We start from the raw sequence: 49251 nt of genomic DNA on the forward strand, positions 1-49251 counted from the left end.
CAGGTTGCCCACGTGTTACTCACCCGTCCGCCGCTGACTATCGGGAGCAAGCTCCCTCAAGTCCGCTCGACTTGCATGTATTAGGCACGCCGCCAGCGTTCGTCCTGAGCCAGGATCAAACTCTCCAAGAAAGTTGAGTTGATTTAGCTCATAAAAGTTACGTTGGCTAGTGTTCATAACCGAAGTCAGATACACTAAATTTTGTTTATTGTTGACGTTTGTTTGTTTAGTTTTCAAGGAACAATGGAGCGGGTGATGGGAATCGAACCCACAACAACAGCTTGGAAGGCTGTGGTTTTACCACTAAACTACACCCGCATATTCATATTAAATTAGATGGTCGGGAAGACAGGATTCGAACCTGCGACCCCTTGGTCCCAAACCAAGTGCTCTACCAAGCTGAGCTACTTCCCGATTTAGATGTCAGAGTTCAGATGTTAGATATCAGAATCTTAGAATCGCTTCGAAGCTTTTCTTTCAAACTGACTTCTCACTTCTGATTTCTTACTTCTAGAAATGGCGCGCCCGAAAGGAGTCGAACCCATAACCTTCTGATCCGTAGTCAGACGCTCTATCCAATTGAGCTACGGGCGCATTTGTTAAAATTTAGCAACTTAATTAGTTTAACAGTTTCACAAAACGTTGTCAATACTCTTTTAAATATAATTGGTGCGGCCGAGAGGACTTGAACCTCCACGGGGTTGCCCCCACTAGGCCCTCAACCTAGCGCGTCTGCCATTCCGCCACGACCGCATTATAAAAAGCGACAATCGCAATGATAACACAATTGTTATCCACAAACAACAGGAAATTAATGGTGCGGGTGAAGGGAGTCGAACCCCCACGCCTTGCGGCGCTAGATCCTAAGTCTAGTGCGTCTGCCAATTCCGCCACACCCGCATATGTTAGATGTTAGATGTCAGATATAAGAGGTCAGAATCCCGGTTTCGCTTCGAAGCAAAACACATATTCTAACTTCCAACTTCTGATTTCTCACCTCTAGAATGGTGAGCCATGAAGGACTCGAACCTTCGACCCTCTGATTAAAAGTCAGATGCTCTACCAACTGAGCTAATGGCTCTCAAAAAAATGGCTGGGCTAGCAGGATTCGAACCTACGAATGACGGAGTCAAAGTCCGTTGCCTTACCGCTTGGCTATAGCCCAACATATATTAAATAAAAATGGCGGTCCGGACGGGACTCGAACCCGCGACCTCCTGCGTGACAGGCAGGCATTCTAACCAACTGAACTACCGGACCAAAAACTTAAAGTGACCCCTACGGGATTCGAACCCGTGTTACCGCCGTGAAAGGGCGGTGTCTTAACCGCTTGACCAAGGGGCCGATATATTAAATGGCGGAGAAGGAGGGATTTGAACCCTCGCGCCGGTTACCCGACCTACACCCTTAGCAGGGGCGCCTCTTCAGCCTCTTGAGTACTTCCCCAAATAAATGGCTCCGCAGGTAGGACTCGAACCTACGACCGATCGGTTAACAGCCGATTGCTCTACCACTGAGCTACTGCGGAACAGTATTAATAGAAGCTTTTTGTTAATTTAATATCAACATCATCTTGTCGACTTTATTTATTATAAAAACTTCGACTCGATTTGTCAACACTATTTTTTTCGCACCGAAATCATTATCGTTGCGCGGAATATTAATATAACATCGCTTTAACTGCTTGTCAACTCTTTTACTTTTATTAACTGACCTCTACATTTTCCACAAACATATTTCTCTGTATTGATCGCTCGCTTACGCTTATATACTTGCGAACACGTCTTGCATGCATAAACTAGAATTCTATTTACCGGCTTCGCTTTCTTAGCATTAGGTAATGGAGAGCAAAATCTAGGTGCTTCTACTTGTTTTAATAATTGCCTGAAATCGGGATCTCTGTGTTGATAGCCTTTCCCCTCTAAATGAAGGTGATAATGACATAATTCATGTTTTATGATTCCGTATAACTCAGTTTCTCCAAATTGCTCAAAATATGTTCTATTAACTTCAATATTATGGCTCCCTAATAGATATCTCCCACCAGTAGAGCGTAATCTCGGATTAAAAAGGGCTTGATGTCTGAAAGGTTTCTGAAAAAATTTAATTGATATTTCTTCAACTAATTTCTGCAGTTTTTTGTTATCCAACCAAACACCCTCCTCATCATTGAACATGACAAACTATTATAACATATATTATTTCAAAAGAAATACGATTCGGGAGGTTGTATTTATGCCGACCTGGTTTCAGAAGCAAATGCAACGTGCATTTTATGAAAAAAATCGTTATCAAATAAAGCTATTGAACCAATGCTGGTTTTTATACAGAAAAAAACACCGCTCATAGGCGGTGTTTTTCAGCAATAAATCGTTATTCATTCGGTGGGAGCATTGTTAATGATACTCGACCTTTATTAACATCTACCCCATCGACCCAAACAGTGACAACATCTCCAACCGCAACAATATCTAATGGGTGTTTTACAAAACGATTGCTTAGTTTTGAAATATGGACTAATCCATCTTGTTTAACCCCGATGTCAACAAATGCACCAAAATCAACGACGTTTCTTACAGTTCCTTGTAGCTCCATCCCCGCTTTTAAATCTTCAAGCTGAAGGACATCTTTTTTGAGCAATGGTTTTGGCAGTTCGTCACGAGGATCCCGCTCTGGTCTCATTAATGCTTCAACGATATCCTGCAAAGTCAATTCTCCGATTTGCAGCTCTGCTGCCGTTTGTTTGATATCGAGTCTTGATAAAGCAGCTTTCAATTCTTCACTGCCTAGGTCAGCAGTTTTGAAACCTAAACTAGAAAGTAATTGCTTAACCTCTTTGTAGCTTTCTGGATGGATACCAGTTCGATCTAATGGATCCTCTCCATCGACAACCCGTAAAAATCCAATTGCTTGTTCATATGTTTTCGCGCCGAGTCGCGGTATCTTTTTCAATTGACTGCGGCTTGAAAATTTACCTTCCTCTTCGCGCTTTTTAACAATATTATTTGCAACGGTTTTTGATAAACCCGCTACATACTGAAGCAGCGATGATGAGGCAGTATTAACGTTAACTCCTACTTGGTTAACAGCAGTTTCTACGACAAAAGTTAATGATTCAGACAGTTTCTTCTGTGATACATCGTGCTGATACTGTCCGACCCCAACCGATTTCGGATCGATTTTCACCAATTCAGCTAATGGGTCCTGCAAACGGCGCGCGATAGAAACGGCACTTCTTTCTTCAACTTTAAAATCAGGAAATTCCTCACGAGCCAAGTCTGATGCAGAATACACACTTGCTCCCGCTTCATTAACGATAAGATAGAAAATCTCTTCAGTCATCTCTTTTAATATATCTGCGACAAACTGTTCTGTTTCACGAGATGCCGTCCCATTTCCAATCGCAACCATTTCAATTTTATATTTTTCTAAAATAGAAATGATTTTTTCGCGCGCTTCCTTTGTCTTTTTCACAGGAGGATGTGGATAGATCACATCGATTGCTAACACTTTACCCGTTTCATCCACTACCGCTAGCTTACAGCCCGTCCGATAGGCTGGGTCTACCCCAAGCACAATTTTCCCCTTCAATGGTGGTTGAAGCAGCAGATTGCGCAGGTTTTCCGAGAAGATGTGAATCGCTTGTTCCTCAGCTTTTTCGGTAAGCTCATTGCGGATTTCTCGCTCAATCGATGGTTGAATCAGACGCTTGTATCCATCCTCAATTGCTTCTGTAACTAGTTTCTCACTTATAGCATTATGTTTTTTAATCCACTTTTTCAGTAAATAATTCAAGATTGCGTCTACGTTTGGCTTAACAGCAACTCGTATGATTTCTTCTTTCTCGCCACGATTAACTGCTAAAACACGATGCGGAACGATTTTTTGAACAGGTTCTTCATACTGATAATACATTTCATAAACATTCTTCTCGTCTTTTTCCTTATCTTTTACGGAAGTTTCTATTAATCCATGTTTAAAGGTTTCCTGACGAATCCATTTGCGGCTTTCCGGATCATCCGAAACCCATTCAGCGATAATATCTTTAGCTCCAGCTAAAGCATCCTCAGCAGACAGGACTTCTTTTTCCTCTGACAGGAATTCACAAGCTTTTTCTTCAGTGTCCCCCGTTTGTGGAAATGTCATCAGCCATTCCGCAAGTGGTTCTAAGCCCTTTTCCTTGGCGATAGTAGCTTTCGTACGGCGCTTTTGTTTATACGGACGGTATAAATCCTCAACTTCTTGGAGTTTAGTAGCTCGTCCTATTTGAACCTGGAGTTCAGGCGTTAATTTGCCTTGTTCATCTATTAAACGGATAACCTCTTCCTTCCGTTGTTCTAGGTTTTGTATGTATTGCCATCTTTCAATAATGTCTCGTATTTGAACTTCATCTAATGCGCCAGTCATTTCTTTTCGATATCGCGCCATGAATGGAACAGTATTACCCTCGTTATGAAGATTGATGACACTGCGAACTTGGGTTAATTTTAACGCTTGCTCCGTGGCAATTTGTTTAATAAATTGCTCTTGTTTATCGATAATTTGTTCCAATCGTATATCCTCCACATTCTTCATTTTTCCATTAGGATTATTATCTATTGTAGCAAATTTATACGTTGGTTTGCATTGAGGGCACTTATATTGAGGTATTGTGAGGTGTTTTTAGAAAAAATCTATCTTTTGTGGGGGAAAATCATTATTTTTTTATAAAAATTACAGATTTTTAATACAAAATAGCAGATTTCTATAAAAAAGTCTGGATTTTAGGCCATTTCATCTTAATCGGGAACCAATATTTGCACAAGATTACTGCGATATGCACATGAAATTGTGGGTATGATCTATTTGAAAAAATATATGATACAACTTTTCCGATATATGCACGACTTTTCAAATATATGCACAACTTTTTAGAGACACTGCGAATATATGCTCACGAAAACCTTGATATGCACACAAAAAACCATATATGCACATCCCGCCCTTTTATGCACAGCTCTCAAACCTCGACAACTAACAACCAATCAACTACTAATCCTAACCCCCCCTCGCAAACAATAAAAAAGACAAACCTGCTTGGAGGCTTGCCTTGTGCCGAATCTTTATGTAAAGAAGCGACAAACAAAAGTTCGTCCTTCTCTTAAAAACTTAATAAAAATAAAATCATGACAGAATAACGGTGAATCCTTTTTACTAAAATTCGATGAGTCCTAAACTTACTTGTAAGGCATCATCAACTTTATCCATCATTTCATCATCAAGATGGGTAATTTTGTCAGTTAAACGTTGTTTATCGATAGTACGAATTTGTTCTAGTAGAATAACCGAATCACGTTCGAAACCGTAACGCTTCGCATCAATTTCAACATGGGTAGGCAGCTTTGCTTTTTGGATTTGAGCTGTTATTGCTGCAACGATGACTGTGGGACTGAACCGATTCCCGATGTCGTTTTGAATGACAAGCACAGGACGAACGCCGCCTTGCTCTGAGCCAACAACTGGGGAAAGGTCTGCAAAATAAACGTCACCACGTTTCACAATCAAGAGATTACCCTCCGCTAACTAGGCGTTCTACTGTGTGTTCTGCCTCATATTCCGCTTGAAACATTTCCGAAGCTATTGTTAGATTTATTTTGGCCATTTCCATATAGCCTCGTCTCATCGACTCACGAATCTGCCTTTTTTTTCGCTCGCGAAGATACATCTTCGTGGCTTGATAAATAAATTCACTACGATTAACGTTTTCCTGTTTTACAAAACCATCCAACTCGGTTAAAAGATGTTGCGGTAATTTTACCAATATCTCTGTTGTTGCGCTGGATTCAGACACAAACATACACCTCCACCATCACTACACACCATTTTATCTCTATCCCTTTTATATATTACCACTATTTATCCAGAAAGCAAAGGCTATTCAGTTTTCACTTGAATAATCTATCAGAAAAATAATTTATTATACACCTGTATCATTATTACCTATTAAATAGCTTTTTAGTCGGCAATTGCATTATATACATCTACTGTTTTTCCATTGCGTTTATAGATACGTGGTACACGATTCGAGATAATGCAAGGAATCTCGTAGTTAATCGTTTCCGCGCGAGCTGCAATCTCATTTACGGATATTACTTCATTAACTTGTTCACCTATTAACGTTACCTGTGTTCCAACAGGGTATTCATGAGGCAGCAAAATCATGCATTGATCCATGCAGATTCGTCCAACAATCGGCATTCTAATTCCATCGATTAGCACTTCTTGGCCTTGCAGCTTTCGAATCCATCCATCAGCATATCCGATTGGAATCGTACCAATCCATTCATCCTGTTTCGCTTCATAAGTGGCACCGTAGCTTACTTTATCACCTTTATGGAGTTTTTTCACATGAATTAGACACGAATGCAGTGAAAATACTTCCTTTAATGGATACGGCAGCTCCGGCTCTATCTCAGGTGATGGAGTTAAGCCATACATCGAAATTCCCATGCGAACTGCATTAAAATTAGCTTCCGCAAATCTTAATGATGCTGCACTATTACTACAATGAATGTATTTTGGCTTTTCTTTTAACAAAGAGACCATTTCTTGAAAACGGGCAAACTGTTGATAAAAATAATTAGTATCAAGCTCATCCGCAGTTGAAAAATGCGTAAAGACTCCTTCTAATTCAAGCCTATTATCGTCTAAAATTAACTTTTCTAAAGCTTCCAAGTCATCACTCTCTCGGATGCCAATTCGTCCCATACCTGTATCTAGCTTAACATGAAGTTTTAGCTGGTCTGTTTCATTAAGAACGGCTTGTGCTTCAGTTAGCCAGTTTGATTGAAAAACAGTTAAGGTGATTTTATGATTGGCAGCAATCCGAACATCTTGCGGTCGGCTGGCACCTAATACTAAAATTGGTGCGGTGATTCCTTTTCTTCTTAACGACAATGCTTCATCCAGAAAAGCCACAGCTAAATAGGTTGCACCTGCTGAAAGAGCTGTATTAGAAATTTGCACATCACCATGACCATATGCATTTGCTTTCACAACCGCAATGATCTCTACATATGCGGGTAGGTGGTTCCTTAATCCTTCGACATTTGCTTTAACTCGGTCTAAATCAATCTCAGCCCAAGTATCCCGATAAAAAAAACCTTGCTCTTCCACGCCATTCACTTCCTCTTACATTAACCCTTTAACGTAATGGGGGACAGTCCCCCAATGCGTTAGTGCATTGAAATGTTCTATTGTTGATTATCGAACTCCTTAGTTTTAATGTCAATGAAAACTTTATGGTTTAAACTTCGTTAAAAAACAGGCTCGGAATGTGCGAGCCTGTTGATTAATGTCTTGTTTATTTCACAGCATTTCCTTGTACGGTGCGGGCAACCTCCGCCATTTCTTCAGGTGTTAAATCATTCGAAGCAATCGTATAATCGACGCCTTCGTATGTCCAAGTAATGTGATTATCTGCTAATGCACCAATTGTAAAGCCAAGATCGACTGGCTCGCCAATCATTGACGCCGCCGAAGCTGTTGCTGGCATGATTTCTGCCTTCTCCTCAACTAATGTAAATGACTTATCTCCATCATACGTTAAGACAACACGTTTACCGTTTTCTGTTTTAATCTCTTTTTCACTTACAAGGCTTACTCCCGGAATGTCTGCTTCTGGATATTTAACCGAAAACGACTTATCCTTAACATCCCCCATTACCGGTACCTCAAGTTGAGCGCCTGTCATGTTCTTTTGCATATCGAAATCCTTTTTATCAAAACTTGCATCGAATTTTACTTTAGTAAATTTTACGGTTACTAAAGCATTTCGGTCAGAGTCCATTACCTTCACACTTACAGGTGATAAATCCTTTTTATTAATAGTTATTTCCTGAAGTGGAAGCATTTTATTATTTTGATAGCGAGTTTTTGTTTCAAATACAAAGTGATCCTTTGTTGCAGTAAATTTCGCATTTTTATCTTCTATAATGTCCTTGATTAATGATTCGTATAAATATGCCTGGCTGCTATTTTGTGGCCAATCGCTCTGGAAGCGGAAGCTTTTATTAAGTGCCGGCGTTAACACAAATACACCTTCATCATTGCGGAGAATCATCTGACTTTGATCTTTTTTAGCATTTTTTAAGTTTACCCGATAAAAGGAAGGATCCTTATGCCAAATCTCCACGTCATAGGTTTGCGGTTCCGTTCCCATTTGCAGTGTCATTTGGGCATCAGCCTTGTAAGCAGCTAGTTTCCCCAATTTCCCATCTAATTCTTTAACAACATCTTGCTGTGATTTTTGACCACAAGCCGCCAATACCACAACCATTAAAAGCCCGGCGAGAAGCAACAACCAGCTTTTCCTCATGTCTTCAACCCCTTCTGTCTCATTTCTTCAAGAAATAGAGAGCAAGCCCGGAATTAAACAGGGACGCTATAGACTAATGCTTAACGCCCGTGTTCCCGCCGCCTAGCCTTGTCTCTCCTATCGCACTATGAATATATGAGACAACCATGAGGAATATGACGGGGATGATGACAAGCTTATTGATTTTCCCAACCTTTTTCAATAACCACTTGAGCAACCGCATATTGTTCGCTATGCGAAATTGACAGATGGACCCCCTTCGAAAAGGGCTTTACTATATATGGCTTTCCAAATTCATCGACATGCAATTCAATATCCAAAAATGAAAGCTGCCCTATTCCTGACCCAACCGCCTTGGAAAAGGCCTCCTTCGCCGCAAACCGTCCCGCTACATATTCAACCTTGCGTTTCTCCGATAAAGTAATAAACCGATCCTTTTCGTGCGGTGTAAGCACACGATCAATAAATTTTTGTTGCCGATTCATTAGCTCTTTTATACGGTGAAGCTCAACAATGTCTATTCCAATACCTTCAATCATTTGGTCTCTTCCTTCTATATATAGTCGTTTACGCATAGATTAGCTACAAACAAAGAACAAGCTGTCTAATACATTAATTTTCCGGATAATGTTATGATGAAAATAAAGCTTGAGTTACAACTACATTTCTTTTCACATTGAAAATAATAAATAACATGCTTATATCAATCTCCAAGGAGGACATTATGTTTTTTAGAAATGAAAGCTTCCAGCAGTTTATCCGCTATTATCCGATAGTCACTGCTATTATACTCATACATGTTTTGTTATTTCTAGTCACCAATCTTCCCTTCTTTCCCGGTAAATACATCTTTTCCGTATTGGCCGGAGTGAACCTGTATATTTCCGAAGGAGAACTTTGGCGCTTTGTAACACCGATGTTCCTGCACGGTGGTTTTGCCCATATGTTATTTAATAGCTTTTCACTCGTTTTATTTGGACCAGGCTTGGAGCGGATGCTTGGAAAGTTTAAATTTTCTGCCCTTTATTTAGCTGGTGGAGTGCTTGCGAATATCGCAACCTACTTTGTCAATCCGCTTTATTATACACATGTCGGCTCAAGCGGTGCGATTTTTGCGTTATTTGGCTTTTATATCGCCATTATCGCCTACCGAAAGCATATGCTGTCACAACAAAATTCACAAATCATCTTAACCATTACTGTGATTGGTGTGATAATGACCTTCCTTCAGCCAAACATTAATATCACCGCTCATATTTTCGGTCTTATTGCTGGCTTCTTAATTGGAAGTATCGCTTATTATGATAATAAAAATAAATCCAGCTTCAACCTTGGATCATCTGGAAGCAGAGGAATGGGTAAACTAACACTTCCCAAGCTTAATCTACGCTCTGTCCCACTTGGAAAGCTCATCATCTGGGGAATCATTGCCCTCCTAGCAATTGTAGGATTCATCACACGATGATCATAAAAGAGGCTGGGACAGAACTAAAATGTCCGCTATTAAAACCGAATGATTTTTATGTAGGTATGAGAATAAATAAGCGGAGAAATTCCCGTTATTGTACGTGAGGGGGGCTAATTGAGCTGAAATAAGCGGAGAATTTCCGCTTAACTACTCCTACAAAGTCAATATCCGGTGATTTTAATGAAATAAGCGGAAAAACTCCCTTTATTCTTAACGAAATATGGGCATTTCCCAAAATAAGCGGAATTCTTCCGCTTATTTTCAAGAACAAAAAAATCGAACTACTGGGAAATTCAAAGTTAGAATCTCCCAGCATAGTTCGATTTTTTTGCTAAAATACTTATGCCCTAGCCGCTTTTTGTTCGTATGAATACCAGCGATAGATTTGGTCAGCGTGCTCCTGTTCAATATCAACCACTTTTCCGTGCGAGCCCCCAAACCCAGCAGCCACTGTAGCCTTTATGGAAGCTAAATTCTTTCTTGTTTGCAAAAAGCTTTCTTGTTGCTCAAGCGCCTGTACTTTTTTCTTTTTTAAAAAAATCATATTTTTATCTATTAACCGATATTGGAGTGTTAATTGATCGTCAGTTATGTTCCAGCCAGCATCACGGTGTCTCAAGTATTGCAGAACCGATATAGGTAATAAAATCAACACCGATAACCATCCCCACACAGGAAAGAAACCAACAGCTATTGCGATAACTGGTACTGGGATTAGGACACCCTTCAGGATATATCTTAGTAAAGCTCGCTTTGGTGCCCCTTTTAGGGCGACGTCCAACTGATATTCCGGAAACTGCCTCTGTAAAATCCCTTCAATATCTTTTCGCTTCACTAATGGAAGCAACATGAATTTAGTAATACCGTCTTGTTCATTTAAGCCGCCTCCGGCATTTTCTAAGTATACCGTTGCATAGCCTAGCGGTTGCCGTAGTATATTTTGCGAAATTCGAATCGCCTGAATTCGCTTAAACGGAATGGTTACCTGCCTTTTTTCAATTACTCCCCTTGAAATGATTAAGTCCTCTCCGCTTTTCACAACTTTAAAATCAGCATATTTCAGCATCATACTGATTAAAGCGACTACCCATACAAAAATAAACACAATAAAAACTAAAATGCTGACAAAAACCATTCCATTCGTAATGATATCCTCAAAGCGGTGGAACAATTTTTTATAAGGAATCATTTGACTAAATTGAGCTGCAAAGGCGATTATCGCCGAGATAATCATCCCCACACCCCCAGAAGTGGCGGCTAAAAGAAAAAGTTCCTTTGGAGCGATCTTATAAATCACAATCTCTGGCTGAGAAGTATTTACGTTTTCACTTCCAGCACTAATTCCTCCATTTTTCGCTTCCGCAATAATCGTCTGAATTCTGACCGCTTCTTCCTTTGTAATGGCGACTAGCTCTCCCTCAGCTTCAAGGGCATCAGCTTTTGCTGCGGTATCAATGCTCAATTTGACCAAACCAAAAGGGCGATGGAGGATCCCCTCTGATTGATTTAAGCTCTGAATTCGTTCAAACGGAATATAACGCTTCTTTTTTACAAAAACGCCTGATTCTATGCGTAGTTCATTTTCTTCAATTCGATATGTATAACGAAACCATGTTAATAATCCAGAAATCAATGCGAAGATGACAAAACCAAGTGGAATGAATAAAGTACTCCATTCCTTCATTCCCCCTCCGAAGACGGTTGAAGCAATAATTGGAAAAATCATTTCCTTTAATTGCTTGAAAAATGAAGTGATAGCAGCAATTGGATGAAGTCGTTTCGGCTTAGACATCTTCATCAGCCGTCCTTGTCAATTTTCCAATATAATAGCGAAGTTCCTCCGCTTCAGCTAAATCTAATGCTGGAATCTCATGGACTGTAGCTGCAGTTGATATTTGAACGGAAGCTAAATTATATTTTTTTAAAATTGGTCCTTGGTTTGTATCCACGTGTTGAACACGAATCATCGGCACTAATGTTCTTTTTGTAATGATGACCCCTTGCTGGAGCTCTATTTCTGTTTCTCTTACCTCGTAGCGCCATCTGTTCCACTTCAATCTTGGCCACAACCAAATAGAAAAATAAGATAATAGCAATGCCGGAGCCATTGAAATCAGGTTAATCCAAATTGGCCAATCGAAAATAATTGATAGTGGAATGGTGCTTCCTCCAAGCAAGATTAAAACAACGGCTGTAATGATACCATGAATTTTCCATGCCTTTAATGCTCGCTCAGAAATTCTTGTCTGAGGTTCTCTAATCAATCATATCCCTCCTAGTGTTTATTTATTTAAAGGTAGTGTTAGATTTAGGATGTTGATTTCCGCTCCAATCAACATAGCAAAAATCAAAACTTTGCATTAACATAACTTCTTAAAATAGGCATCATACAAATTATTACAAGAGACTTAACGTTTACCACCATAGTATACAGAACATTGTCTAAAATTGTAATATTTTTCCACGCAATTTTACAAACCATAAAAAAAGCTGTTGAGAATTCTCAACAGCCTCTGTTAATTGTTATTAACGGAATGTCTTTGATGGCTTCGAATCGCGGTGATGTGTGCGTTTTGCACCAGTGCGATGATTCGGAGCACCTTTTTTGCGATTGTAATCATTGCCACGACGGTTGTCCCCACGCTCGTAAGGCTTCCGTTCCCGCTTTTGTGGTAATGGTGTTTCTTCTGTTAATTTGACTGGAGTCGTATCTGGCTCCTTCGTTAACATTTTTAAAACAGCGGCAACCACAGTGCTTGGATCTTGTTGATCAAGAAGCTCATCAGCTGCTTGCTTGTAATATTGTAAATTATTCGCTTCGATTGTTTGCAGGATTTTTTCAACAACAGCCTTTTGTTGTCCTTCAAGCGCTTGGTCCAATGTTGGCGGAACCAACTTTTCCATTTTCTTCTTAGTCGTTCTTTCTACGACACCTAAGTAAGATTTTTCGCGGTGAGTTACAAACGTCATCGCCATACCAGTTTTTCCAGCACGACCTGTTCGGCCGATACGGTGAACATAACTTTCTGGATCCTGTGGAATATCAAAATTATATACATGAGTGACCCCGGAAATATCTAAACCACGTGCTGCAACGTCTGTTGCAACAAGCACGTCGATTGATCCCTCTTTAAATTTACGTAACACGGATAGGCGTTTTGCTTGGCTTAAATCACCATGAATTCCTTCCGCCATATAGCCACGCAAATTAAGCGCTTCTGATAATTCATCAACACGACGCTTTGTGCGACCGAAAACGATGGCAAGCTCCGGTGATTGTATGTCTAACAATCTTGTCAACACATCAAATTTGTTACGCTCTTGAACTTCAACATAAAATTGTTCAACAGACGATACAGTAACTTCTTTCGTTTTCACCCGAACGATTTGCGGGTCTCTCATAAACGTTTCGGCGATTTTTTGAATTGGCGCTGGCATAGTTGCTGAGAATAGCAAGGTTTGACGCTCAGTAGGAATCTGCGCCAAAATTGCTTCAATGTCCTCAATAAAGCCCATGTTTAGCATTTCATCTGCTTCATCAAGAATGGCTGTTTGCACACTGTCAAGACGAAGTGTTTTACGATTAATATGGTCGATTAAACGACCTGGAGTTCCCACAATAATATGGGGATTCTTTTTCAAAGCACGAATTTGGCGATTAATATCCTGTCCACCGTAAATTGGCAAGACGCGCACTCGCTTTCCGTAGCCAATTTTGTAAAGCTCTTCCGATACTTGAATCGCTAGTTCCCGTGTTGGCGCGACAACAATTCCTTGAATCGCATCAACGTCCTTATTAATTTTTTCAATAAGCGGGATACCGAATGCAGCCGTTTTCCCCGTTCCTGTTTGTGCTTGGCCAATTAAATCCTTGTTCTCTAAGCTTAACGGGATCGTCTGCGCCTGAATTGGTGTTGCTTCCTCAAAACCCATTTTTTTTATTGATTTCATCATTGCCGGGCTAAGGCCCAAATCTTGAAACATTGTCAATTTATTCAATCTCCTTTTATTCCATCAATCATGTATAGTTTCATTTCTTAATTATTGTTATATAAGCTTTTTTAATTTGAACGCGAATATTTTTCTCAAAAAAAGACATTCTCCAAAAGGATCATGTCTGGTTGTTAGCATTTCGCCCTAGTACTTTGATGATAATCTTAACACTTTAGCGTAGTAAATGCAATTAATTGGATTTGGGACCAAACTGTGGATTTTACGATTATCACAGAAAATAATTGATTATTTCACGATAATTTGTCGAAATCAGGATGGATTTTGTCAAAATAATTAGAAATATTTTTTCTCTTTTTAGTACTAAATCAGGGTTATTTTTGCAAAAATAAAAAAACTTCCCTAAACAACTTTTCACGTTCTTCACTGTGACAAATGAGGTGCTTGGCATTTTGATAAAAAATGAGCCGTTTTTGCTCGGCGCCTATGTTTGAATACAAATATTCAGCGCTTTTCGGTGGGACGATGCCATCACATTGACCTTGGGCGATGAACGTAGGACTATTGATTCCGCTCAATAACGGCCTTACCTTTGTGACTAATGTTCGGAACTGAATTGTTGCGCTGAGCGGTGTCTGAGTTATTTTTCTTTTATAACGGAGGAATAGCTCATTATCCGTTATTTTGCCCTTAAAAGAATCCTTGATGATTTCTTTAATATCAAGTACCAGCTGCTTAGGGTTAACATAATAGGCAGCCGCACTCAATAAGACCAATTTATCAATTGGATAGTTTGCCGCCAGATAGCTGGCAATTAAACCTCCCATTGAAAAGCCAATAACATAGATGGTATCGCATTTTTCCATCAAATCACGGAGCGCTAGGTCAGCATGCTCGATCCACTCTTTGTAATGAACCCCTTTTAAATTCAAGTTATCACCATGACCAGGTAAAGTCGGCACAGCAAAATGCCAATTTGTCCGTTCCTGTAAAAATTGAACTAAAGGTGCCACTTCAAACGGTGCCCCAGTAAAACCATGAATACATAAACAACCGATCATGAACATCACCACCAAAATCGTAATGAATGTAAATATCCCATTAGTGTAATTTTACCATATCTATGCAAAAAACGGCTTATCCTTGTGATAAGCCGCTTTAATATTTATTTGCGGACATAGGAGCCGTTATTTGTGTCAAAACCTGCTTCTTCTCGGTCGTAGCGGACATTGAAATCACCGGCATCATCCGCTAGCGGACATAGGAGACGCTATTTGGGCCAAAATCAGCATCTTCTCGGTCGTAGCGGAAATTGAATCCGCTATTTGCCCAAAATGCAGATTAGTTTGCATGATTTTGACTAAATAAGGGCGCTGGTGTCCGCTAAACTCTTAAAACAAGGCATTTGACTCCAAATAAGGGACTCTGTGTCCGCTCAAAATCAGGATTTTATTGTTGAAGGAAATCAAGAACCTTGCTGACTGCACCTTTTCCTTGGGAGATGCAATCCGGTATTCCCACCCCTTCAAACGAGCTACCGGCGAGGTATACACCAGGTAATTCTGCCGCGAGAGAAGATTTGACCTTTGCCATCCGTTCCTTATGGCCAACGGTATATTGCGGCATCGATTTATTCCATCTTGTAATGACATGGAATAATGGTTCTTCCGTAATATTCATCGTCTTGTTTAAGTCAGTCAGAACTAGCTTCACAATTTCTGCGTCACTCATATTTACTGCTGCTTGGTCATCCGGTTTTCCAACATAGCAACGCAACAACGCCATTCCTTCAGGGGTAGAGCCTGGCCATTTTTTATGCGTCCAAGTACAAGCAGTAATACGGAAATCGCTATTGCGAGAAACAACAAAGCCTGAACCATCAATATCCTTCTTAATAGCGGATTTCGGAAAAGCCATTGCCACATTCGCAACCGAAGTGGCTGGCATTGCTTTAAAAACATCCATAAATGAATACTTTGACAGCATTTGCTGCGCGTGGAAATGGTCGGTGGCAACAATCACACTATCAGCCATTTCTACGCTTCCATTAGCTAAGGTCACCTGATATCCATCGTTATGCTGCGCAATTTCTGTAACTCCTGTTCCTTTTACAATCGAACCAGCTAAGCGCTTCTCCAATTGAATGACAATCTCTTCAAGTCCTGTCGTCAAAGAGATAAACATCCCTTTTCGAGCTGGCTGCTTTTTCGCCCCTCCGGCAGGCTTAGGCGGCTTTGGCATTGTTTTCTTTAAACCAACCACGAGACTGCGGTGCTCCTGTTCCATTTCATAAAAGTTCGGAAATAGCGACATTAAGCTTAAATTATCAATATCACCCGCATAGATGCCCGCCAATAGTGGCTCAATTAAATTTTCGACCACTTCATTTCCCAGTCTTCTTCGGAAAAATCCCCCCAAAGATTGGTCTGTTTGTGGCGCACCTTTCGGAAGCACGAAATCGGCTGCTGCCCGTAGCTTCCCAAGTGGTGAAAATAAGCCAGAAACTGCAAACGGAGTTACTCTTGTGGGGATCCCCATGAAAGAGCCTTCTGGCATTGTATGTAATTTTCCTTTAACGAGTATATACGATTTTCCGGCCGTGTTTGAGATAACCTTGTCCTTTAAGCCGAGCTCTTCAATTAATTGAATGCCGCTCGTTTTCCGAGCAATAATTGAATCAGGGCCTTTCTCAATGACAAAGCCATCCTTTTTAACCGTTTGAATCACACCGCCGACACGGTCACTCGCCTCGATTAACAACACCTCAATCGGAAGTGACTTCTGAGCTGCTTCCTTCTGTAAGTAATAAGCGGCCGATAGACCTGTAATCCCTCCACCAACAACAATTACTCTCTTTTTATCCATGCTGCTCACTCCCTCAAACTTTATCGCTCTAAAGCGATGGGGGACTGTCCCCCATCGCTTTACTGCAGTGCAGTGACGATTTCTTCTAGTTTCATTCCGCGCGAGGCTTTGATTAAGATTAGTGTGTCTTGTTTTGTGCATTTTATTAATTCTTTAGTAAGTTCATTTTTATCTATAAAGGCTTTGACTTGTTCATTCCGAAGAACGGTCCGTGCCCCTTCGGCAATCTTGAGGCCGAGCTGCCCATATGTGAATACATAGTCAATTTCCTCTGGATCAACCATTGCCCCAACCTCTTGATGGAATTTCACTTCATCGGGACCGAGCTCAAGCATATCACCTAGAACGAGGATTTTTTGTCTATAGCCTTCTAGATTATTAATTAGCTCAATCGCAGCTTTCATTGAAGTAGGACTTGCGTTATAGGCGTCATTAATAATCTTTATACCGTCCCGCCCATTAATAAGCTCCATTCTCATATTCGTGAGCTTTAAGGAAGCAAAACCTTCATTCATTTTCTCAAAAGGAACGTCATAATGATGAGCTACCAGCATCGCAGCTAAAGCATTTAGAACATTATGTGTTCCTAAAACAGGCAAAGTAAATTCCTGATTAATCCCATTAACCGTAAACACATTCCCTTCTGCAGATGGAATGATGTTTTCCGGATAAAGATCGTTCATATCATTTCGTCCAAATGTTTTAACATTCCCCTGATAGTTCAGCAAGCGTTCACGCAATAATGGCTCATCACCGTTATAAACGACTAAGCCATCAGCCTGAATACCAGAAATGATCTCAAGCTTAGCTTCTGCAATTCCGGCACGGGAACCAAGGTCAAGCAAATGGGATTCACCTATATTCGTGATCATAACTGCGTTTGGTCTCGCTAATTGAGTTAAGAACTCTATTTCCCCGCGGCTACTCATACCCATTTCTAGTATGGCAATATCCGTATCCTCATCAAGATTTAACACGGTTAAAGGCAAGCCAATATGATTATTAAAATTGCCCTCTGTTTTTTGCACCTTATACTTGAGGGACAACAAATTAGCAGTGATATCCTTAGTCGTTGTTTTACCATTGCTTCCTGTAATACCGATTACCTGGAGCTTCGGCAATTGATTCCGATAGCTTCTCGCTAATTCCTGAAGAGCAACGAGTGTATCTTCGACAACGATAACAGGTAAATGAAGTGGTGGATTAGGAACATCCTTTTGCCATAACGCTGCGGCCGCACCTTGTTGTAGTGCTGCTTCAACGTATTGATGTCCATCAGTTTTCTCACCTTTAAAAGGAACAAACAAATTCCCCTTCGTAATTTTACGAGTATCAATACAGACTCCCTGAATTTCAATAGACCCGATAGCACTAACATCGTTTTCAATTGAAATCATTTTTTCTATTTGCGCGATCGTCCTTTGAATCATGCGCTAATTAACCCCCTGCTAATACTTTGTAGGTTTACAAAGAAACCATTCTATCAACCTACATTGTATAACGTATTCTTTGCTTTTCTGCGTGTCTTTCTTGAGCGAGCTCAACAAGCTTCTCAATCAGCTGCGGATAAGCAATTCCGGTTTCGTTCCATAAAAGCGGGAACATACTTACCGGTGTAAAACCAGGCATTGTATTCACTTCATTAATGAGCCATTTACCATCTTGAGTTAAGAAAAAGTCTGCACGAACTAATCCTGAACAATCAAGCGCTTTAAACGATCCAATCGCTAACTCCTTCATTTCAGCGTACTGCTCCGCAGAAATCTCGGCTGGGATAATCAAGCCTGTACTGTTATCCTCATATTTTGCTTCATAATCATAAAAGGATGTCTTTGGAATAATTTCACCAGCAACTGAGCATTGCGGCTCATCATTACCCAACACAGCGATTTCAATTTCTCGTGCAGTAACTCCTTGCTCGATAATGATTTTTCGGTCAAACTGAAACGCTTCGTTGAACGCAGCCTCAAGCTCTGCACGATCAGAACATTTGCTAATGCCCACGCTCGAGCCAAGGTTTGCAGGCTTAACAAAGCACGGATAACCAAGCTTTTCTTCCACGTTAACGTAAGCAGACTCCTTAGCCTTCTCCCATTCGCTACGAATAAACCAAACATAATCTACTTGGGCTAATCCAGCTTGTGCGAAGATGTTCTTCATCACCACTTTATCCATCCCAGCCGACGAGGCCAACACCCCATTACCAACATATGGGATATTCAATAGTTCAAGTAAGCCTTGAACCGTTCCATCTTCACCGTTCGGTCCATGTAGTAATGGAAAAACTGCATCAAGCGGTGTAAGCTGTCCATCCACTTCCGCTTGAAAAAGCTGCGGTGAAAGCATCCCTTCTCCTGCTTCAGGTGTGGAAAAAGCTAACTCATTTACATTTTCAACTGGTGCGAATAGCTGAGGCCCTTTAATCCATTGCCCCTGCTCGGTTATGTATATTGGAAAAATATCAAATTTGCTTAAATCAAGAGCTTTAATTACTGCCATTGCCGTCCGCATCGAAACTTTATGTTCTGCAGATTTACCACCGTATAACAATCCTAATTTTGTTTTCATTCTTAAACCTCCATTTTATCAGGTCATACCCATATATTTTACCACTTTATCATTAAAGGTGTTCATTCATTTTCCATTCATTACTATTACTGTATGTAGTATTTAGCTTGGTTCAACCCTGGAAAAATTAACACGACAAATAAGCGGTCGCCCAAACGACCGCACCAACTATTATGTAGTGAGGGACCACTCCCTTGTTTTTTTCTCAAAAACGAGCTTCGCATCACATTTCTCATATTTCATTTGCGCGTATTCATCAAACATATCATCCATATTATCAAAATCACCAATGACCCATATTGGTATCTCAATCCGGACTCGGTTTTGCTGAACATTTCTTAATGAAAAAACAATACCTTCCCGCATAAACTTGGTGAGCGATAATATGATATCTAAATTCACAGGTGGATAGGTGCGTTTTTTTCTGAGGCCAATCATAGTCTTTTCCAGCTTCAGTTCAGAAAGCTTGATTGGCAGAACCTCTCCAAGCATTCTGTAAAAATCATTCATTTGCCGAAAATAAGTTTTCGTAAACCAACCATCATCTCGTGATAAATACACGAAGCGGTTTCCTAATTTGTTATAAAACGGCACCCGTAAATGCTGTTTTAAATGTCCCAAATAAAGCAATTCAGCTATTTCAGTTCCAGATAGTTCATCTAAGCCATCAATTTCTTCAAAATCAATCCAACAGAAATCCCCGTAGCCATAAATATTATCAACTACTAGCTTACTTAATCGCTCCCTAGGAACGTACTCTAGCTGAGTATGGCGATTGAATTCACCATCCTCAAAACGATGCTTTAATAACAATAAGTGATTTAGAGTACGCGGTAAGGACTGGGCAAATTCAGCAAATTCTACTCCGTAAGAAATGACGTATTGACCACTATCATTTAAATGAAAATATACTAAATCGCGAATTTCTTGATGATTCCGTTTCAATGTATTAAACCCTCCCTACCCCATCGACTCTACAAGAAAAGACAGTCTGTACCCAGCTGCCCCTCCTCATACCTCTTCGAACAATATTATCTTTATATATTTTAGCAAAAACAGCGAAAAATATCTTATATTGCTATAAAATTCTTTATAATGAAAGATGGGAAGTTCGGAAATCGAAGTATACGGCGGAAGGAGCGTGAGTGAAATGATTATGAACTTGACACAAGAACAAATTATTGAGCAAATGATCAACACTTTAGTAAAAGAAAACAAACAGGAATTTGAAGAAATTGTCGAAGAACTCCAGCCGTATGATATTGCCCAAATTTACGATGATTTACCTGAAGAGCACAAAACACGATTTTTGCTCTTTTTAAATATCGACCTTCTTGCCGATGTCATCCAGGAGTTAGACAAAGATGATCAAATTGAAGTATTAAATAAAATTGGGCTAGAAAAGAAGGGCAAAGTCCTTGATGAAATGGACAATGATGACTTAGCCTCCCTTCTCGAAGACCTTGCTCCTGAAAAGATGCGCGCGCTTCTTTCAGGAATGAAAAAAGAGGAATCTAAAGCCGTTCAGGACATTATGAATTATCCGCCGGAAACGGCAGGAAGGATTATGACCAACCGATTCGTTTGGATTCGCAATTATTTTACAGTCCGCGAAGCGGTCGACAAACTGAAAACCTTTGCTGAATATGCTGAAACAATCAATTACTTATATGTCATCGATCAAAAGCGAAAGCTAGTTGGTGTTGTTTCTTATCGGGATTTATTAATTGCTGAACCTGGTGAATTAATCCGTGATATTATGTTTGAACGCGTCATTTCCGTTACGGTTTCAATGGACCAAGAGGAAGTGGCGACGATAATTGAACGCTACGACTTTTTGGCCATTCCAGTTGTCGATGAGGAAAACACTTTACTCGGGATTGTAACTGTTGATGATATCATTGACGTTTTTATTAAGGAAGCAAATGAAGATATCGAAAAACTATCGGCTTCAGGTAAAGCGATTGATTTTGATACAAAGGCAATTGTTGCAGCTTCTAGGCGTTTACCATGGTTGATTTTATTATTATTCATCGGGATTGTCTCAGGTAAAATTATCAGCGGCTATGAGGATACGATCGAAAAGGTCGTCGCGTTGTCCTTCTTTATGCCGATGATAACCGGAATGACTGGAAACACCGGTACACAATCGTTAGCAGTAGTCGTTCGTGGACTCGTTTCAAAGGATATCGATAAAAAGGTCATCACAAAGCTTATATTCCGCGAGCTGCTTGTCGGCATCATCATTGGTGTGATATGCGGGATTTTGATAACGTTGATTGCGTTCTTTTGGCAGGGAAACCCGTTTCTAGGGGTTGTGGTTGGCTCCTCACTTTTATTGGCGCTGATTATCGGCACATTGGCTGGTACTGTCATTCCGTTAATCCTATATCGCTTGAATATCGACCCTGCGGTTGCATCCGGCCCGCTCATTACAACCTTGAATGATATCTTTTCATTAATTACTTACTTTGGAATTGCTAGCACCTTCATTAAGCATTTAATGTAGGTTTTAAGATAAGGAGCTTAATAAGACTATGGGGAAAAGCAAGTACGCAATTTTGATTTTTTTAGGGGCCTGCAGCTACGGTATTCTCACCGCAGTCGTCAAGGTTGCGATTCAAGCGGGCTATTCTGTCCAAGAAATCACCGGAAGCCAATATTTATTTTCATTTTTGGCCCTCTTAATCCTGCTTCCCTTTTTCCAACGGAAAGCACTTACGAAGAAGCAAGGACTACAGCTTATTTTGACTGGTAGCTTTTTAAGCTTAACAGGCCTTTTTTACGGATTAAGCCTTAAAGAAAATCCAGCCTCTGTATCGGTGGTACTCTTATTTCAATTCACTTGGATTGGGATTTTACTCGAAGCTTGTGCCGAAAAACGATGGCCATCACCTGAAAAATTAATCGCAATCGTGTTCCTGCTAATTGGAACGGGGTTTGCTGGTCAGTTTTCGCTCGTTGGAATACAGAAGCTTGAGAGCACCGGGGTCGTTTACGGATTATTAGCCGCATTAACATATGCTTTGTTTATCTTTTTTACTGGAAAGGTAGCGACGGAGCTACCAGGTTTACAGCGAAGTACATATTTAACCTTTGGGGGATTATTGCTTGTCCTTATTACAAGCTCTGGTGGTTTTATCACGAGTGGGGTCATTTTTAATGGATTATGGAAATACGCCTTGATTACCGGCTTCTTTGCCGTATTACCAATTATTTGCTTTGCGTTCGGGTCTCCGAAGCTAGACTCAGGGCTTGCAACCATCGTTAGCTCTGCCGAATTGCCCGCCTCTATCGTCGCAGCTTTATTAATTTTACATGAATCCTTTAGCACAACCCAACTATTCGGAATCATATTAATATTAAGCGGGATTTTCATATCACAATTCCCATTTCAGCTTGGTCGCAAAAAACATTGTACAAATGAAATACTAAACCGGTGAGCTAAGCTTCACCGGTTTTTTCTTGTTCAACTTCAGTTTTGATCTTCTGGACCTCAACATATAGGATATGATGTCCGTCCGACTCGATCACTTTAAATTCAAAGCCTTCAAATTCGACTGTATCTTTTAATTTCACATTATACTTTTGGGTTAAAATCCAGCCGCCTAGCGTATCAACGTCGTCATCAGGGATATGTGTCGCTAATAAGTCGTTAACATCCTCGATTAATATTTTTGCATCAAAGATGTAATGCTGATCCGCAATCTTCCTAATTAACGGAATTTCGTCTTGATCAAATTCATCGCGAATTTCCCCAACAATTTCTTCCAAAATATCCTCAACTGTCACTAGGCCTGCTGTTCCACCATACTCGTCTAGTAAAATCGCCATATGATTGCGTTCTTTTTGCATTTTTACCAACAAATCATGAATGGGAATCGTTTCAATCACTCGAATAACCGGCTTAATATAGGGCTCAATTGAAAAGTCCTCCGCATTAACGTTTAGACTTGCTGTTAAAAGCTCCTTAATGTTAATCATCCCGATAATATTATCCTTATCTCCTTCAACAACAGGGTAACGGGTAAATTTCTCTTCACTAATGACAATAAACATTTCTTCGAGTGATGAGCTTTTATCAATTGCCACAATCTCCGTACGGGGCACCATAATCTCCTTGGCAATTCGATTATCAAATTCAAAAATATTATTCACATAGCTATATTCTGATTGATTAATTTCTCCTTGCTCGTAGCTTTCGGACAAAATAATCCGCAGCTCTTCCTCGCTATGAGCAATTTCATGCTCTGTTGCGGGCTTCAAGCCAAATAACCCTGTGAATAATCGTGCTGACGTATTAAGTATCCAAATAAACGGGAAAAGAATTTTATAAAACAAAATCAAAGGCTTTGAAAAAATCAAAGTAATACCTTCTGCTTTTTGGATTGCAAAAGATTTGGGAGACAGCTCTCCAACAACAACGTGCAAAAACGTAACGATGGCAAACGCAAATCCTAATGACAGCAAATGGCTAACCGATTCATTTAAGGCTAATTGATCAAACAACGGGCGTAGCATTACCTCAAATGTTGGTTCACCTAGCCACCCAAGACCTAACGCAGTAATCGTTATCCCTAACTGGCATGCTGATAAATATTCGTCTAAATGAGTAATAACCTTCTTTGCGGCAACAGCACTTCTATTCCCTTCAGCAATTAGCTGGTCAATTCTACTCGAGCGCACCTTGACAATGGCAAATTCCGATGCCACAAAAAATGCCGTTAGTGCGATTAATAAAGCGATAAGCGCTAGGTTTAATAATTCCAATGAAGGGTCCTACTTAAACAAGTAAGACATTCACCTCCTTAGCCGAAAAAACTTAAAGATATGGACAGGTAAATATAAAAACTCAATACATTCATTATTTCCATTATAGCAAAAAAAAATGGGCGTGATGGTTTCCTTAAATGATTGCCAATTTAATATTAAAGTGATATCATATTAGTATCAAAATAATTTCATTTTGAAATGGAGCGTGATCGTTATGAAAGAGAAAGACATCTTTAGAGTGAACGGTTTTGTCGGGGTTGCTTTTGAATTAATTTTAGTGGTTGCGGCCGGATTTTTATTTTGGCAATTCACTCTTTATCAAAACCCAGCAATGATCATCGGCTTTATCATCCTTGCTCTTATTGCTACCGTCTTAGCTACTGGCTTTACGATTATCCAACCTAATCAGGCAAAGGTTTTCACCCTGTTCGGTTCGTATTTAGGCGTTATTAAAAAAGAAGGCTTTTGGGTATCCATCCCACTTACTTTACGGAAAAACGTATCTTTACGAGTGCTTAATTTTAACAGTGATAAATTAAAGGTAAATGATTTAGAAGGAAACCCAATTGAGATTGCAGCAGTTGTTGTTTATAAAGTTGTTGATTCGGCAAAAGCAGTCTTTGACGTTGAAGATTATCGTGGTTTCGTTCACACTCAAAGCGAAACTGGCTTACGTCATATCGCAAGCCAATATCCTTATGACAACTTCAACAATGATTACGAAATTTCACTTCGTCAGCATTCTGACGAAGTCGGTGATGAATTAACTCGCGACCTACAACGTCGCCTCCAAGTTGCCGGCGTTGAAATCATTGAAGCTCGAATCATGCACCTTGCTTACTCAAGCGAAATTGCCCACTCTATGTTACAGCGCCAACAAGCTCGTGCTGTCCTTGCCGCTAGAAAGGTTATTGTCGATGGAGCAGTTTCGATGGTAAAATCAGCAATAGACCAATTAAGCAGTGAAGGCGTTGTCGAATTAGACGAAGAAAAGAAAGCCCAAATGGTCAACAACCTAATGGTGGCGCTTGTTTCCGATAAAGGAAATCAGCCTATCGTAAATACAGGCAGCATTTATTAAGGTCGTGATGGTGTGGCTGAAAAAAAGAAATTTTTGCTTAGAATTGACCAAAAAACTTATGATGCTCTTGAAAAATGGGCAAGCGATGAGCTTCGAAGTGTAAATGCCCAAATCGAAATTCTCCTAAAAAAAGCGATTAAAGATTCCGGGCGAAAATAAAGCGGACGCGGCTCGCCCATGGGCAACAGGCACAAGACGAACCGGCTATAATGGCGCAATTTTCCATTATGGACGGATTGGCTTGTGACCCCGAGCCCCTAGCCGCTGGAGCTAGTAATCGTCTATTCGAATGCAAATGAAGGTGGCCAGTTTATCGGTCACCTTTTTCATTTTTTTGTTAAACCTATTTTACCGGAAAGGGTTCTTTTCCCCCCTCTATGTAAGGTATAATCATAACTAGTTGTGAAAAAAAGGACAATAAAATTTGAATTATGGTGGAAGCACCGCTTCAAAAAATATAAGGAGATTATTTGAATCTATGGAATTACTAACGATATTAAAAGCGATTATTCTCGGTCTCGTTGAGGGACTCACTGAATTTGCTCCCGTTTCATCAACTGGTCATATGATTATTGTTGACGATATGTGGCTCAAATCAGTGGAATTTTTAGAATCCAAATATGTTGCCAATACGTTTAAGGTTGTCGTTCAGCTCGGTTCGATCTTAGCGAGTGTGATTTTCTTCAAGGATCGCTTCATAGAGATGCTCGGCTTGGAACGATGGCTAAACAAGAAAAATTATCAGGTTCATAAAGGACAAGGCAATCGTTTAAAACTAACTCAAGTGATCGTCGGCTTAATTCCCGCTGGTGTTCTTGGAGTATTATTTGAAGACTATATCGATGAGTATTTATTTTCAACCGAAACGGTGTTAATTGGATTAGTGCTAGGTGCTATTCTGATGATTATTGCTGACCTATTTGGTGGTAAACGCCCTAAGGTCCATACAGTCGACCAAATCACCTATAAGCAGGCTTTTTCGATTGGATTAATTCAATGTTTCTCTCTTTGGCCAGGCTTCTCGCGCTCCGGTGCGACCATTTCAGGTGGGGTACTACTTGGTTTGAATCACCGTGCTGCAGCTGACTTTACTTTTATTATGGCTGTGCCTATTATGGCAGGTGCAAGCTTTATTTCCTTATTGAAAAACTGGGAATACTTCACAATTGACGCTTTGCCGTTTTTCCTAGCCGGTTTCATAAGTGCCTTTGTATTCGCTTATGTATCCATTAAGTTTTTCTTAAAGTTAATCAATAAAGTAAAACTCATACCGTTTGCCATCTACCGAATCATCCTAGCAGCGGCTATCTACTTCATATTTTTATAAAAAACAAAAGGCTGAGACATAAGTATTTCAGTTAAACAAAAAACCGAACTATTAGGATATTCTAACTTAGAAATTCCTAATAGTTCGGTTTTTTTATTCCTTTTTCCAATAGGCACTACACTGAAATAACGGTTATTTCATACTTTGATGCGTTAACCCGAATGTTGATTTCGCTGTGTTTGCAAATAAGCGTAAGAATTCCGCTTATATTGGGAAATACCCATATTTCCTTAAAAATAACAGGAGTTTTTCCGCTTATTTCATAAAAATCACTGACATTTGTCTGTTTGGGAGTAGTTAAGCGGAAATTTTCCTCTTATTTCAGCTCAATTAGCCCCCCTTACATACAATAACGGGAAATTCTCCGCTTATTTAATCTCATGCCTAAATAATAATCAACACTGAACTTTAATATAGTGTTCCATAAAAATAACTCAGTATGAATAGCTGATTATTTCGTGCTGGCTCAGCTTGTTTTTGCATCATAGCCTATTTCGGCGCGACAGGTTGTCTAATGACGGTTTTCAGCTTACTTGGGTCGACCTTACGAAAGTCACTTAAATAGATTTCATGATGCTTACCAGACGGGACATAGCCATTCTCCGCAGCAAACTCATGCATCTTCATAATCGTCGGATGCTCATCATCGAAAGGTCCAACATAAAGGACTTGCACAGAACGACCCTCATCGTATGCTTCAAATCTCAGCTTATCTAAAGCAGCCGGGTTTTTCTTTTTCCTTATTGTTTCAATCGCTTCCTCGACCATTTCTTTTGTAATCGGCTCTGGCTGCATAATCATCGCCGTCCATTGCCAGTCATCCTTTTGCCCTTTTAAAAAATCCTCATAATTGTCCATATACCATAACGCTTCGAGCGGCATAACAACATAATCAAGCCCGGCATTTTTGGATGTAAACTTCAAGTTGTACGATACCGAATAAAGTGCTTCAATCGCTGCTTGGAAGTCTTCTGATGTATTTGGGTTTCCTTTGCCATCAATCATTAAATAATTCATCGTAGGCACATCAATCAATCCAATTTTCTTAGGTGGATTGTACAAATTGCGGAGTTCTTTTTTATAATCGATCTTGACTGTAGGTTTTTCATTCACCATATTATTATCCCTCCAAATTGAAGCCATTTACTATCATTGTAAACGAAATAGACCTTCCTAACTCATTATTACATAAGCTAGAAAGGTCTATTTTTCGAATTATTTCAAACTATTTAATTGTTGGTATTGCTCAACAATTCCTGCGAATAACGGTGAATCACTTTCAAGCTTTGTATACTCGCTAATTGCTGCTTCCAAACCTTTTTCGCGAATCGTAGTTTGCACAGCAACTGCTTCTTCATCACCTGCAAAATCGTAAGAAAGAGCGGCAGCAATCCCTTTCAATAAGTTCTTTGGTTCCTCACCAACTACTTCAAGATACTGTCTAGCCGGACTTACAAGCCGATCATTCGGCCCAAGCTTACGAATTGGCGAACGGCCTACTCTCGTTACCTCATCTGTAATATAAGAATTGGCAAAACGGCTCATAATTTTTTGAATATATTGTTTGTGAGCATCTCCGTCAAAGCCGTATTTCTTAACAATGAAATCACCGCTTTCCGATAATGCACCTTCTACTAATTGTTTAATTTGCTCATTTTCCATCGCTTCATTAATCGTTTCAATTCCAAAATAATAGCCGAAGTAAGCAGCAAGAGCATGTCCGGTATTCACCGTGAATAATTTCCGTTCAATATAAGGAACTAATTCCTGAACATACGTAATTCCATCGATCTCAGGTTTTTGACCGACTATCTTAGTTTCTTCTACGACCCATTCATAAAACGGCTCTACTTTTACCATTAGCTTATCTTCATTGATTTGGTTTGGCACAATCCGATCCACTGCAGAATCAGGAAACCCAAAGCGCTCATCAAAAACAACCTTTTCTGCTTCAGAAAGTTTTTCATAAACCTTTTCTTTAAGTAGCGAGCTTCCACCAATCATGTTTTCACAGGCAATGACATTAACCGGTTGGTCATTTAACTCAATCCGTTTCCGCAAGCCTTCCGCTACTAACCCGGCAATCAACGGCAAAATATTCGGTCCGATGGCCGTTGTTATTAAATCAGCCTTAGCAATCGCCTCAATAACTAACTCTGGATTAGCAGCACTGTTGATGGCAGAAACATTTTTTACAAGTATTTCTTGCTGAGACTCTTCTGCTAACACAACACGATATTCCTTGCGCTCATTTAATAGATTTACAATTTCACTATTTACATCAACAAAGCATGTTTCATAACCTGAATGATATAACAGATTTCCGATAAAACCACGCCCGATATTTCCGGCACCAAAGTGTACAGCTAGCATTTAGTTCACTCCTTCAAAAATCGCGATAATCTCATCTGCTGTCGTCGCATTAACAAGCTTTTCGATATTTTCCTCTTCAGAACAAACAATAGCAATATTCGATAGAATATCTAAATGTTCATTATTTTTACCAGCAATACCGATTAATAGCTTAACAATATTCCCTCCACCAAAATCAACACCTTGTGGAACTTGAATAAACGAAATTCCTGATTCTTTAACAAACTCCTTTGAATCTTCAGTACCATGTGGAATTGCCACAAAATTACCCATATATGTTGATGTTAACTCTTCTCTTTCTAACATCTTTTCAATATAATTTGCATCAACATAGCCTCTTTCCACAAGGATGCTGCCTGTTAAGCGAATTGCTTCTTCCTTTGAACCTACTGTTGTATTTAAACGAATATTTTCTTTAGCTAAAATGTTGTTTGTCATGTTTATTCGCTCCTTATTTCTTTCATTTTTTCAGTAAAAAATTCATCAAATCTCGTGGTTAATAATTCTTCAATTAACACTTGTTGATTGGATTGAAAAATCGTAATGCTTTCCTCGCTTTCAATCAACATAGCACTTAAATAGCTCAGTACCTCTAGCACCCACTCAGATGCTCTCAATGGTGATAACAGCAAGATAAGCTGCGTCATCTCCATCTGTGAACCGTCCATTCCCTTTACTAGAAGCGGTTCTTCTAGAGCGTAAATGGAAAATGACGGTGCTAACACCGAATCAGTTCTCGTATGATACAAGGCCATCGTTGTTTCAGGTATCCCTAATCCACCAAGCTTTTCTCGTTCAAAAATCGCATCGATAACTTTGGCAGAATCATCGATGATTCCTTTATCCGCTAACTCCCGACAAGCATTACTTACGATGTCTTCTATAGAAGCTTTTTCGTTTACACGTGTTACCGCAAATCCTTGTAAGATAGATGAAATCACTTTTGCATAATCTTGAATCATTACCATATCCTTAACGAAGGATTTCACATTTCGCTTTGATGCAGCTTTCCGAACCTCTTTATCCTGCCTTTGCTCGGTCACTACTTTAAAAATGCGCTCTTTAATGAAACGATGTACCTTCCCGATTTCCTCTTTTGATAAAAACGGAGTAACAACGATGTATTCGTGGTCAAAATCTGCTAACGGAATCGTCGAAATAATGACTGGATAATCACTGATGTTAATGTTTTTCAATTCTAGTGCTGATGCACTGCGAACCTCTTGCAGCTGAGGAAATTCCTTTTTCAATGTGGATACCAACATTTTTGATGTTCCTATACCACTTGAGCAAATGACCAATGTATTAACACGGATGTGATCTTTATTCCCAAGGACTGCAGCGCCAAAATGCATCACTAAATAACCAATTTCTTCGTCTGGAACTCTATATTCATGAAAAACATCATTCACGGCTGCTTTTACAATTAAAAATAATTCTTGATAATCCCGTTTAATTCGTTCGAGCAGGGGATTGCTGATTCCCATGTTCTGTTTTAACCGATATATTGCAGGCTTTAAATGCATCGCTAAGCCTTCATATAATGAAACGTTTCCTGACAGGTCTCTCTCTAATCGATTTCCAACATTGTGAATGAGCTGCTTTGTTTTCATTGCAACCTCAATACTAGTATCTTCAATCACATATTCTTTATCATGGCGCATCTTCGCACCTTTTAAATGCATCGTAATATAGCCAATTTCTGCTTCCGGTATTTGAATTCGAAACACTTTTTCTAACTCTGTAACTATTTTTTCAGCAAATTGATATTCTTTTGTCGTTCGCTCGCTTGCTAGGTAAGTAGCGTCAATCGTAATACTTTCCCCTTTTTGAATTCGTTCAACAGCTAGAGCAAGATGAACAATTAATCCAATATAAGCGCTATCTGCCATTGAAAAAGGGAGTTCCTGACTTATCGATTCGAATACCTTTTCAACAATCATTAACTTATTCTTTTCAACAAGTCCTAATAATCTATCAGAAATGGTGTTCATTTGCTGTGATGATCTTTTTTGAATGTTTTCTTTTGCTAATGAGAGAATTTCCGATTCATCAAGATGTTCCGAAATGATATTGCTCATCGCCCTTCGCTTCGCACCTTCCGAACCTTCAATTTCCACTCCGTAGCCTCTTTTTCTAATCAACGCTAAACCGACTGTTTGTAACCGCTCCTCTAATCTTGATAGATCACTGCTAACTGTAGCTATTGTGACATTTAAATCATTAGCAAGGGCCACCAGCTTGACCGGTCCATCTGATTCAAGTAAAGCGCACAGTATCATTGTTAGTCGCTCATCTGGGGTATACTCATTGTGACTAATATTAAATAAAAATAGCTCTAGCTCGCGAATCTTGCTTCTCTCACCAACAATAACTACACCAACACCAGATTTCTTTTGGAGCGAGAGATTGTACTCCGATAAAACATCTTCCACATTTTTTAAATCTCGATGAATCGTTCTTCCACTCACGCCAATTTGGTCAGCAAGATCCTTAACCGTTAATTCATCGCTTTCTGACAATAAGATTTCGAGAATTTGTCTTTCCCTTGCTGAAATATACATAGTTCTCACTCCACAAAAGAAGTATTCAAACCTATCTTCCAACTTATGATGTTGCCAAGTTTATATTTTCATTCTTACAATTTAATCTTAAATCATCAAAAACCTTGCTACAACAACAGATAAACTCAAATTAGTCACAACACTTGTTGCCAAAATTGAAAAGCGGAGGCGGCTCGTTCAGGGGCGACTGGCATATGACGAGCCGGCTAGAAGGTCGGCTTTTTGACCTTCTGGACGGATTGACTTATGACCCCGAGCCCCTAGCCGCCGCAGCTAGACAAATTGAAAAGCGGAGGCGGCTCGCCCAGGGGCGACTGGCATATGACGAGCCGGCTAGAAGGTCGGCCTTTTGACCTTCTGGACGGATTGGCTTATGACCCCGAGCCCCTAGCCGCCGCAGCTAGACAAATCGAAAAGCGGAGGCGGCTCGTTTAGGCGATCTTCTGTTCTTTAGAAAAAAGAACCTAACTAATCCGCTAGGTTCTTTTTCGTTACATTATGCTTTTAAATCATTAATTAACTCGTCATATCTAGGACTATTCAAGAAGTTTTCAACTGAGATATGAATCGCATTTGGAAGTTTCGCCTTCGCTCGATCAGTTAAATCCTTATGCGTCACGACAACATCAGCATCGGCTGGTAAGTTATTGATTGCTGTATTGGTTACATCAATTTCTAACTCTGCTTTTTTCACTTTGTTTCTTAGGATTGAAGCACCCATCGCACTTGATCCCATTCCTGCATCACAAGCAAACACAATTTTGTTTACTTTATCAGCTTGAATTGTTGTTAATACATCATTATTTAATACAGAAGACACAGAACTTTTCTTCCCTTTCATTGCTTCCATTTTAGCTGTTGCATCAGCTAAATCTTCTTCAGTTGCTTTGCTTGTTTTTAAAATAACGGACGCTACTGCGAACGACACTGCTGCAGCCACTAACACACCTGCAAGTACGCCTAGGTAACCACCTTTTGGTGTCATCGCAAGTACTGCAAAAATACTACCTGGTGATGGAGCAGCCACAAGACCTGCATCAAATAGATTTAGTGTAAATACTCCGCTGACACCGCCGGCAATAGCTGCTACAAGAAGAATCGGCTTCATTAAGATGTACGGGAAGTAGATTTCATGAATACCACCTAAGAAGTGGATGATTACAGCACCAGGAGCCGTTTGTTTCGCTGTTCCTTTGCCAAATAACATGTAGGCAAGTAAGATACCAAGACCTGGTCCAGGGTTTGCTTCTAATAAGAATAGAATGGATTTACCAGCATCTGCTGCTTGGTCAATCGCTAACGGACTTAAAATACCGTGGTTAATTGCATTATTTAAGAATAAGATTTTTGCTGGTTCAATAATAACGTTTGCAAGAGGTAATAGATTCGCATCAACGATCCATTCAACACCTGAAGCTAAAGTTTTACTAATACCTTGAACAACTGGTCCAATCGCTTTGAATGCTAAAAGTGTTAAAAGACCACCAATAATCCCAGCAGAGAAGTTGTTTACTAACATCTCGAAACCTTGCTTTACTTTACCATGAATTGCTTGGTCAAACTTCTTGATTAGGTAACCACCAAGTGGTCCCATAATCATTGCACCTAAGAACATTGGAATGTCTGTTCCAACAATAACACCCATTGTTGCTGTAGCACCTACAACACCACCGCGGATGTCATGTACCATTCGACCACCTGTAAAACCGATTAATAATGGCAATAAATACGTGATCATTGGTCCAACTAATTTTGCAAATTCTTCATTTGGCCACCAGCCAGTTGGTATGAACAAGGCTGTGATAAGACCCCATGCGATAAATGCACCGATGTTTGGCATTACCATACCACTCAAATAGCTACCAAACTTTTGAATTTTTACTTTTGCATCTGATTTATTTTGACTCGTTTGGTTCATTATCTGTAAATCCCCCTTCAAGTTAAGATTGTTTATTATTTATATTTTTATATTAAAGCGTTTACAATCCTTAATCCATCTATTCAAAATTGGATTTTGTCATAGTGATTGTTGCCAAGTTTTATTTTTCGACAAAAACCGCGTCATATAAGGAAAAATCAAAAAAGCACTGAGATTGACTCCAGTGCTTCGATCATCTTTACAACCTATTAATGTTTATTTTTCTCAACATAGCGGCCAAAATCAGGCACGGCAATATCATCAAAATGCTCAACAAGTCGATAAAGACTGTTTGTCAATAAGTCACCAGACATCGGTAAGCCATGTCCTGTAATCGCAACAGTTGGTTTGAGCGCTTCTAGTTTTTGTACTGATTGCTTGGAGGAACTCCAATCAGGAGTTAAGTATCGCGGTGGACCGCTGATTTCTTGCTCCTGTGTCATCACCTTGTAAAGATATTCCTGCTTCACTGTTACAAATGCGTCTCCGACAATAAGTGCCCGATCCCTATCTCGAAACAGGGAAATATGCCCTGGAGTATGTCCCGGGGTATGAATCCAGCGAAACTCTGGCAAGTGTGGAACGCTACCATCTTCCGGCAGCTTTTCAACATGGTCACTAATGTTAATTGGTTCATTCGGAAAAAACGGGGACATTTTGGCAACCATCCCACCTTCAACCGTTGGGTCAGGCTCTGGATAGCTTTTTTGTCCAGTTAAATACGGCAGTTCTAAGTTGTGGGCATAGACCGGAACTCCCCAATGGTTAATAAGCTCAATAATCGCACCAACATGATCAAAATGTCCATGAGTTAATATAATTGCTTTAGGACGACTGTTTTTACCAAATCGATTATTGCACAGTTCAATGATTTCTTCAGCTGAATCCGGCATACCAGCATCAATCAACACATAATCCTGGGTCTGTGTATTCCCGATTAAGATAATATTGACGATTTGAATCGTATAGCTATATATGTCAGGTAGCACATCAATTCCAACCCCACTACCAATTGATGTTGCCGGAATAAATTTATAATCACTGCCATAATGCATTTGTTGTTCCATCTAATTAGTTTCCTCCTTGTTGCTGCTAATAAACCTACATAGCTATTTTGCCTCGGTTTACCTGATTCATAACAAGTTTAGAAACTGTAAATAAAGACAAAAAACCCCGCAAAGGGATATACCGCTTTGCAGGGTTTTCTATATTTTACAATTTAGTTTTCTTCAATCTCACGACGGTTTTTCTTGAACATCTTTGATAATACTTCATACACGATTGGTACAACGATTAACGTTAATAATGTCGAGCTTGTTAAACCGCCAATAACAGTAATACCAAGGCCTTTTGAAATCAATCCGCCTCCGCCTGAGCCAACAGCTAACGGAATGAGCGCACCAATCGTCGCAATTGCCGTCATTAAGATTGGACGTAAACGGGTCACACCCGCTTCAAGGATTGCTTCACGCATTGTTAAGCCATCGTGTTCCATATGGATAATTCGGTCTACCAATACAATTGCGTTTGTTACGACGATACCAATCAACATTAATAGTCCCATCATAACTGAAACGGATATCGTCTCACCAGCAATCAATAAGCCAACGAACGATCCAATTACTGCAAATGGTAAAGAGAAGAGAATCGCAAACGGTGCCAAACCTTCACCAAATGTCACAACAAGAATGAAGTAAACAATCGCAATCGCTGCAAGCATTGCCACTCCTAGTTGTGTAAAGGTTTCCGTCATATCCGCTTGAACACCAGCAACTCCAACGGTTACCCCTTTTGGTAAATCCAATTTATCAATTTCTTTGTCCATTTCAGCTGTAGCTTTTGTTATATCCTTATCAACAATCGTTGCTGATACAGTTGCGTAGTACTCGCCCTTACTTCGAGCTAAAGTATTTAAGGTCGTACCTTTTTCCACTTTTACTAACTCAGAAAGTGGCATTGTCATTCCTAATGCTGTTTGCACTGGAGTATCTAGCATTTCATCGATGGATTTTGGCTTTTTATTCTGCTGTTGTTGAACAATTACTTTTAATGACTCACCATCTTTTTCAATCGTCGTTAACACTTCTTCTTGCTTCATTGGATTAAGCATCATGACAATTTGACCAGCGGTTAAACCGTATTTCAATAATTCATCCTGGTCAACCTTAAAGCTATATTCTACATATGCTTCCTCTGCGCTTGATGACACATCCTCTAAACGCTTGCTATCCTTCATCACTTCTTCAACCATTTTTACGGAATCATGAAGCTTGTCCAAGTTTTCACTGTAAAACGTATAGCTTAATTCATTTGTGCCCATACCACCCATTGAAGTGAAGTTTTGGCTCTTCCATTCACCAGATTGACCGATATTAAATACATAATCCTCAATATCTTCACGAACCTCTGGGAAGTTGTCCATTTCCGGATCAAAGATGAGATACATTAAGCCTCCGCCGGCTCCGCCACCCATCATCGCGGTCATTTCATCGGCTTCTTCATTCACAGACACCTGAACAATATCAATATCGTCATGCTTTAAAAGCTTATTTTCAACTTCTTCAATATTAGCTAAAGTATCTTCCCAACGCTCACCAGCTTCTGGCGTATAAGTTAGGTACATAACTTTGTCCTCTTCACTACCAAGGAAGCTAAAACCAATAATTGGTGTTAATCCTAAACTTCCTACTAATAATACAATGGCCAAAATTGAAGTAATGACTTTATGGTTAAGCGACCAATTAAGTACACCTTTATACCAATTTGCTAATTTTCCAGCTTCTTTATGGCTACTTTCTGTTTTTTCACTGTAAAGCTTTTTCTTAAATAAGAAATGGGCTAATGCCGGTACAATCGTAATCGCCACCAACAGTGACGCACCCAGTGCAAATGTCATTGTTAACGCAAATGGCGCGAACAATTCACCCACCATTCCACCAACAAAGATTAACGGTGCGAATACAGCAACCGTAACAAGCGTTGAAGATAGAATAGGTTTAAACATTTCAATTGTTGCTTCGCGCACAAGCGCACGACCGTAAAGCTTCTCTTCGCGTAAATGCAAACGACGGTAAATATTTTCAACAACGACAATGGAGTCATCGATAACCCGCCCAATTGCCACGGTTATCGCACCGAGCGTCATTATATTTAATGTAATTCCAAGCCAGTGTAAGATTAAGAATGCCATGAAAATCGAGACTGGAATTGAAATGATTGATATGATTGTCGATTTAAAATCACGAAGGAATAAAAGAATAATTAAGACTGCAATAAGTCCACCAAATACAGCTTTTTCAACCATCGTTGACACTGATTCTTCAATCGGTTTACCTTGGTCAAGTGATACATCAATCACAATACCATCGATTTTTTTCTTTTGCTCTTTTACTAATTCCTTCACTTCGTTAACTACATCAACTGTGTTGGCTTGCTGCTCTTTCACGATTTGAATCGCAATCGCATCTTTACCATTTGTACGAGAGACAGACTGAACGCGACCAACTGTCTCTATTTTTGCAATATCAGAAAGCTTTACAAACGGTGATGGATTTGTTGCTGATGGGGTAACAGGAATCAGCATATCCTTTAATTCATTCATTGTCATGAACTTACCATCAACGGAAACAGCTTGTTCACCTTCTTCGAACTCATAAAGTCCTAATGATACGGACAGATTACTTGCTTGAATCATTTGCTTAACAGTATCTTCAGTTAAACCAAGCTGTTCCATTTTTGCTTGGTCATAAGTAAATTCAATTTCTTCAATATGCTGACCAGTAATCGTAGTTGAAGCGACACCATCCAACTTATTAATCTTTGGAAGCAATACTTCTTCAACAGTTGAAGTTAACTCGACAATATCTTCTGATTTACTGCTGACACTTAATGCCATTACCGGCATCATATTCATGCTAATTGCCGTAATGGTTGGCTTTTGAGCACCTTCAGGCATCTCAACACCATCTAAGGCAGACTGCAAGGCACGCTTAGCCTCGTCCATATCGATACCGTATTCATACTCTACTTGGATGCTTGACATATTTGAATAAGAATTAGAATACACAAATTTTACATCTTCGAGACCCTCAACAGCTTTTTCTATTGGCATTGAGATATCTTCCATGACCTTTTCAGGAGTTGCTCCAGGATAGACACCCATGATCATTAAATATGGAATGGATATATCAGGAATCGTCTCCGTTTTCATTTGCGTACCTGAGTAAATACCAGAAACCGTAATGATTATCGTTAGTAACCAAACGGCTAATTTGTTCTTTATCACAAAATTAACTAAACCTTTCACTCTTGCACCACCCTAAATTGACTTATCATGTTACTTTACTTATACTAATGACTAACCGGTCATTTGTCAATGAAAGACCACGGGGAGCGATTCGAAAATGATTAAAAAACAACTAATAATGGAAAAAGCAATAGAACTCTTCGCAAAGCAAGGATTTGAAGCGACGACCGTCCAACAAATCACAGATTATTGTGGTATTTCCAAGGGTGCCTTTTACCTCTCCTTCAAATCAAAGGAAGAATTGATTTTAGCGCTAATTGACCACTTTATGATGCAGTTCATCTCTGATATTGACTACATAGTCAAAAACACGGCTGATGAAGCGCTTTTATTTGAGTTTTATTATTCAATTTATGAATCTTTTCAAAAGCATTCTGATTTTGCCAAAATCTTAATGAAGGAGCAAGCTCACTCATTTAACGACCAATTAATCATCAAGCTCCATTATTATGATCGTTTATTTGATACAGCTATCCTTTCCATGGTTATGCGTTTGTATGGCGAAGAGATCCAACGAATAAAATATGATTTAGTTTTTTGCATAAAAGGGTTTATGAATACGTACTCCCATTTGTTTTTATTTTACAATCTACCACTGGATTTAAATCTGCTGGCACAATCGCTTGTTGAAAAGACTAACCTATTGGCAAAAGAAGCGACCATTCCGTTTATTTCGGATGAGATGGTCCAGATTTTAAAAGAACCGTTGCAACAAGAAGTATCCGTTGAACTGATTCAGGACATGATTGAGCAAAAAATTGTTGAAATGGAAGAATCAATTGAAAAAGAATCATTATTATTGCTCAAAGAGCAGCTAGTACAACCGACATTCAGTCGCGCCATTGTTAATGGCTTATTAGAAAACATCCGCAATCACCCACACTGTAAATGGATTGCGTATTTACTTCGAAACTATTATCAACAAGTATTATAAGGTCGGTGTTTATAAAAAGGCCCAATTCCTCAGTGTCAAAAATGAGGAATTGGGTTTTTTTAGAGTGAATTGTTTGCATGCGAAGTGAAACAACTATTTTGTACGGTTTCGTTTCGTTTTTCAAAATTGATAGCTTTTTAAAGAAATAAAAAAACCGATTGATTTTTTAACAAAATCAATCGGTTACTTTTACGTTATTATTCAACTGTTACACTCTTAGCCAGGTTTCTTGGCTTGTCGACGTCACAGTCGCGGTGTAGAGCTGCATAATAAGCAAGTAATTGCAAAGGTACTACAGAGACAAGAGGTGTTAATAATTCGTTTACTTCAGGGAAAACAAAACGGTCACCTTCCGCTTCTAGACCCTTCATTGAAATAATACAAGTATGGGCGCCGCGAGCAGCTACCTCTTTTACGTTTCCACGGATATTTAAACTCACAAGGTCTTGCGTTACTAAAGCAATAACCGGTGTGCCTTCTTCAATCAAGGCAATTGTACCGTGCTTTAACTCCCCACCAGCAAATCCTTCCGCTTGGATGTAGGAAATTTCCTTCAGCTTTAAAGATCCTTCAAGACATACATAATAGTCAACGCCACGTCCGATGAAGAACGCATTGCGTGTAGTTGTCATATATTCCCAAGCCATCGCTTCGAATACATCTTTAGAATCAACTAATCCTTCCATTACGTTAGCAATGATTCCAAGTTCTTTAACCAAATCAAACTCTGAATCAAAACCACGCTGTTTGCCAACTACGTCTGCAAGGATTGCTAAAACCGCAATTTGCGCTGTATAAGCTTTCGTAGATGCTACTGCAATTTCTGGACCAGCATGAAGCAACAATGTATAATCAGCTTCACGAGAAAGCGTTGAACCAGGAACATTTGTAACCGTTAATGCCTTATGGCCTAGTTCCTTAATTTGAACAAGCACCGCACGGCTGTCCGCTGTTTCACCACTTTGGGAAATGAAAATAAACAACGGTTTTTCAGAAAGCAACGGAATGTTGTAGCCGAATTCACTAGCGATATGAACTTCTACTGGGATTTTAGCTACTTTCTCGATTAATTGCTTTCCAACTAGACCTGCATTGTAAGAAGTACCTGCTGCCACAATATAAATACGATCAGCTTCTGTAACCGCATCAACGATTTCTTGATCAATTGTTAACTGACCTTGGTCATTTTGATACGTTTGAATGATTTTGCGCATAACAAGTGGCTGTTCATCGATTTCTTTGAGCATATAATGCGGATAAGTACCTTTTTCAATATCGCTTGCATCAAGCTCTGCAGTATATGGATTGCGGCTCATTACTTCGCCATCAAGATTTTTAATTGTCACGTTTTCTTTCGTCACAATTACCATTTCTTTATCCATTAATTCTACATATTGATTAGTTACTTGAAGCATCGCCATCGCATCACTAGCTACAACATTGAAATCTTCGCCAAGTCCAACTAAAAGCGGGCTTTTATTTTTTGCAACCAAAATGGTATCAATATTTTCATTGTCTAAAAGAGCAAGTGCATAGGAGCCCTTTAATAGTGTCAGCGTTTTGCGGAACGCATCTTCAACAGTTAATCCTTCACGTACAAATAGTTCAACTAACTGCACGATAACCTCTGTATCAGTATCACTTACTAAAGTAACATCCTGTAAATACTCACGTTTTAGAAGATCATAGTTCTCAATAACTCCATTATGAACAAGTGTAAAACGGTCAGTACGGCTTTGATGCGGGTGTGCATTCACTTTGCTTGGTGCACCATGAGTAGCCCAACGTGTATGACCGATACCTGTAGTCGCCAATACACCTAAATCCACGACATCACGTAAATCAGCAATGCGTCCTTTTTCTTTAAAGACATGGACGCCACTCTCGTTCATAACTGCAATACCTGCTGAGTCATAGCCTCGATATTCGAGCTTTTCTAGACCCTTTAACAGGATTTCCTTTGAATCTTGAGTTCCAATATATCCAACAATACCGCACATGTGTAATTTTCCTCCTTGATAACAAGGGGGCAAGTTACCTGGGGGCAGACTTGCCCCCTCATCTCTGTGTTTTTATTTTATTGTAGGCAGCAATAACTACCTTTTGTGCGCAATTTCTTTCCTTTTGTCCAACAGGTTGCCCTGTTGATTTAGGGATAAGAATTATCGGTTGTGCGTCAGCAACCGGGAGGCATCCGCCGAAACTTCGATAAACCTCCTCCTCGTCAACTAATCTCCTCTGATTAGTCCAGGCGCTTTAAACATGTAAATATTTGTAAACCTATCCTCCTTTTGGTGGAATTTTTTTCACAAAAATCAAGATAATCATATAATAGTTTCTCCTGCGCGTCAATCATTGAAACAGGATTGACATATTAGTAATAATAACCAAGTGAAAGCTTCTTAATAAAAAAATATGCATAAGAGACCATATTGGTGCTCTTATGCATATGATTCTTACGCCTCTTTTAGGCCCATTTCTTCTTTCACTACTTCGGCAATGCTGTTTACAAAAGCTTGGCAGCTTTCCTCAGTCGCTGCTTCGACCATTACCCGAACCAATGGTTCTGTTCCCGACGGGCGAACAAGAACTCGTCCATTTCCATTCATTTCTTTTTCAACAGATTCAATGATTTGTTTTACCTTATCATTATCTGTGACATGATGTTTATCGGAAACTCTAATGTTTACTAGCGCTTGTGGGTACTTTTTCATTTCTGCAGCAAGTTCTGAAAGCGACTTTTCAGTAACCTTCATTATGTTGACTAGCTGCAAACCTGTTAACAATCCATCACCAGTTGTATTGTAATCAAGGAATATAATATGCCCCGATTGTTCTCCACCAAGATTAAAGCCATTCTTTTTCATTTCCTCAACCACGTATCGGTCACCAACGGCTGTTTGGACACTTTGAATTCCCTGTGTTTCTAATGCTTTATAATAACCAAGGTTACTCATGACTGTTGATACTACAGTTCCATGCTTTAACCGACCTTGTTCCTTCAAGTATTTACCGCAAATATACATAATTTGGTCGCCGTCAACGATTTGGCCATTTTCATCAATTGCAATAATCCGATCACCATCACCATCAAAGGCTAAACCAACATCTGCCCCTTTTTCTAGCACAAATTTCGCTAATGCTTCTGGATGTGTTGAGCCCACACCATCATTGATATTTAATCCATTAGGTGAAGCACCCATAGTCGAAATATTTGCATCTAAATCTGCAAATAAATAAGTTGCTAACGATGATGTTGCACCATGAGCACAGTCTAATGCAACATGAATGCCAGAGAAATCTTCATCAACCGTTTGTTTTAGATATTGAAGGTATTTTTGACCGCCTTCAAAATAATCATTTACTTGACCTAGATTAGAGCCAATTGGTCTAGGCAGTTGATCCTCTTCTAAATCTAAAAGCGTTTCGATTTCAGCTTCTTGGTCATCTGACAGCTTGAAACCATCTGGACCAAAAAACTTAATGCCATTATCAGCAACAGGGTTGTGGGATGCTGAAATCATTACTCCCGCCTGTGCACCTAACGCTTTTGTTAAATATGATACTCCTGGTGTGGAAATGACGCCTAATCGCATTACTTCAGCACCTATCGATAATAACCCAGCCACAAGTGCACCTTCCAACATGTGACCAGAGATTCTTGTATCTCTACCTATTAACACCTTTGGACGGTCTTTATCCTTCGTTAAGACATACCCTCCAAATCTGCCTAATTTAAATGCTAATTCCGGTGTCAATTCGCTGTTAGCAACTCCGCGAACACCATCGGTACCGAAATATTTTCCCATTATCAATATCGCTCCTTCATCTATCTCTCTTATTTAAGCTTCACTTTTTTTAATAATTGATATTTTCGCTCGTTCCTTTTCTAGCTTCAAGGTGACATTATTAGGACCGCTCGCAGCGATTGGAACTTCATGATCCCCTTCACCTAAATTAGATACATTTAGAAAGATACGAAAATCCGATTCTGTAAGTGGTTTTATAGTTTCACTAGCACCAATAATCGTAAATGAAATTTTTCCGTTTTCGGGGTCTCTAAAAAGAATATCAAAGCCTTCCAATAAACCTTCTGCTTTGATCATGGCACCCGAAATGGATTTTTGTTCTTGTTTACTTATCTTTATTGTCGCCTTTACAACATCCGGCGTCACTTTTGTAATGCCTTCCGGAACTATTACCGGTAGTGATATGACGGTATCCTCGCTAATTTTCGCGAGATCAACTTCAACCCGAACGGTTTCAGTTTCTTTTACTACCTCTTCATTACCACTGATTTTAACCTCTTTACTATCCAATATTATACTGTCAATTGCAATACCATTTGGAAGTGTTCCTTTTTGGACAATATTTATCGGAACAGTTTTATTCGTATTCTTGATAGGAACCGTCACTTTTACGGTTTCAGGCTTTATGGTGACATCTAATTTATTTAACTGTTGATCAAATGCCAAAACCTTTGCACTTTTAGTGAGTGTTTCTTCAATCGGTCCGTTTACATCAACTGTTGCTTTTACATAACTGATTTTTTCGATATCTCCTTTTGCACCAGTAATTTCAACCGTGCTTGGTTCTACCACTGGTTCAGAGGCTGTGTATCCATCATCTAGTAAATTATGATTAAACTCTGCTTCAACTTTAAATTCCTTGGTTATTTTTTCCTGTAAAGTTACTCTTGCAGTTGCAGGTTTAATCGTAACATCTAATTTATCTGATAAATTTTTCACTTCAAGCTTAACTGTTTGTGTTCCAATCTTTGCATCAGTTAAATCAACAAAAACTTCAATGTTTTTTAACGGAACTGTCGTCTGCACGATACTTTTCGGACCCTCTATCGTTACATCAACCGATTCTGGCACACCCGAGACAACAAAGTTTTCAGTATCAAAATAACTATTCACAGGTACATTTTCAATCGTATCCACCATCTGATTCGCAGGAACATTCTTTTCTTTAGATTCATTTCCTTGTCCATCAGAAACTGACGAAAACAGGAGTAAGGCAAGAACAAGGGCTACTCCCTTCATAAACCACGGATTATCCATGAATTTATCCATTTCTTTTCCCCCTCCAGTTCCAACGGGTGGAAGAAGTTGGTTTAACCTTATTTTTTGAAACCAATTCATTCTCTAATAAGCTTTTAAATGCATCTAAGGTTAGCCCTCGATGCAGCTCCCCATTTTTCGTTAAAGAAATATTCCCCGTTTCTTCAGATACAATTATCGTAATACTGTCCGTAACTTCACTAATTCCAAGAGCCGCACGATGTCGCGTACCCAATTCTTTAGAGATAAATGGACTTTCTGATAATGGCAAATAACAAGCGGCTGCAGCAACCGTGTTTTTCTGAATAATCACAGCTCCATCATGTAGAGGTGTGTTTGGAATAAAGATGTTAATGAGTAATTCAGATGAAACCCTTGCATTTAACGGAATTCCCGTTTCTATGTAATCACCCATCCCTGTTTCCTGTTCAATGGAAATCAAGGCACCAATCCGGCGTTTCGCCATATAGTCAGTTGCTTTGACAATGGATTCAATAAATTTGTCTTGGTCATCTTCCTCAGGATTGCCACTTCTAGAGAAGAACTTACCTCTTCCCAATTGTTCCAAGGCTCGCCTCAACTCAGGCTGGAAGATAATAATGATTGCCAGAAACCCCCAGGTAATAACATTGCCCATAATCCAGCTCAATGTATTAAAACCTAGTGTGTCACTGATAAATTTCACTAATAAAATGACAAAAATACCCTTCAACAATTGAACAGCTTTTGTTCCCCTAATCAAATTAATGAGCTTATATATGACGTACCAAACAAGGAGAATGTCTACAATATCAGCAAGAGAACCCCATAAATTAAAATTGGCAATCGACATGGTATTTCCCCCAACGAGTTAGTAAGAAAAGTGGAAGCGCACAGATTTGCGCACGACACTGTTCTTATTAAATAGTAATACTTTCTTTGTAGCCTTTATATTATATCATGAGACTCTATAGAGCTAAAGCAAGTTCTCATCCTAACAAAAGCAGTTGCCCTATGAGCAACTGCTTTCTATCTTAATTATCATTAAAGATGGAAACAACTTTTGCACTTGAGTCCTTTATTTTGAACCAAAGCCATTCAAATACTTTATCAACTTCTTCAATTTCCCCGGTCACATGACCTGCAGATGCCAGATAATGTTCCCCGTTAATGACGGTCACATCTCCGTCTACTTGACCCTCAATGGTCAAATCACCATTTTCAACGATGATATCACCTTTTACGACTTCACCTTCAGGCACAATAACTTTGTTATGTTGAACTACAAGATTTTCCTGTTTTGTAACGGAAAATTGCTTGTCATTTTGCCAATCTGAAACCAAGGATCCTGTCATTAACAAAATAAAAACGGATGCAGCAGTTAAAAAAGGATGATATTTAAACCAGTTTGAAAAACGCTTAGTCTTTTTTGTTTGAATTGGCGGCAAACTCGCCATTACATTAGCAGTGAAATGATTAGGTGCTTTTACCGAAACGGTCTCCTTTATGTGAGCATCAACTTTTTTCAAATCGAGAAAATAAGTTTTGCAGTCTGGACAAGATTTTAAATGGGCTTGTAATTCACTATCATTATCGGGTGCGATTTCTCCATCTAAGTATTCATGCATCAATTCAATAATTCTTTCTGAACATTTCAAGATTATCACCCTTTCAATAAACATACCGTAATTGATTCCGTAACGCCTCGCGACCGCGATGAATTCTTGTTTTTACCGTCCCTAATGGCATTTCTAGAATTTCACTTATTTCGTTCAAAGATAGTTCCTCGATGTATTTTAACACAATGACTGCTCGGTATTTCTCTGGCAGTTTAGAAATCTCCTGATGAATTTGCTCCTGTACCTCCATGCCTTCTACTTCCTTATCAGGCAAAATCGACTCAGATGGAATCTGTGAATACAGTGTTAACCCTTCCGTACCAGAAATTTCTGCATCCAAATAATAATCGGGCTTCTTTTTCCTTAGCTTGTCAATGCAAAGGTTTGTAGCAATTCGATACAGCCAAGTTGAGAACTTCATTTTTATATTAAAGCTACTAAGGTTAACATACGCTCTAATAAAGGCCTCTTGAGCTGCATCCTCAGATTCATGCCTATTCCCCAACATTCTGTAGCATATTTGATACACTTTGTCCTTATAAAGCTCAACTATATGCTCAAAGGCATTTTGATCGCCTTTTAAAACTTGCTTTATCCTTTTCTTTACAATCTCTTCCACTCATTTACCTCCGCTCTATGCGGCTATACACTATTACGTAAGTATAGCTGAAAAGGTTTCATTATTTTTGAAAAATGTAAGCGCCTTGTTTTTCGTAGTAAAACTTGTTACTTACTAAATTCACTTCCTCTATATTATCAAATTACAATGGATAAGTTTAGAACAAAAGTACAATCATTCCAAAAATTACCACAAAAAAACTGCCGAAACAATCGACAGTTTACAGCGAAGTAGGAAATCAATTAAAAAATCTCATTATAATAACTTCTCTCCGAACAAGGATCCCATTAACGCAACTGCTACTGTTGCAGTTTTATTTCTTTCATCAAGAATCGGATTTACCTCTACGAATTCAGCTGATGTTATGATGTCTGCTTCTGCAAGCATCTCCATTGCTAAATTACTCTCACGATAACTAATCCCGCCAATAACAGGTGTTCCAACACCTGGAGCATCATTCGGATCCAACCCATCCAAATCGAGCGAGAGATGAACACCATCAGTTTTGGCTTTTAGATATTCGATTGTCTCCTCCATGACCTTCGTCATTCCTAAACGATCAATCTCATGCATAGTATAGACTTTAATACCCTTCTGGCGTATTAGTTCTTTTTCACCATCATCCAAAGCTCTCGCACCGATAATGACAACATTCTCAGGTTTAATTTTTGGTGAATATCCTGAAAGCCCTGTTAACATCGGGTGCCCAATACCTAAACTAATCGCCAGAGGCATCCCATGAATATTTCCAGAAGGAGACGTTTCTGCAGTATTTAAATCCCCGTGTGCGTCATACCAAATAACCCCTAAATTTTGATAATGTTTGGCCACTCCTGCAAGGGTACCAATCGCAATGCTGTGATCACCACCGAGAATTAATGGGAATGCTCCGAGAGAGACAACTTCATTTACTTTCTCTGCAAGCAACTCGCTTTTTTCAGCCACTAATTCCAAATTTCTTAAGTTTGTATCCTTACAAATAACGACTTCAGGCCTTCCAATCGGAATATCACCTAAATCATCTATTTGATATTTTAATTTTTTTAATTTCTCGATCATACCTGCATATCTCATTGCACTCGGTCCCATATCGACACCTCGGCGTAATTGCCCTAAATCCATTGGCATTCCAATCACCGAAATCTTCTTCATCACTCTTCCCCCCAGCTTTTCTTTATATTTTAACTGTTCAGAATTTAGTGTTCACTTCTATTTTACCTTTTCTCGTTTACATGACTCAACTCAACATAATTCTGTATATATATACGAAAGAAAAAGCGGAAGCGCCTTGCTCAGGGGCGACAGGGCAAAGATCCGCCCTGCAGGAAATCCTGATTTCCGGAAGGGATTGTTAGAAAAGTGAAAGTGGCTCGTTCAGGAGCGATGGACATAAGACGAATCACGCAAGAGATGATAATCTCTGGAGGGATTTGGCTTATGTACTCAGCTCCTAGCCACTTTCACTAGACAAGCTTGTGACCCCTAGGCGCTGGAGCTGGATTAATTTGACGTTGCAAGAGTTATCCACAACGGTAAAATTTTTCAATTCCTAAAAAATAAAGCTGTGTTAAAGAGCAATGTTGATTTTTACACTTGTTGATTGCAGCGGAAGGCACGTAGACTCCTACGGGAGTAGCGGGACAGGTGAGACTACAGGCTCACCGCACGCCCCGTGGAAAGCGAAGTGCCTGGGAGCGGAAATCACCAATCACGTTTAACAGCGCCAAAAATAAAAAAACCTTAACCCGTAAGGATTAAGGAATAAAGTTAATATGTAGTGTGATGGTGGAGCCTAGCGGGATCGAACCGCTGACCTCCTGCGTGCAAAGCAGGCGCTCTCCCAGCTGAGCTAAGGCCCCGTAATTGGAGCGGAAGACGGGATTCGAACCCGCGACCCCCACCTTGGCAAGGTGGTGTTCTACCACTGAACTACTTCCGCATATCAATAGTTTATGATGATTGAATGGTTAATACAATAGGATTTATTGTCTATTTTTTTAAAATTAAATGAGCCATGAAGGACTCGAACCTTCGACCCTCTGATTAAAAGTCAGATGCTCTACCAACTGAGCTAATGGCTCGAAGTAATGAAATTTCCTCTAAATGTTCTGTCGTCGGATGTCCCAATCTCAGAAAGATAATTCAAGTAGCATCTCGATTGGTACAACTCGCAGATAATTCATTGAAGAATTGCTCGTTGCTCTACCAACTGAGCTAATGGCTCGAAGTAAATAAAATGGCTGGGCTAGCAGGATTCGAACCTACGAATGACGGAGTCAAAGTCCGTTGCCTTACCGCTTGGCTATAGCCCATTAATAATAATTAATATGATATCCAAAAAACCAGAAACTAATCCAGTTGATTCTTCTGAATTTTCTATTAATAATAGATATCAAAACAAAAAGGACAAATTGTTTTCATGTCCATTTTTTATTTCTATTAAAATGGTGGAGGGGGACGGATTCGAACCGCCGAACCCTGAGGGAGCGGATTTACAGTCCGCCGCGTTTAGCCACTTCGCTACCCCTCCGAAAATGGTGCCGGCTAGAGGACTTGAACCCCCAACCTACTGATTACAAGTCAGTTGCTCTACCAATTGAGCTAAACCGGCATAAATGGTGGAGGATGACGGGCTCGAACCGCCGACCCTCTGCTTGTAAGGCAGATGCTCTCCCAGCTGAGCTAATCCTCCACAAATGGTGACCCCTACGGGATTCGAACCCGTGTTACCGCCGTGAAAGGGCGGTGTCTTAACCGCTTGACCAAGGGGCCATATGAATTTTTGAGAGCTTCCAACCGGGCTCGAACCGGTGACCTCTTCCTTACCATGGAAGTGCTCTACCTGCTGAGCTATGGAAGCATGTTGCCAAGCTCACTTGACTTAACGTCAATATTAAGAATGGCTCCGCAGGTAGGACTCGAACCTACGACCGATCGGTTAACAGCCGATTGCTCTACCACTGAGCTACTGCGGAATAATAAAATTTTTAACAGCCCGGCAGCGTCCTACTCTCACAGGGGGAGAGCCCCCAACTACCATCGGCGCTGAGAAGCTTAACTTCCGTGTTCGGTATGGGAACGGGTGTGACCTTCTCGCTATCGCCACCAGACTATTTTATAAGACATTATTTATTATAATGACTTTTTGTAATTTTGCAAGAGAAAAATTTTAAAAATTCATTCTCTCAAAACTAGATAATGAAGAAGAAATGATTTTATGATAATCACCTAAATTTGTCCAGCTACGGCTCCTAGCTTTTCGGTCATTTCGATCCGTCCCTACAAACCCAAAACCAGGATTTGCAGTGCCGGCTCTCCAATGCCTTCAAAGCTGAACAGTCGCCTTCGCTTTTCGTTTTGGTTAAGTCCTCGATCGATTAGTATCAGTCAGCTCCACATGTCGCCACGCTTCCACCTCTGACCTATCAACCTGATCATCTTTCAGGGATCTTACTAGCTTACGCTATGGGAAATCTCATCTTGA

Annotated in this window: 38 protein-coding genes, 21 tRNA genes and 3 rRNA genes; 8 read left to right on the plus strand and 54 right to left on the minus strand. The window is 39.7% G+C overall.

The window, feature by feature from the left end; translation table 11 throughout:
- The 13 genes from FXW34_RS20415 to FXW34_RS20475 all read right to left on the minus strand — a co-directional run.
- A 16S ribosomal RNA gene (locus tag FXW34_RS20415) occupies positions 1–131 on the minus strand; the annotation flags it as partial.
- A gap of 113 nt (positions 132–244) precedes the next feature.
- A tRNA-Gly gene (locus tag FXW34_RS20420) sits at positions 245–318 on the minus strand.
- A 19-nt stretch (positions 319–337) separates the two neighbouring features.
- Positions 338–414 (minus strand) — tRNA-Pro (locus tag FXW34_RS20425).
- Between the two features lie 103 nt (positions 415–517).
- A tRNA-Arg gene (locus tag FXW34_RS20430) sits at positions 518–594 on the minus strand.
- A 73-nt stretch (positions 595–667) separates the two neighbouring features.
- A tRNA-Leu gene (locus FXW34_RS20435) sits at positions 668–753 on the minus strand.
- A 62-nt stretch (positions 754–815) separates the two neighbouring features.
- Positions 816–900, minus strand: a tRNA-Leu gene (locus tag FXW34_RS20440).
- A gap of 105 nt (positions 901–1005) precedes the next feature.
- A tRNA-Lys gene (locus tag FXW34_RS20445) sits at positions 1006–1081 on the minus strand.
- Positions 1082–1090: 9 nt separating this feature from the next.
- Positions 1091–1165: transfer RNA gene (locus tag FXW34_RS20450), tRNA-Gln, on the minus strand.
- An 18-nt stretch (positions 1166–1183) separates the two neighbouring features.
- A tRNA-Asp gene (locus FXW34_RS20455) sits at positions 1184–1260 on the minus strand.
- A gap of 12 nt (positions 1261–1272) precedes the next feature.
- Positions 1273–1344, minus strand: a tRNA-Glu gene (locus tag FXW34_RS20460).
- 11 nt (positions 1345–1355) lie between these two features.
- A tRNA-Ser gene (locus FXW34_RS20465) sits at positions 1356–1446 on the minus strand.
- A gap of 7 nt (positions 1447–1453) precedes the next feature.
- A tRNA-Asn gene (locus tag FXW34_RS20470) sits at positions 1454–1528 on the minus strand.
- Between the two features lie 148 nt (positions 1529–1676).
- A complete protein-coding gene (locus tag FXW34_RS20475) occupies positions 1677–2150 on the minus strand; it encodes a SprT family protein (RefSeq protein WP_147535905.1) in 474 nt (157 codons plus the stop codon).
- Positions 2151–2235: 85 nt separating this feature from the next.
- Between FXW34_RS20475 and cmpA the strand changes: the two genes are divergently transcribed.
- Positions 2236–2349 (plus strand): cortex morphogenetic protein CmpA, encoded by a 114-nt coding sequence (cmpA, locus tag FXW34_RS20480; protein ID WP_147535906.1) that lies wholly within the window; start codon positions 2236–2238, stop codon positions 2347–2349.
- 24 nt (positions 2350–2373) lie between these two features.
- On the opposite strand, the gene FXW34_RS20485 is transcribed toward cmpA, so the two are convergent.
- The 6 genes from FXW34_RS20485 to acpS all read right to left on the minus strand — a co-directional run bounded on the left by FXW34_RS20485 (position 2374) and on the right by acpS (position 8895).
- The gene (locus tag FXW34_RS20485; RefSeq protein WP_187119049.1) at positions 2374–4575 is read right to left on the minus strand and encodes a Tex family protein; all 2202 of its coding nucleotides are present in this window, start codon (positions 4573–4575) and stop codon (positions 2374–2376) included.
- Positions 4576–5193: 618 nt separating this feature from the next.
- Positions 5194–5544 (minus strand): type II toxin-antitoxin system endoribonuclease NdoA, encoded by a 351-nt coding sequence (gene ndoA, locus FXW34_RS20490; protein WP_147535908.1) that lies wholly within the window; start codon positions 5542–5544, stop codon positions 5194–5196.
- A gap of 4 nt (positions 5545–5548) precedes the next feature.
- Positions 5549–5830 carry a CopG family ribbon-helix-helix protein gene (locus FXW34_RS20495; protein WP_147535909.1) on the minus strand — a complete coding sequence of 94 codons (282 nt, stop codon included), beginning with the start codon at positions 5828–5830 and terminating at the stop codon, positions 5549–5551.
- Positions 5831–5994: 164 nt separating this feature from the next.
- On the minus strand, positions 5995–7155 hold the full coding sequence (gene alr / locus FXW34_RS20500) for an alanine racemase (protein WP_147535910.1): 1161 nt from the start codon (positions 7153–7155) through the stop codon (positions 5995–5997).
- 187 nt (positions 7156–7342) lie between these two features.
- Positions 7343–8356: a LolA family protein gene (locus tag FXW34_RS20505; protein WP_147535911.1), complete on the minus strand. Its 1014-nt coding sequence runs from the start codon at positions 8354–8356 to the stop codon at positions 7343–7345.
- A 176-nt stretch (positions 8357–8532) separates the two neighbouring features.
- Positions 8533–8895 carry a holo-ACP synthase gene (gene acpS / locus FXW34_RS20510; protein WP_147535912.1) on the minus strand — a complete coding sequence of 121 codons (363 nt, stop codon included), beginning with the start codon at positions 8893–8895 and terminating at the stop codon, positions 8533–8535.
- Between the two features lie 185 nt (positions 8896–9080).
- Between acpS and FXW34_RS20515 the strand changes: the two genes are divergently transcribed.
- Complete coding sequence (locus FXW34_RS20515; RefSeq protein ID WP_147535913.1) at positions 9081–9821, plus strand: rhomboid family intramembrane serine protease; 741 nt, start codon at positions 9081–9083, stop codon at positions 9819–9821.
- Positions 9822–10164: 343 nt separating this feature from the next.
- Here the strand turns inward: FXW34_RS20515 and FXW34_RS20520 are convergent, their stop codons facing one another.
- The 8 genes from FXW34_RS20520 to FXW34_RS20555 all read right to left on the minus strand — a co-directional run bounded on the left by FXW34_RS20520 (position 10165) and on the right by FXW34_RS20555 (position 20153).
- Positions 10165–11616 (minus strand): PH domain-containing protein, encoded by a 1452-nt coding sequence (locus tag FXW34_RS20520; RefSeq protein ID WP_187119050.1) that lies wholly within the window; start codon positions 11614–11616, stop codon positions 10165–10167.
- Entirely contained in the window at positions 11609–12088 is a 480-nt protein-coding gene (locus FXW34_RS20525; protein WP_147535915.1) for a PH domain-containing protein, read from the minus strand. Before FXW34_RS20525 ends, FXW34_RS20520 begins: the two co-directional genes overlap by 8 nt.
- A gap of 262 nt (positions 12089–12350) precedes the next feature.
- The gene (gene cshA / locus FXW34_RS20530) at positions 12351–13808 is read right to left on the minus strand and encodes a degradosome RNA helicase CshA (protein WP_425457456.1); all 1458 of its coding nucleotides are present in this window, start codon (positions 13806–13808) and stop codon (positions 12351–12353) included.
- Positions 13809–14149: 341 nt separating this feature from the next.
- A complete protein-coding gene (locus FXW34_RS20535) occupies positions 14150–14836 on the minus strand; it encodes an alpha/beta hydrolase (RefSeq protein ID WP_187119051.1) in 687 nt (228 codons plus the stop codon).
- A gap of 388 nt (positions 14837–15224) precedes the next feature.
- Positions 15225–16640 carry a protoporphyrinogen oxidase gene (gene hemY, locus FXW34_RS20540; RefSeq protein WP_147535918.1) on the minus strand — a complete coding sequence of 472 codons (1416 nt, stop codon included), beginning with the start codon at positions 16638–16640 and terminating at the stop codon, positions 15225–15227.
- A gap of 59 nt (positions 16641–16699) precedes the next feature.
- Positions 16700–18070, minus strand: coding sequence for a UDP-N-acetylmuramoyl-tripeptide--D-alanyl-D-alanine ligase (locus FXW34_RS20545; protein ID WP_147535919.1), 1371 nt, complete (start codon positions 18068–18070; stop codon positions 16700–16702).
- Positions 18071–18128: 58 nt separating this feature from the next.
- Positions 18129–19208: a D-alanine--D-alanine ligase gene (locus FXW34_RS20550; protein WP_147535920.1), complete on the minus strand. Its 1080-nt coding sequence runs from the start codon at positions 19206–19208 to the stop codon at positions 18129–18131.
- Between the two features lie 171 nt (positions 19209–19379).
- On the minus strand, positions 19380–20153 hold the full coding sequence (locus FXW34_RS20555; protein WP_147535921.1) for a hypothetical protein: 774 nt from the start codon (positions 20151–20153) through the stop codon (positions 19380–19382).
- Between the two features lie 205 nt (positions 20154–20358).
- On the opposite strand from FXW34_RS20555, the gene mgtE reads away from it, so the two are divergent.
- Both mgtE and FXW34_RS20565 read left to right on the plus strand, forming a co-directional pair.
- On the plus strand, positions 20359–21717 hold the full coding sequence (gene mgtE / locus FXW34_RS20560) for a magnesium transporter (protein WP_147535922.1): 1359 nt from the start codon (positions 20359–20361) through the stop codon (positions 21715–21717).
- A gap of 28 nt (positions 21718–21745) precedes the next feature.
- On the plus strand, positions 21746–22651 hold the full coding sequence (locus FXW34_RS20565; RefSeq protein WP_147535923.1) for an EamA family transporter: 906 nt from the start codon (positions 21746–21748) through the stop codon (positions 22649–22651).
- Between the two features lies 1 nt (position 22652).
- Here FXW34_RS20565 and FXW34_RS20570 read toward each other — a convergent pair whose 3' ends face one another.
- Positions 22653–23978, minus strand: a complete 1326-nt coding sequence (locus FXW34_RS20570; RefSeq protein WP_147535924.1) for a hemolysin family protein — start codon at positions 23976–23978, stop codon at positions 22653–22655.
- 217 nt (positions 23979–24195) lie between these two features.
- Between FXW34_RS20570 and FXW34_RS20575 the strand changes: the two genes are divergently transcribed.
- The 3 genes from FXW34_RS20575 to FXW34_RS20580 all read left to right on the plus strand — a co-directional run bounded on the left by FXW34_RS20575 (position 24196) and on the right by FXW34_RS20580 (position 26389).
- Positions 24196–25062, plus strand: coding sequence for an SPFH domain-containing protein (locus tag FXW34_RS20575; protein WP_147535925.1), 867 nt, complete (start codon positions 24196–24198; stop codon positions 25060–25062).
- A gap of 12 nt (positions 25063–25074) precedes the next feature.
- Complete coding sequence (locus tag FXW34_RS23105) at positions 25075–25221, plus strand: type II toxin-antitoxin system antitoxin (protein ID WP_187119052.1); 147 nt, start codon at positions 25075–25077, stop codon at positions 25219–25221.
- Between the two features lie 319 nt (positions 25222–25540).
- The gene (locus FXW34_RS20580) at positions 25541–26389 is read left to right on the plus strand and encodes an undecaprenyl-diphosphate phosphatase (protein WP_147535926.1); all 849 of its coding nucleotides are present in this window, start codon (positions 25541–25543) and stop codon (positions 26387–26389) included.
- Between the two features lie 489 nt (positions 26390–26878).
- On the opposite strand, the gene FXW34_RS20585 is transcribed toward FXW34_RS20580, so the two are convergent.
- The 7 genes from FXW34_RS20585 to FXW34_RS20615 form a co-directional block, all read right to left on the minus strand.
- Positions 26879–27505 (minus strand): GyrI-like domain-containing protein, encoded by a 627-nt coding sequence (locus tag FXW34_RS20585; RefSeq protein ID WP_147535927.1) that lies wholly within the window; start codon positions 27503–27505, stop codon positions 26879–26881.
- A 99-nt stretch (positions 27506–27604) separates the two neighbouring features.
- Positions 27605–28762 (minus strand): mannitol-1-phosphate 5-dehydrogenase, encoded by a 1158-nt coding sequence (locus tag FXW34_RS20590; RefSeq protein WP_147535928.1) that lies wholly within the window; start codon positions 28760–28762, stop codon positions 27605–27607.
- Positions 28763–29200, minus strand: coding sequence for a PTS mannitol transporter subunit IIA (locus FXW34_RS20595; RefSeq protein WP_147535929.1), 438 nt, complete (start codon positions 29198–29200; stop codon positions 28763–28765).
- Positions 29201–29202: 2 nt separating this feature from the next.
- Positions 29203–31326, minus strand: a complete 2124-nt coding sequence (locus FXW34_RS20600) for a BglG family transcription antiterminator (RefSeq protein ID WP_147535930.1) — start codon at positions 31324–31326, stop codon at positions 29203–29205.
- A 496-nt stretch (positions 31327–31822) separates the two neighbouring features.
- Positions 31823–33244, minus strand: coding sequence for a PTS mannitol transporter subunit IIBC (locus FXW34_RS20605; RefSeq protein WP_147535931.1), 1422 nt, complete (start codon positions 33242–33244; stop codon positions 31823–31825).
- 209 nt (positions 33245–33453) lie between these two features.
- Positions 33454–34311 carry an MBL fold metallo-hydrolase gene (locus FXW34_RS20610; RefSeq protein ID WP_147535932.1) on the minus strand — a complete coding sequence of 286 codons (858 nt, stop codon included), beginning with the start codon at positions 34309–34311 and terminating at the stop codon, positions 33454–33456.
- A 152-nt stretch (positions 34312–34463) separates the two neighbouring features.
- The gene (locus FXW34_RS20615) at positions 34464–37550 is read right to left on the minus strand and encodes an efflux RND transporter permease subunit (RefSeq protein WP_147535933.1); all 3087 of its coding nucleotides are present in this window, start codon (positions 37548–37550) and stop codon (positions 34464–34466) included.
- A gap of 97 nt (positions 37551–37647) precedes the next feature.
- Between FXW34_RS20615 and FXW34_RS20620 the strand changes: the two genes are divergently transcribed.
- Positions 37648–38484, plus strand: a complete 837-nt coding sequence (locus tag FXW34_RS20620; protein WP_147535934.1) for a TetR/AcrR family transcriptional regulator — start codon at positions 37648–37650, stop codon at positions 38482–38484.
- A 197-nt stretch (positions 38485–38681) separates the two neighbouring features.
- Here the strand turns inward: FXW34_RS20620 and glmS are convergent, their stop codons facing one another.
- From glmS to FXW34_RS20715, 19 genes are all read right to left on the minus strand, one after another.
- Positions 38682–40484, minus strand: a complete 1803-nt coding sequence (gene glmS, locus FXW34_RS20625; RefSeq protein ID WP_147535935.1) for a glutamine--fructose-6-phosphate transaminase (isomerizing) — start codon at positions 40482–40484, stop codon at positions 38682–38684.
- A gap of 456 nt (positions 40485–40940) precedes the next feature.
- Entirely contained in the window at positions 40941–42293 is a 1353-nt protein-coding gene (glmM, locus tag FXW34_RS20630) for a phosphoglucosamine mutase (RefSeq protein ID WP_147535936.1), read from the minus strand.
- Positions 42294–42326: 33 nt separating this feature from the next.
- A complete protein-coding gene (locus FXW34_RS20635) occupies positions 42327–43562 on the minus strand; it encodes a CdaR family protein (RefSeq protein WP_147535937.1) in 1236 nt (411 codons plus the stop codon).
- Positions 43555–44382, minus strand: a complete 828-nt coding sequence (gene cdaA / locus FXW34_RS20640) for a diadenylate cyclase CdaA (protein ID WP_147535938.1) — start codon at positions 44380–44382, stop codon at positions 43555–43557. The genes FXW34_RS20635 and cdaA overlap by 8 nt, the downstream gene beginning before the upstream one ends.
- 181 nt (positions 44383–44563) lie before the next feature.
- A complete protein-coding gene (locus FXW34_RS20645; protein WP_147535939.1) occupies positions 44564–45187 on the minus strand; it encodes an anti-sigma factor family protein in 624 nt (207 codons plus the stop codon).
- A gap of 13 nt (positions 45188–45200) precedes the next feature.
- A complete protein-coding gene (gene sigW / locus FXW34_RS20650; protein ID WP_147535940.1) occupies positions 45201–45767 on the minus strand; it encodes an RNA polymerase sigma factor SigW in 567 nt (188 codons plus the stop codon).
- A gap of 255 nt (positions 45768–46022) precedes the next feature.
- A complete protein-coding gene (gene rocF, locus FXW34_RS20655) occupies positions 46023–46919 on the minus strand; it encodes an arginase (protein WP_147535941.1) in 897 nt (298 codons plus the stop codon).
- Positions 46920–47550: 631 nt separating this feature from the next.
- Positions 47551–47626: transfer RNA gene (locus FXW34_RS20660), tRNA-Ala, on the minus strand.
- Positions 47627–47631: 5 nt separating this feature from the next.
- Positions 47632–47706, minus strand: a tRNA-Gly gene (locus FXW34_RS20665).
- Positions 47707–47775: 69 nt separating this feature from the next.
- A tRNA-Lys gene (locus tag FXW34_RS20670) sits at positions 47776–47848 on the minus strand.
- A 156-nt stretch (positions 47849–48004) separates the two neighbouring features.
- Positions 48005–48079: transfer RNA gene (locus tag FXW34_RS20675), tRNA-Gln, on the minus strand.
- Between the two features lie 133 nt (positions 48080–48212).
- Positions 48213–48297, minus strand: a tRNA-Tyr gene (locus FXW34_RS20680).
- A gap of 5 nt (positions 48298–48302) precedes the next feature.
- Positions 48303–48378, minus strand: a tRNA-Thr gene (locus tag FXW34_RS20685).
- Positions 48379–48383: 5 nt separating this feature from the next.
- Positions 48384–48459, minus strand: a tRNA-Val gene (locus tag FXW34_RS20690).
- 5 nt (positions 48460–48464) lie between these two features.
- Positions 48465–48539 (minus strand) — tRNA-Glu (locus tag FXW34_RS20695).
- Positions 48540–48554: 15 nt separating this feature from the next.
- A tRNA-Thr gene (locus FXW34_RS20700) sits at positions 48555–48627 on the minus strand.
- A 40-nt stretch (positions 48628–48667) separates the two neighbouring features.
- Positions 48668–48742, minus strand: a tRNA-Asn gene (locus FXW34_RS20705).
- 18 nt (positions 48743–48760) lie between these two features.
- Positions 48761–48877: ribosomal RNA gene (rrf, locus tag FXW34_RS20710) — 5S ribosomal RNA — on the minus strand.
- A gap of 247 nt (positions 48878–49124) precedes the next feature.
- Positions 49125–49251 (minus strand): 23S ribosomal RNA (locus FXW34_RS20715); the annotation flags it as partial.

Source organism: Bacillus marasmi (assembly GCF_902168435.1).
Taxonomy (GTDB): Bacteria; Bacillota; Bacilli; order Bacillales; family Cytobacillaceae; genus Bacillus_BU; species Bacillus_BU marasmi.

What these genes read in the sequence shown, in the direction of transcription:
- cmpA (WP_147535906.1), top strand. Translation starts at nt 2,236, where the DNA reads ATGCCGACCTGGTTTCAGAAGCAAATGCAACGTGCATTTTATGAAAAA.
- FXW34_RS20485 (WP_187119049.1), bottom strand. Translation starts at nt 4,575, where the DNA reads ATGAAGAATGTGGAGGATATACGATTGGAACAAATTATCGATAAACAA.
- FXW34_RS20505 (WP_147535911.1), bottom strand. Translation starts at nt 8,356, where the DNA reads ATGAGGAAAAGCTGGTTGTTGCTTCTCGCCGGGCTTTTAATGGTTGTG.
- acpS (WP_147535912.1), bottom strand. Translation starts at nt 8,895, where the DNA reads ATGATTGAAGGTATTGGAATAGACATTGTTGAGCTTCACCGTATAAAA.
- FXW34_RS20515 (WP_147535913.1), top strand. Translation starts at nt 9,081, where the DNA reads ATGTTTTTTAGAAATGAAAGCTTCCAGCAGTTTATCCGCTATTATCCG.
- FXW34_RS20520 (WP_187119050.1), bottom strand. Translation starts at nt 11,616, where the DNA reads ATGTCTAAGCCGAAACGACTTCATCCAATTGCTGCTATCACTTCATTT.
- cshA (WP_425457456.1), bottom strand. Translation starts at nt 13,808, where the DNA reads ATGTTTCAAGATTTGGGCCTTAGCCCGGCAATGATGAAATCAATAAAA.
- FXW34_RS20535 (WP_187119051.1), bottom strand. Translation starts at nt 14,836, where the DNA reads ATGATCGGTTGTTTATGTATTCATGGTTTTACTGGGGCACCGTTTGAA.
- hemY (WP_147535918.1), bottom strand. Translation starts at nt 16,640, where the DNA reads ATGGATAAAAAGAGAGTAATTGTTGTTGGTGGAGGGATTACAGGTCTA.
- FXW34_RS20545 (WP_147535919.1), bottom strand. Translation starts at nt 18,070, where the DNA reads ATGATTCAAAGGACGATCGCGCAAATAGAAAAAATGATTTCAATTGAA.
- FXW34_RS20550 (WP_147535920.1), bottom strand. Translation starts at nt 19,208, where the DNA reads ATGAAAACAAAATTAGGATTGTTATACGGTGGTAAATCTGCAGAACAT.
- mgtE (WP_147535922.1), top strand. Translation starts at nt 20,359, where the DNA reads ATGATTATGAACTTGACACAAGAACAAATTATTGAGCAAATGATCAAC.
- FXW34_RS20565 (WP_147535923.1), top strand. Translation starts at nt 21,746, where the DNA reads ATGGGGAAAAGCAAGTACGCAATTTTGATTTTTTTAGGGGCCTGCAGC.
- FXW34_RS20575 (WP_147535925.1), top strand. Translation starts at nt 24,196, where the DNA reads ATGAAAGAGAAAGACATCTTTAGAGTGAACGGTTTTGTCGGGGTTGCT.
- FXW34_RS20580 (WP_147535926.1), top strand. Translation starts at nt 25,541, where the DNA reads ATGGAATTACTAACGATATTAAAAGCGATTATTCTCGGTCTCGTTGAG.
- FXW34_RS20585 (WP_147535927.1), bottom strand. Translation starts at nt 27,505, where the DNA reads ATGGTGAATGAAAAACCTACAGTCAAGATCGATTATAAAAAAGAACTC.
- FXW34_RS20590 (WP_147535928.1), bottom strand. Translation starts at nt 28,762, where the DNA reads ATGCTAGCTGTACACTTTGGTGCCGGAAATATCGGGCGTGGTTTTATC.
- FXW34_RS20595 (WP_147535929.1), bottom strand. Translation starts at nt 29,200, where the DNA reads ATGACAAACAACATTTTAGCTAAAGAAAATATTCGTTTAAATACAACA.
- FXW34_RS20600 (WP_147535930.1), bottom strand. Translation starts at nt 31,326, where the DNA reads ATGTATATTTCAGCAAGGGAAAGACAAATTCTCGAAATCTTATTGTCA.
- FXW34_RS20605 (WP_147535931.1), bottom strand. Translation starts at nt 33,244, where the DNA reads ATGAACCAAACGAGTCAAAATAAATCAGATGCAAAAGTAAAAATTCAA.
- FXW34_RS20610 (WP_147535932.1), bottom strand. Translation starts at nt 34,311, where the DNA reads ATGGAACAACAAATGCATTATGGCAGTGATTATAAATTTATTCCGGCA.
- FXW34_RS20620 (WP_147535934.1), top strand. Translation starts at nt 37,648, where the DNA reads ATGATTAAAAAACAACTAATAATGGAAAAAGCAATAGAACTCTTCGCA.
- glmS (WP_147535935.1), bottom strand. Translation starts at nt 40,484, where the DNA reads ATGTGCGGTATTGTTGGATATATTGGAACTCAAGATTCAAAGGAAATC.
- glmM (WP_147535936.1), bottom strand. Translation starts at nt 42,293, where the DNA reads ATGGGAAAATATTTCGGTACCGATGGTGTTCGCGGAGTTGCTAACAGC.
- FXW34_RS20635 (WP_147535937.1), bottom strand. Translation starts at nt 43,562, where the DNA reads ATGGATAAATTCATGGATAATCCGTGGTTTATGAAGGGAGTAGCCCTT.
- cdaA (WP_147535938.1), bottom strand. Translation starts at nt 44,382, where the DNA reads ATGTCGATTGCCAATTTTAATTTATGGGGTTCTCTTGCTGATATTGTA.
- rocF (WP_147535941.1), bottom strand. Translation starts at nt 46,919, where the DNA reads ATGAAGAAGATTTCGGTGATTGGAATGCCAATGGATTTAGGGCAATTA.